Genomic DNA, 56,863 nt, shown 5'->3' with positions numbered 1-56,863 from the left:
TGCCACACCGCCCACCGTCCGCGGTCGATGAAGATCGTGGTCGTGTCGTCGAAGAGGCTCGCGACTCTGCGGAACGTCCGCACTTTCGCCGTGTCCGGGTCGGTGAGCTGGATGATCCCGGTCGCCGGAAACTGCGTCGGCAGCTCGTGCGGTTCGGTGATCTCCCGCAGTTCCCACATCGCCGGGTTCGGCTCGCCGGCCACGTTCGGCGGGAGCGTCGCCACGAAGATCTGGTCGTGGTCCTCCGGGACGGTCGTGCCGCGCGCCAGCCGCACGTAGGACTTCGACAGCCGCTCCGGCAGCGTGAACGAGGTGCGCCCGTAGCTGCTCTCGACGCGGAACTCCATGATGTCCGGCTCGGCCGGGCTGCCGGTGTTGGTGAGGCGCAGGCGCTGCCCCTTGAACCGGCTGAAGTCGATCAGCAGGTCGATGCGTTCGGCCGGGGTGAGGGTCAGCCCGCCCGCGGGCATCCCCGCCGGGGCGGGCAGCAGGCCGGCGTCGGTGCCCGCGACGCGGACCGCGTCGTTGTGCACGGTGCCGGCCTCGTCGACGAGGTCGAGGCGGAAGAACTGGGAGTTCGCCGCGTTGAGCACACGGAAGCGATACCAGCGCGCGGCCACGTCGAGGTGCGGCCAGATGACGCCGTTGACAAGAGTGAACGGGCCGGTGACCGGGACCATCGTGCCGGTCGCCGTCGCGTAGGGCGCCTTGTACAGCAGCCGGCCGGTGAGCGCGCCGGTTGCCGGGTCGGTGTCCAGGTTGCGGTCGGTGATGATCAGCGGAATCTCCTGCTCACCTCGCGGCAGTCCGAGCGCGTCCTCCTCGTCGTCGCGCACCAGGAACATGCCGGCCAGCCCGGCGTACACGTTGAACCGTGTGATGGCCATCGCGTGGTCGTGGTACCACAGCGTCGTCGCAGGCTGGCGGTTCGGGTACTCGGTGAGCTGCGCGTCTCCCGGCGGCACGGCGTTGTGCGCCCAGCCGTCGTTGCCGGCGTGGGTCACCGCGCCGTGCAGGTGCACGACATTCCACGGCGGCAGCTCCGCGACCCCTTCGATCAGCTCCACCCCCGCGGGCAGGCTGCCGTCCGGATTGCGGTAGCCGGGCACGTACGCCGGTGACGGCCGCACGAACGGCACCCGCACCGCCACCAGCGGAATCGGGCCGGTGAGGTCGTTGCTCCACGCGACCCGCAGCCGCTGTCCGCTGCGCACCTCGAGGGTCGGGCCGGGGAACTGCCCCTCGTAAGTCCACAGCGTCGTCTCGGGCAGCTGCGAATGCAGCCGGACCCGCGCAGTCGTCATGCTGACCGGGACCAGGTCCTGGGACCCCCGCGAGGCCGGCCGGATCACCGGTGGAATGCGCAACGGGTCACGGAACTTGGCCAGACCGTAAGTCGACGCCGCAGGCGTGACCGGCTGTGCCGGTGGTTCGGCCGCTGCCTCGCGGGCGCCCGCGCCGAACAGGCCCGTGCCTGCCACGGCGCCCGCGGAACCGAGCACGGTGGCGATGAGAAACCTGCGTCGGTCGACGAAATTGTTCGCACCGACATGATCATCCAAAGGACGCTCTTCGTTCACGCCGACATCATCGACCAACGGGTACTCGGCCTGGTAGGAATCTGTCCGGTAGCGGAGCGAAACTACCAACGTTGGTGATGGTCCCTGTTCCTGATGCACCCGCTGTGGCGTTCGGTGCGTCCAACGCACCCAACGCCACATCGGGTGCGTCCCGGCCCGCCGCGAGACGGCACCGGGCCCGGGTGATGTGCACGCCTACCAGCTTGAGGGATACCCGGCTGGGCCGTTCCTGCCGGCGGCGAACGGGTGTCCGGCGGCGGCGTCGCCGGCAGCCCGGTCCGGATCATCGGCCACCGCCCCGGCTGAGGAGGTATTTCCCCGTGGTCAGCGGGCCGGCACCGCGGTGCACAACTGGTCCCGCAGGTCGTCGACCAGAGCCGCGGTCCCCTCCTGGCCGCTCGCGGCGCCGAAGACGTGGTAATCCGGACGGACCAGCAGAGACGTCGCCTTGCACTGCGCCAGGTACGGTCGGTAGACGTCGTCGACGTCCAGCACGCCGTCGTCCGCCGTGCTTCCGGGGGGCAGCAGCCGCACCACATGGGTGTCGAGCCCGGCGAGGAAGGACAGCTGGTCCTCGTCGAGTGCGGTGTGCGGATCGCCGGTGACCAGCAGGACGAAACCGCGGCCGACGACGTCGTCGAACAGCCCGGTGTCGCCGCGCAGGCTCACTCGTCCTTGCGGTACGACCGCGCCCGCCGGCGGCTCGGCCGTGTCCGCTCCGGGGAGCCGGTGAAGCAGCCCGTTCGACAGCGGCCTCGCCGGTTCCGGCCGGGTCGGCGGTTTGCCGCGGCGGTTGGCCAGCACGGTGGCGTCCCGCTCGGCGGCGGCCGCCGGATCCGTCACGCAGATCACCCGGCCCAGCTGGACCGAGGCGAGAATCGCTTCCTTCGCCTGCGTCCGGCGTTCTTCCGCATAAGTGTCCAAAATGGACTCGGCGGCCAGGTCGCGGAGCGTGAGGTCCAGCTTCCACGCCAGGTTGGTGACGTCGCGGATGCCGGAGCACATGCCCTGACCGGCGAAGGGCGGCATGAGGTGCGCCGCGTCGCCGGCGAGCAGGACGTGCCCCACCCGCCACCGGTCGGCCCACCGGGCCTGGAAGATGTAGGTGGTGCTGCGCAGCAGGGTCGCGGTGTCGGGGGTGACGCCGAACGGCGCCATCAGCCGCCACGCCGTCTCGTCCTCGTTCAGCTCGGCCGCGCTTTCGCCGGGCAGCCGCATGAACTCCCAGCGACGGCGCCCGGGACCGCTGCCCACCAGCGTGGTGGGCCGGGCCGGGTCGCAGATCTGCACGTTCGTCGGCACGAACTCGCGCGGTTCGGTCAGCTGGACGTCGCAGAGCAGCCATTCGTAGGAGAAGCCGAGGTCGGTCACCGGCACGTCGAGGTGCTCGCGCACGAAGCTGTTGGCGCCGTCGCAGCCCACGACCCACCGCGCCGAGAGCGTCCGCGGCACGTCGTCGGAGTCGGTGGCGGTCACCTGGACCCGCTCGTCGCCGTCGGTGATGGCGACGACCTCGTGCCCGCGCAGCACGGTGATGCCCGGCAGTTCCGCCGCCCGGGCCGCGATGAGCTCCTCCAGCGCCGGCTGGTGCATGGTGTTCGCGTCCGGCCAGCCGTACGGGCCGTCCGTGGTGAAGGCGATGTCCAGCAGCGTCCGCCCGTCGGCCGTCTGCCACTGGTAGCCGTTGGCCGGCGCGGTGATCCGCCCGAGGCCCGGGCCGATGCCGGTGGCGGCGAGCAGCCGGGCCGTCTCACCGTCGAAGCTGGTCGCCCGCGGCAGCTGGTACGGCCGGGGGCGGCGTTCGAGCACGATCACCCGCCAACCGCGCTGGGCCAGCAGCACCGACAGGGTGGCGCCGATGGGGCCGTGGCCGACGATCACGACATCGGTGTCCGTCAAGGGAACCTCACAGGTCACGAGTCAGGCGGGTCAGCCGTTCGCGCAGGCAGCCGAGGCGGTCCGGCAGCGACGGATCGCCCTCGGGCCAGCCGAGGTCGATGCCGACCCGGCCGCCGAAGCTGCTCATCACGTAGCCGCCGAGCGCGATGGTCTCGCGCATCCGGGACGCCGAATGCAGGTTGGTCAGCCGCAGGCCGTCCGGGGTTCGCATCGGCGGGGCGACGCCCCAGTTCATGATGCTGACCACGGTGAGCGCGAGGCTCGGGTCCCACGGTTTCGCGGCGGCGGGCCTGGCGAACATGTCCAGGATGCTGCGCTGCACGGAGCCGTCGGCCAGGCCGGCCCGCAGCTGCTCACCGATCGCCCGGCCGATCGCGACGGCGTCGTGCGCGAGCCCGCCGGTCACCTTGAAGCCGACGCCGCCGAGCACGTTCGTGCCCTCGGTCGCGCCGACCGGGGGGCGCAGGCGAGTGCGCAGGTTCACCGAGTACCGGTACACCAGGTCGGTCAGCGGCATGTCGCGGATCTCGGCCTCGGCGAGCAGGATCGCGCCCGACACCAGGCCGTTGATCGTCACCTTCTCGCGGTGGCCGAGTTCCGCCAGCGCCGTCGTTTCGGCCTCGGTCAGCCGGTGCTGGACCACGTGGCGGACCACCGGATCCGGCCGCGACGCCGGTGGTGCGGCCGGCGCGGCGGGGCCGCCGGGTGCGGCCGGGGTGCTCGCGTGGATGCCGCGCTCGGCCAGCAGGTCTTCCAGCGACCGGGGGTACGGGTGCCGGGGCACGTCGAGCGGCACGCCCTCGACGACGTCGGTGTAGCAGGACCACAACGTCGAAAGGATCGCGGTGGCGTGGTGGGCGTCGGCGATGCTGTGCTGGATCGCCAGGCAGACACTGGCCTCGTCGCCGTCGCGGACGACGTTGAGCGCGCTCAGCGACCGGCTCTGGTCGACGTCCAGTCCGGCCAGCGGCCGGTCGAGGTCGCCGTCGGCGAACCGGACCACCGGCCGGATGTCCGACTCGGTGAGCGCGACACCGTGTTCGCCGAACTCGACCCGGGCCGAGAGCTGGGGGTAGGCGCGGCAGACCGCTTCGAACGCGGTGGTCAGCGCTTCCGGCTCCAGCCGGCCGGCGGCCCGCACCGTGTAACCGATGTACGCCTCCTTGACCGCGTGGATCGCTTCGCTGGGCGCCAGCACCCGGACAGCGGCTCGCGTCACGAGTTCCCTCCCCTGGATCCGGTCAGCGCGGCGCCGGCCAGCTTCTCGGTGATCGTCGCGATGATCGGGGCGGCCTGGTCGACCAGGAAGAAGTGGCCGCCCGGCAGCACCCGCAGGTCGGCCGGCCCGGTGGTGTGCTCGTCCCAGGCGCGGGCCTCGTCGACCGACACCCGCGGATCGCGGTCGCCGGTGAACACCGTGACCGGGCAGTCCAGCCGCCGTCCGGGTTCGTGCCGGTAGGTGTCGACCGCGCGGTAGTCGCTGCGGATGGCGGGCAGGACCATGGCCAGCAGCTCGGGGTCGGCGAGCATGGCCGCGTCGGAACCGCCCAGCTTCCGCAGCTCGGACACGAGCCGGTCGTCCGACACCCCGTGCACGTCGTCGTCGCGGTAGCGCGACGGCGCCCGCCGCCCGGACGCGAACAGGTGCACGGGCGCGGGCCGCCCGGCTTCGGTCATCCGCAACGCCAGTTCGTAGCCGATGATCGCACCCATGCTGTGCCCGAACAGCGCCAGCGGCCGGTCGTCGAAGGGGCGCAGCACGTCCAGGAGCCGGTTCGTCAGCCCGCCGATGCTGTCGACGGGCGGCTCGTGCCGCCGGTCCTGGCGGCCCGGGTACTGGACCGCCAGTACCTCCACCGCGGGAGCGAGGGCCTTGGCCAGCGGGAAGAAGAAGCTGGCCGAGCCGCCGGCGTGCGGCAGGCACACGAGGCGGGCTCGCGCGTCCGGTGCCCGCTCGAAACGGCGCAACCACTTCTCGGCGTCTGGTCGGTGCACGGGCGGGCTGCCTTTCCTGATGCCCTGCGCTCAGACGAGCTTCAGGGGGAGGGTCTTGGTCCGGGTGAACGCCGGCCGCAGGATCCACGGGATCTCGTCCCGCGGCACGGCGAGGGCCAGGTCCGGGAACCGGGTGAACAGCCCGTGCAGCGCCACTTCGGCCTCCTGGTAGGCGAGGTGCTGGCCCAGGCAGCGGTGGATGCCCTTGCCGAAGGACAGGTGCATTTCGTTGGTGACGGACAGCCGGTCGATGATCAGCTTCTCCGGCTCGGTGAACTTGCGCGGGTCGGTGTTGGCGGCCAGCAGCAGCGGCGCGACCGGCGTCCCGCGCGGGATCGTGACGCCGCCCAGTTCGACGTCCTCCGACGGGAAGCGTGCCTGCGTGAACTGGAGTGGGCCCAGGCGCTGCAGCTCGCGCACGGCCTGCACCCACAGCGACGGCTCGGCCTTCAGCCGCGCGAGCTGGTCGGGGTGCTCCAGCAGGAAGAGCACCGAGTTGCCGATCAGGTAGGTCGTCGTCTGGTGCCCGGCCGTGACGAGGCTGAACAGGATCCCGACGATCTCGTCGTCGGACACCCGGCTCGGGTCCTCGGCCTGGGCCTGCACGAGCGCGGTGACCAGGTCGTCCTTCGGCTCGACGCGCCGCCGGGCCATCAGCTCGCGCGAGAGGGCGATGCACTGGCGCAGGGCGGGCGGGATGCTGGGGCCGTCCATCGTCGCCATCGCGTTGCCCCAGGCGTGCCAGGCCGCGCGGTCGGGCTCGTCGATGCCGACCAGCTCGCAGATGACCGTGACCGGCAGCGGGAAGCAGAACTCCTCGACGATGTCGACCGGCGACCCGTCCGCGCCCAGCTCCGCCATCCGGTCGAGCAGGTCCTCGGTGATCTTTTCGACGCGGGGGCGCAGCGCGTTGACGCGGCGCGCGGTCAGCGCGTACGAGACCAGCTTGCGCAGCCGCGTGTGGTCCTCGCCGTCGGCGGTGTTGAGCTTGTTGGCCATCCACGGGATCAGGTCTTCGGGGAAGTTCATCGCCTTGAACACGCCGTCCCGGATGTCCGCCAGCGGCGAGTCGGCCGGGGGGTTGGTGAGGAACCGCGGGTCGGTCAGGACGGTGAGCACGTCCTCGTAGCGGGTGGCCAGCCACATGTCCGGGCCGCCCATCATGGTGCCGATGTTCAGCGTCCCGGTGCCCGGCGACGGCTCTTCGCGCAGCCGCGCGTACCAGCCGAACGGGTCGGCGACCACTTCCGGTGAGAACAGGTCGACCGGCTTGGCCGAAGGCTTGGCGGTGGCGGTCATGGCCATCCTCTTCCTCGTCGGCCACGCGGGCGATCCCGCTCGCGTGGGGCGGGCACGCCGCGGCCCCCGGGTTCGGACGGTAGGGAAGGGCGGCCGGTCGAGCATCCCCCAACCTGATAGGACTCGTCGTTGTGTCCCTTGTGGACAGTCCAGGATCGTCCCCGGCGCTATCAGAACGGGGGATGCCCCGCGGGCCGGGCCTGACCTAGTCTCGCCGAAGACCTTGCAGGCCAGGCGTTGATCGACACGCGGTCACGCGAAACGATGCTTAGGGGTACTGGTGACGAAGCCGACTCCGAACGAGATTGGTAAGGGCTACGACGCTTTCGCGGACCTGCTCGACCAGCTCTGGGGTGAAAATCTGCACCACGGTTACTGGGACGACCCGTCCGGCGGAACGCTGGAAGAGGCCACCACGAAGCTGACCGACAAACTGGCGGGGATGCTGTCCCTGCACGCGGGCGACCGGTTGCTCGACATCGGGTGCGGCAACGGCGAGCCGGCGATCCGGATGGCCGTGGCGAACGACATCATGGTCACCGGCATCTCGATCAGCGAGAAGCAGGTGGAGCGCGCGAACGAGCGCGCCTACAAGGCCGACGTCGACGACCGGGTGGTCTTCGAGTACGCCGACGCGATGGACCTGCCGTACCCGGACGGGTCGTTCGACATCGTCTGGGCACTGGAGTCCCTGCACCACATGCCGGACCGCTGGCACGTGATCCGCCAGGCGGCCCGGGTGCTGCGGCCGGGCGGGCGCCTGGCCCTCGGCGACTTCCTGCTCGTCCCGAGCCCCGCCGGACTGGAAGCCGACGCCGAGCGCGTCCGCGAGGTCGGCAAGGGCGTGGTGGCGGTCGTCTCGCTCGACGAGTACGTGGCCCACCTCCGCGAGGCGGGGCTCGAGGCCGAAACCACCGAGGACGTCAGCCAGTACACGCGGCCGTCGTGGGCCAAGGCGGCGGAGCGGTTCGAGGAACTGCGGGAGCAGGCCCTGCAGCACATCGAGGCCGCCCAGTTCGAGGTCACCCTCGGCCGGTTCCGCGCGTTCAGCGAAGAACCGTCGCTGGGGTACGTCCTCCTGACCGCGCGCAAGCCCGATTGAGGAAACCCGAAACCATGCAGATGACCGAAGAGAACCTCCGTGGCTTGTTCGGCCGGATGACGGGGGACGAGAAGCACGGGTGGGCCGCCGCGTCGACGCTGCACGCGATCTGGGTGCTCTACGAACGCGTGCTCAACGTGTCGCCGTCGAACATCGACGACCCCGACCGGGACCGGTTCTACCTCTCCAAGGGACACGGCCCGATGGCCTACTACGCGGTCCTCGCCGCGAAGGGCTTCATGGAGCCGGAAACGCTGGACACCTGGCGGCAGTTCGGCTCGCCGCTCGGCATGCACCCGGACCGCAACCTGGCGCCCGGCGTGGAGATCAGCAGCGGCTCGCTCGGCCACGGGCTCCCGCTCGGCGTGGGCACCGCGCTCGGGCTGCGCGCCCAGGGCCGCGACGCCCGCGTGTTCGTCCTGATGGGCGACGGCGAATTCGACGAGGGCAGCAACCACGAGACGATGGCGATCGCCGGGCGGCTCGGGCTCGGCAGCCTCACCGCGATCGTCATCGACAACAAGACGGCGAGCCTCGGCTGGCCGGGCGGCATCGCCGGGCGCTTCGAAATGGAGGGCTGGTCCGCCACCACGGTCGACGGCCGCGACCACGACGCGCTGGAGAAGGCGCTGACCGGGGAGACCGACGGGCGGCCGCGGGCCGTCGTCGCGGAGATCCTCCCGCTCGCGGAAGGGAGCAGCGCATGACCGCCCAGGTGACCAGGAAGCAGATGCGGACCGTCTTCGCCGAGACGGTGATCGAGTCGCTGGCCACGGATCCGAGGGTGGTCATGCTGACCGCCGACATCTCGTCGTGGTTCTTCTGGGACGTGAAGAAGGAGTTCCCGGACCGCGTGCACAACTTCGGCATCCGCGAGCAGGCGATGATCGACATCGCCGGCGGCTTCGCGCTGGCCGGGCAGCGGCCGGTGGTGCACACCTACGCGCCGTTCCTCATCGAGCGGCCGTTCGAGCAGCTCAAGATCGGCCTCGGCCACCAGGACGTCGGCGCGGTGCTGGTCAGCGTGGGCGCTTCCTACGACGACCCGTCGTGGGGCCGCACCCACCAGGCCCCCGGCGACGTGGCCCTGCTGGACACACTGCCGGGCTGGACGGTGCACGTCCCGGGCCACGAGGACGAGGTCGCCCCGCTGCTGAGCCAGGCCATCGCCGGGGACAACCGCGTCTACGTCCGGCTGTCCGAACGGGCCAACAGCGAGGCGGTGCCGGTCTCGGACAAGTTCACGGTCCTGCGCCAGGGCCGGTCGGGCGTGGTGATCGCGGTCGGCCCGGTCCTGGACCAGGTCCTGGCGGCCACCGAGACGGCGGACGTGACGGTGCTGTACGCGTCGACGGTCCGCCCGTTCGACCACGCGGGCCTGCGCGCGGCGGTGGCGGCCTCGGCGCCCAACGTGGTGCTGGTGGAGCCGTACCTGCGCGGCACGTCGGCGTTCGAGGTCACCGAGGCGCTGGCGGACGTCCCGCACCGCCTCCGCTCGTTCGGCACGTGGCGGGACCGCGAGGCCCGCGTCTACGGCACGGCGGAGGAACACGACCGCCTGTTCGGCGTCGACGCCGAGTCCCTGGCGGACTCGATCACCCGTTTCGTCGCCTGACGCGGACCTCACTCGGCTCCACCCACACCGTTCACCCCCAGGCGGTGTGGGTGGAGCCCGCTTTCGTCCTGCCCCCAAGCGCCCCGAGGCGGCCTTGGCGACCCGTTTTCTGTCGACCCGCTGTCGTTGGCATGGGTGACGACGACAAGGTTACTGCTGGTCAGGGTGAAAAAGCACCTGACCCTCGCCAAGATCACCTCACCGCATCGCGCAACCTCATCGCATTGCTTTCCAGTTGGCCGCCAGCTCGACACGGGAAGCGACATTCATTTTCTGGTACACCTTCTTCAGATGGAATGCCACCGTGTGCCGAGAAATGAACAACTGCCTGCCGACGTCGTTGTTGGTGTGCCCTTGGCTCACCAGTTCCGCGACGGCGAACTCGGTGCTGGTGAGTCCGTTCAGCAGAATTCGTTCACGTCCCACGGTGCGAGTCGCACCGCGCCGCACACCGAATTCACGCAGCTTGTTCACCACCCGTGAAGCGTCTCGCGTAGCGCCAACCGCCGTATATGTGCCCAAGGCCGATTCCAGGGTACGAATCGCGTCGCCCTGTTCCGAGCCCCGCTTGGCCAGCAGGTCGGCCAGGTTTTCCCGCGCGGACGCCCCGCACCATCGATCAGGGTGGAGCGCTGACGCTTCGCACAACTTGCCGGCGTCTTCCTCCAGCAGTCCTGCGGCATGCAACGCCGACGCTCGTACCACGCTCAGCCGCGAGTGACTGGCGGACGCGGCAGAGGCCGCCGAGACCAGCACCTTCCCCACGTCGCGGGCACCCAGTTTGCCTGCCGCACGAACCAGCCACGAAGCCGCCGCCGGCTCCGACACCAGAAGCTGGCGAAGAACGACGGGGTTCATGACGATCCCGTCGATGAGACCGGCCGCGCACTCCACGCCGCTACGGGCCTCCATGGCCAGAGCGGTCACCCATGCCCCCGCGGCCTGCCCGAAATAGCCCAGCAAAGCCTCCCTTGTCAGCTTGTCCACATAGTGGAGACAGGTCCTCATGTCAGCTCGGCGGAGTGCACCGAGTGCCATCACGACATAGCCATTCGGCAGCAAAGCCCGGATACCGCACCGCTCCGCGATCCGCAGCCCGACGCCGATCTCGGCGATACCTTCGTCGACCCGGCCCATGGCGAACAGCAGCTCACCGCGGACAGTGTGCGATGTCGCGGTCACGCGCTGGGATCCCGTTTTCCCCCTTTGTATTTCGATGGAATTGAGCACCCGCCGACCCGCATCGAATTCCCTGGCTTTGATCAGCAACGCGATGTGCCAAAAGGGAGTCAATTCACAATACTCGTGGTTCTCTTCGCATTTGACGTCAACCGCCGCCGCGGCATAGCGTAATCCCGCGTCGAGCCGCCCGTTGAGCCACAAGAAAGCGGAGCGCCGGAAAAGGTCGGCGGTCTCACATGAATCCAGAAAAGGATCGTGACCATTTGTGATGTTCATTTCGGTCCCCCCAGGAACAAACCAACTCGGTCGGGTGAACCAGGAATGTCGAGGAAACAACCGTCGGTGGCCTTGTGCGAGGCGATCCGGACGGCGGCAGGCGGCAGGCTCGGCGTCGCCGATGGCGTCCGGCACGACGTCGGCAGCTCCCCGCCCAACCTGGACTCCCAACGCTGTTCCTCCTGGCTGTGAGGGTCACCGTGGCCACCGCACAAGGTCTGCGGCCCGCGATGAATCCCCCCAACCATGACAAGGTCGGTCGACAATCGGTCGACAATCCGTCGACAGCGACATGACGGCGCCGACGGCAGCGGGTGGTCACGGCCGGCACAGCGGCTGGAGTGGCCGCAGATTACCCAGTCTTTGAAGGTCGCCATTCTGGCCGGTCGTCCCGTCGACGATCTTCGGTCACGTCCCGCTCGCGACCGCCCTGCGCAACGCCGGGCGTCAGGCCATGATGACCGCTTCGGTGGGAAGCCTCGGGCTCGGCGTTCGTTCACGCGGGAGTTCAAGGCTGAGATCGTCGAGCTGGGCCGGCGTGGTGACCGCTCGGCCGGGCAGGTCGCGAAGGACTTCGACCTGACCGAGACGGCCGTGCGGGCGTGGATCGCGCAGGCGGAACGGGACGCCGGGACCAGCACCGACGGTGGGCTGAGCAGCGATGAGCGGGCCGAGTTCGTCCGGTCGAGGCGGGAGAACCGTGCCCTACACCGGGACAGCCACAGCGGCGTCGTCGTCGCTGTGGCTCCCGTGGGACTGCGGGACGGTGGCGTGGAAAACGGCCACGGCCGGACCACGAGCTACCGGATGAGTGAGCTGACCGCGTTGCTCGAGGCACCGGAACGCCACGGCGGCATGCGCCGGGGTGGTGAGCGAACGGTGGTCCGTGCCGGCCACCGCGAGGTGACCGGCGACGCGGTAGACCCGCGGCCCAGGTCGGCTATTGGTCGGCAGGGCCGGCCCAGGTGGTGAGCGCGGCCTCCAGTGCCACGATGTCGGGAGCTTCGCCGTCGGACGCCACCCAGGCGGTGTACCCGTCGGGCCTGAGCAGGACCGCGGCAGGCGACGGGATCTCACCATCGGCGCCGGCGGCACGGGCCCGGTCGGCGCGGCGGGCGTCGACGACGTCGAGGCGGTCGGCCCACGCCTTGGCGGCGGCGGTCACCTCCGCGGAGACCACCGCGTCGCCGGACAGGTTGAGCAGCAGCGGCCGCGCCTTGTGCAGCAGGCTGAACAGCCGGATATCGCCGCTGGGCACGGTCAGGTCGAGGTCGGGGAACCGGTAGCCGCACAGTGGATGCGCCTCGCCGAGCGGGTAGCGAACGTCCAGTGCGGTGATCATGCCTGCCAGCAGGTGGTTCACCTCGCCGACTGCGACGAGGTCGGCGAACAACTCCCGGAGTGCGCCGGCGTGTGCGCCGGGGCGGGCCAGCGCGATTTGCGCACGCGTGTTCTGCAGTACGCGTTCGGCCACCGGATACCGTTCACTGTGGTAGCTGTCGAGCAGGTCATCGGGCGCGTGACGGTGGATCACCGTGGCGAGTTTCCACCCGAGGTTGACCGCGTCCTGCATGCCAAGACTCATGCCCTGACCGCCGGCCGGGAAGTGGATGTGTGCGGCGTCCCCGGCGAGCAGCACCCGGCCCTGCCGGAAACTGGCGGCCAGCCGCGCCGCATCACCGATGCGGGAGAGCCAGCGGGGACTGTTCATGCCGAAGTCCTTGCCGGCGATCCGGACCGTCGCGTCCCGCAACAGCTCGAACGTCACGGGTTCATCCCGGGCAGTCACCCGGTCGTACTCGGTCGTGAACACGCGGTACCAGCCTGGCTCGTAACCCAGGATCGAGACGTTGCCGCTCTCCCCGGTGAGCACCGTCGGTCCGTCGGGCGGATCGGTCATCTCGACGTCACCGAGCCAGGAGGTCAGGGTGGCCGGGGTGCCGGGGAAGTCGATTCCCGCGAGCTTGCGGACCGCGCTGCGGCCGCCGTCGCAACCCACCACGTACTTCGCCCGCACAGTCGACACCGAGCCGTCCGGCCCGCGCACGTCGACCTCCACGCCTGCCGCGTCCTGCCGCAGACCGACCACTTCGGACGACCAGCGCACCGACGCGCCAAGCTCGGCGCCACGCTGTTCGAGCAGGACCTCGACCCTGTTCTGCAGCAGCGTCAACGTGAATGGGTGGCGGGTCTCGAGTTTGCTGAAGTCCAGCAGTTGCTTGGCGAAAAGCCCGGCAGGCACCGTCGTGCCCTCGGCAAGGTACGGGTCGAGGATACCCCGCTGATCCAGCAGTTCCAGCGTGCGTGCGTGCAGCCCGCTCGCCCGTGACTCACCGGAGCGGGCCTCGAGCTTGTCCAGCACCAGCACTTCGACGCCGTGCAGCCGCAGTTCGCAGGCCAGCATCAACCCCGTCGGCCCGGCGCCGGCAATCACCACATCGGTCTTTGTCATGGGCCTCTCGCTTTCGACCAGCAGAGCGTGGCCCGTCCAACCGGGCAGGCGGTATCCCTCGATCTGGTACGTGTCCCGGACTACTCGCATTGGTGATGGTCCCCGCCGAGCGACGTCGGCGAGTCTGACGCCCGGACCATGCGGGGAAGCGCTGTTCGACGAGCCCGCAGGTTTCGCAGGTGACGCTGTACTACTGCACTACGGCCAGGAGGACCCTTGAAGATCATCATTCTCGCCGGGGTCGCCCCGTCAACGATTTTCACGCACGTCCCGCTCGCCACCGCGCTGCGCAACGTGGGGCATCAGGTGATGACGACCGCCGCGATGAACGGGATGGTCAAGGCCATCACGGAGGTCGGGCTGTCCGCCGTGCGGGGCACGGACCCGGACCTGTCCGCGCGGCAGATCATCGCGAGCGTCGGCCTGGAGCGCGTGCCGGATTCGATGCGGTGGATCCCGGGCAACTCGCCGAGCCTGCTGGAACCGTGGATGTACCAGCGCGGCGAGCGCGTCCGGATCGGCGGGACCATCGGCACCGGTGTGGTCCGCATGATCGAGAACGGCGCCCGCAGATCGCGTTCGGTCAGACTCCAACGCGGCCTTCGACGAGCTCAAGGCCTACATGGGCAAGCTGATCGCGGAGAAGCAGCGGAACCCGGGCGAGGGGGTGCTCGACGACCTGCTCGCCGAGCACGGCGCCACGGACGACGTCGACCACGAAGAGTTGCTCGCGACGATGGTCTTGCCGGTTGCGGGCGGCCACGGCACCACGGCGACGACGATCTCGCTCGGCAGGTTCACCCTGCTCCGGAACGCCGAGCCGCTCGCCGAGTTGAGAGCCGACCGAGGTGGAGGGGACCACAATTCGCAAGGGCGACGGCGTCTTCTTCATGACCTCGCCCATCAACCGCGACGAGGACGTCTGCGAGGAGCCGAACTCCCTGAGCCGGCACCGCGGTTCCGTCCGAGACCACATCTCGTTCGGGTTCGGCGCCCACGAGTGCCTCGGGCAGAACGGTTGCCGGGCCTGCGTCTCGCGACTCCGGCGGAGGACATCCCGTTCAATCCCCCGGCGGCCTTCCAGGTGCTGCACGAGCTACCGTTTCCTGGTAGGCAGGCCCAATCGTGCTTGACGAACCGGAAAAAGCGATCCAGGCAGGAGAATCATGACGATCTTGGTGACCGGCGCGACCGGCAATGTCGGCCGTAACGTCGTAGACCTGCTGGTACAGGCGGGAACGGACGTGCGGGCGACCTCCCGTAATCCCGAGTCGCTCGACCTGCCGGCGGAGGTCGATGTCCGCAGAGCGGATCTCACCGACCCGAAGACGTTCGAGCAAGCACTTCAAGGCGTGGACAAGGTCTTTCTGTACACCCAGCCCTCGGCCATCGATGGAATCATGGCGGCCGCGAAGTCCGCCGGCGTCAAGCACGTCGTACTCCTGTCCTCGTTGGCCGTCGCCGGTCGCGACGCGGACCACTGGATCGCGCGGTGGCATCTGGCCGCCGAGGAGTCGATCGAGCGGTCCGGCCTGTCGTGGACGTTCGTGCGGCCGGGCCTGTTCGCGGCGAACTCCTTGCAGTGGGCCCAGTCCATCAAGGCCGGAGCGCCGGTGCGGCTCCACTACGCACACTCGTACGTGTCGGCCATCCATGAGCGGGACATCGCCGAGGTGAGCACCTGCGCCCTGCTCCAGGACGGCCACTCCGGGGCGAAGTACCACATCACCGGCGGCGACAGCATCACCCAGGGCGAGCAGGTCGCCCTCATCGGCAAGGCGATCGGCCGCGACCTGGCGTTCGACGACATCACAGGCGATGACGTGCGCGTGGAGCTCCGCCAACGGTTCAAGCCCCGCCTTCAAGAACTCATCCAGAGCGGAGTGATCGAACCGACAGCCGCACCGGAGATCATCGAGACCAGGATCCGCTACTACGTGGAAGCACTCGAAGGGCCTGTCGAGATCGACGGCACTGTCGAGAAGGTCCTTGGCAAGCCGGCCCGAACCTTCGCCGAGTGGGCAGTGGACCACAAGGCAGACTTCACGAACTAGCAGGTTGTCGCGGCTGACTCTTGGGGTATGGGTGGCGGAGTTTGACGGCTGAGGCGTACCGATGTCCGCTGCCGGGCTGCTGACCACGACCGACGACGATCTGCTGCGCCGGTTCACGGAGTCGGCCAACACGCAGGACCGGGCACCGGTCCCGACACCATCGTTTCGCAGCTGGTTCGCCGAGCTCAGGAAGCTGGTCAACATGGACGCGCGCACGGTGCTGCCGGGAATCCCGTTCGCCGCACCGGTCGACCGGCCGTCCATGTTCGACGAGGACTCGTTCCGCGGCCTGCACAAGCTGTGGTGACCGGCCCCGCAGCCTGATCGGCGAAACCCGCGACCCAGACGGTGAACCGTGGCCGCACAACGGGTGTAGTCCCCCGAGATGAAGCAGGAGAAATACTGATGGACGGCTCCGTCGATCGTCGCATCTTCCTCACCTCCGCCGTGCTCGGTTCCGCGGGCGTCGTGGCGGGCGTGGGCTTGCTCGGTTCGAGCGCACCGGGGGCGGCGACCTTGCCGGCGACCGGCGGCGGCCGGCCAAGGCGGTCGATACAGGCGGTACAGCTCCCGGCGCCGAACTTCGGTCTCACCAAGTTCCTCGACCCGTTGAGGATTCCGCCAGTGCTCCAGGCATATTCGCGGCGGTATCGGGACGAACTGACGATCACGATGACCAACGCGCGGGTCCGGCTGCACTCCCAGCTGCCCGAGACCACACTGTGGACCTACCAGGGACAGTTCCCCGGCCCGACCGTCGAGGTGCGAAGCGGCAGGCGGCTACGGGTCGCGTGGACCAACGAGCTACAGGGCACCGTCCCGCTCGTGGCCGTGCGCGCGCCGTTCGCACAGCCGACGCCGGCGAACCTGCCCGGCTACCGCAACCAGGACGGCAGCGTGGCGCCCGGTGTGGAGCTGATCGACGGTGTCGCCATGGAACGTCGTGCACCTGCACGGCGCGGTGACCAACGGCGGCAACGACGGCTGGGCGCACAACGGCATGCTGTCGGGCGGCACTCAGCTGACCGAGTACCCGAACGGCCAGCCCGCGACGGCTCTCTGGTACCACGACCACGCGATGGCCGTGACGCGCTTCAACGTGTACGCGGGCCTCGCCGGGATGTACCTCGTGCGCGACGACGAGGAGGCCGCGCTCGGACTCCCGGGCGGTGACCACGAGGTCCCGCTGATCATCGCCGACCGCAACCTCGACACCGACCCGGCGACCGGCGCGCTCACCGGTCAGCTGCTGTTCAAGTTCCAGTACCTGCCCGCGAGCGGCACGTCGGCCCCCGTCACCGGCCCGTTCACTGTCGTCAATGGAGTCATCTGGCCCCACCTCGATGTCGAGACGCGCTGGTACCGCTTCCGCGTGCTCAACGCGGCGAACTCCCGGTTCTTCCGCCTCAACCTCGTCGACGAGGCGGGCACCGTGCACAACGACGCGGTCCGGATCGCCGGCACCGATGCCGGACTGCTGCCCGCTCCGGCGCCGATGCCGGCGGACGGGCTGACCCTCACCCCGGCCGAGCGGGCCGACCTGCTGATCGACTTCAGCCGGTTCCCGGGCCAGCGCTTGCGCCTGGTCAACACCGGCGCCACGGTCGAGCCCGACATCATGGAGTTCCGCGTCGAGGGCCGCGCCCGCAACGACTCGTTCTCCCCGCCGGCTCGGCTGTCCCCATCGTATGTCCGGCTGGCGCCCGGTACGACCGTGCCGGAAGACCACGACGAGGTGTTCGTCGCGATGACCCCGCCGGGGGTGTCCGGCAGGCCGCACCCGGAAATGTGGGAGCTGCAAGAGATCACCGACCCCGGCGCGCTGCCGGCGAAGTTCCCGGCGGAGGGGATCATCCAGCTCACCGACCCGGCGATGGGAATGGTCCGGACGTTCCGCAAGGTCGCTCGCCTGTTCGACGACACGACGACGATCTTCGTCGACCGGGGCCGCTGGGTGGTGTGGAACCTGATCCACCTCGGCGGGACCCCGCACCCGATGCACATCCACGTGGCGCGGTTCCAGCTGCTGAACCGGCGGGCGATCGGCGATCTGAAGCCCTTCGACATCGCGACCGGCGGCACCACCACGCCGCTGCCCGCACCTGGTGACGGCCTGCCGATCGAGAAATACGAGGAAGGCTGGAAGGACACCTTCATCCTGCGGCAGGGCGAGTGGATCACCGTCGCCGGCCGGTTCGACGGCGGAACCGGTGAGTTCATGTACCACTGCCACGTCCTCGACCACGAAGACGAAGGCATGATGCGGCCCTTCGTCGTGCGCCCGCCCGAGGTGGCCCGGTTCCACATGCGCTCGGGCGGGTCCGGCCATGGCGGGCATTCGATGTCCGCCATGCCTTCCATGAACTCCGGCCACGACGGGCACTGACCCACTCGAGGGCGGGGGATTGAACTGGTCCCCGGAAGCGGGACTGGTCAAGTGAAGGTTGGAGCTTGAGGGCCTGAGCCCGGTATTCGGCCGTGGCTGTAGGCGATCACGGACCGGTCGAACAGGTCGATCACCGGGAACAGGGAGACCTTGTGGTCGCCGACCCGGAACTCGGTCACGTCGGTGGCCCATTTGGTGTCCGGGGGCCGGTGCGGTGAACTGGCGTCGAGCACGTTGGCCGCGATCACCTTCTCGCCGTACCTGGCCTCGAACAACGCGACAGCGGTCTCCCGCTGCTGCTCAGACGACGAACTTCCTGGATACACCAAACCGCTCCCCGGAGAGTCGGAACTGGATTCCCAGTCCCACTTCCGGGGAGCGGTTCAGATCGGGCGCCCCTCAGCGATCGACCCGCAGCGCCCTGGCCGGGCAAAGCTCGACCGCCTCGAGCACAGCTGCTTCGACCTCGGGCTCCGGCCCCGATTCGGTCTGCCGGAGCACCACCACGCCGGTGTCCTCGCGCTGATCGAACATCTCGGGCAGGCGCAGCACGCACAGGCCCGCACCGACGCAGGCGGCCTGGTCCGCGGATACCTTCATGCCGCGTCCCGGGTGGTCGGCGGCGAGTACACGCCGTAGGTGATCATGTCCGTGTGCAACGGGACCTCCTCTGGTGGTATGGCGAGGCAAAGATCGGGCAGGCGGCGCAGCAGTTCGGTGTAGCCCACCGTCAGCTCCATCCGCGCCGGCTGCCGGCCGAGGCACTGGTGGACGCCGTGGCCGACCGCCAGGTGCGGGCTCCGCGGGCGGGTCAGGTTCAGCACTCCCGGGTCCGGCCAGTGCTGTTCGTCCCGGATGACGGCCAGCAGGGAGATCACCACGGTCGAGCCTGCCGGGATGTGCTTGTGGACGAGCATTTCGACGCGCCTTGCTGCCGCAACCTCAGCCGCCGCCGATGACTTCCTGCGAACCGGTCCTCACCAGGTGACCGGCAGTTCGTTCATGCCCTGGATGGCGATTCCCGGTTTGAAGGGGACATCCTCCGGCGCGGCCGCCAGACGCAGGCCGGGCAGCCGGGCGAACAGGCTGCGGAGGCCGATGTCCATGGTGACGCGGGCCAGGTTCTGCCCAAGGCACTGGTGAGCGCCGAAGCCGAATCCGATGTGTTCCCGCGTGGAGTGGTGCCAGTCCAGTTCGTCCGGCCGGTCGTGGACGCTCTCGTCGCGGTTGATCACCGACGTCAGGAAGACCACGCCGTCGCCCTCGCGGATGGTGATGCCCGCGATCTCGATGTCCGCCGTCGCCACTCGCCCCATCCCGTCGGCGATGCTGAGGTACCGCAGCAGCTCCTCGATGGCGGCGGGCATCAACGAGGGATCCGCTTGGAGCTCGGCACGTTGCTCAGGGTGTCGCAGCAGGGTGTAGATGGTGGTCGAGAGCATGTTGGAGGTGGTCGAATGGCCGGCCCCCAGCAGGACCAGGATCAGGTCGACCAGCTCCTCGCGCGTCATCCCACGGCTCTCGGGGGTGGTGGCGAGGTCCTTGAACAGCCCTTCGCTCAGCCGGTGCTGATTCTTTCCGATCAGGTCGCCGATGTAGGTCTGGAGTTCTCTCATGGGTCCCTGCGGACGCTGCTCGCCCAGCAACAGGGTGATCTGCTCCTCGAAGAAGTCGTGGTCGTCGTAAGGCACGCCGAGCACTTGGCACATCACCATCGACGGCAGCGGCATCGCGAAGTCGGTGACCAGCTCCGCGGGAGGGCCCTTCTCGATCACGGCGTCGAGCACCCGGTCGGTGAACTCCTGGATGAGCGGGCGCATGGCGACGATCCGCTTGATGGTGAAGGCGGAGATCAGCATCCCACGGTGGACCTTGTGCGCCGGGTCGTCGGCACCCACCAGTGCCGGCGTGCTGCGCTCGCCGGTCCCGAACACGTACGCACCCCTCGCGGGGAACCCCGGGTTCCGGCGGTCGACGGAGAGCCGGGGGTCGACCAGCAACTGGCGAGCCAGCGCATAGCTGGTGACCGCCCAGGCCTCGCGGCCGTCCCACAGCCCGACCCTGCTCACCGGACCCTGCTTCGCCAGCTCCCGGTAACGCGGCGGCGGAAGGTACGGGCAGGTCCGGTCCTGCGGAAAAGCCACGGTTTCCGTCGCGGATTCCTCGGTGGCGGTCATGGGTCGTTTCCCTTCCGTGCCGAAATGCGCGCGATCCGCCGGCGCGGAGGCCGGCGCGCTGCGATGCCGTTTCGCAAACGGTAGAGGCCCGACGCCCGGCTGGGCATCCTGCAAGTTGGTGGTACGCCCGCGCTATTCGATCGGGGGATGCCCGAGCGGCCATGCTCGGGCATCGTTCGGAAGACGCGCACAAGGGCACCGCGACGGCACCTCGCGTCGTCCTGCAGCGGGTGGACGGCGACAAGCCGCGAGAGTGTCCGACATCCGGGGCGTCGCAGCTGATCGCGGACCTGAGCGGGGCTGACGACACTGTTGGGAATGGGGCGGCGGCCGGAACACGAGGTCATCACAATATCTTCGGATTGCCAATAATCAGGGGTGAGGAAATTGTTTGACACTATTTGCGCTATTGTCGCGTTATGACCGCACCCGCCGAATCCTCGTCGCTGCCGTCGCCGCTGTCATTGCCGGCTCTGCTGCGTCCCCGGTTGGGCCCCTACCGCAAGCTGATCCTCGCGATCGCCGTGCTCCAGGCCGGGCAGGCGCTGGCGCTGCTGTATTTGCCGACACTCAACGCCGACGTGATCGACTACGGTGTGCTCACCGGCAATGGCGGTTACATACTGGGACACGGCGGGATCATGCTGGCCATGACACTGGCGCAGGTCGGCTGTGCGGGCGGCGCGGTGTATCTGAGCGCGCGGGTCGCGATGGGGCTGGGCGCGGACCTGCGGGTCGCGCTGTTCGACCGGGTGTCGGGCTTTTCCGCCAAGGAGATGGGCCGGTTCGGCGCTTCGTCGTTGCTGACCCGCAGCACCAACGACGTCCATCAGGTGCAGTTGCTGGTGTTCACCATGCTGACCCTGCTGCTGACCGCACCGTTCGTCGCGACCGGCGGGATCTTGCTGGCAGTGCGGCAAGACGTGAAGTCTTCGCTGGTGCTGCTGGTCGTGGTGCCGGTCATGGTGGTGACGATCGGGTTGCTCATCCGGCAGATGGTGCCTGCCTCACAGCGGCTGCAACGGTACATGGACGTGGTCAACCGGGTGATGCGCGAGCAGATCACCGGCATCCGCGTGATCCGGGCATTCGTCCGCGACGCGAACGAGCGGCGCCGGTTCGCCGACGCGAACACCGACCTGATGCGGGTCGGCATCCGGCTGGGCCGGGTGCAGGCGTTTTTCGGTGCCACATCGATGCTGATCGCGAACCTGGCGTCGGTCGCGGTGCTGGCGATCGGCGGGCACCGGATCGTGGATGGCGAACTCCGGCTGGGCGCGCTGATCGCGTTCCTGACCTACCTGACCCAGATTCTGGGCGCGGTCTCGATGGCGACCGGTGTGTTCGTGCTGGCGCCGCGGGCGAGGGTGAGTGCCGGCCGGATCGCCGAGGTGCTGGCCACCGAACCGAGTGTCGGTGAACCCGCCACGCCCGTCCGGATCGAGCACCGGCGGGGGAACCTGGAAGTCGCCGACGTCACGTTCGGCTATCCGGGTGCCGAGTATCCCGTCCTGCGCGGGGTGAGCCTGTCCGCCCGACCCGGCCGGACCACCGCGATCATCGGCTCGACCGGTAGCGGCAAGACGACCCTGGTCAACCTGATCTCCCGGCTGCTCGATGCCGACCACGGCGCCGTGCGCATCGACGGCACCGACGTGCGGAACCTGGCCAGGAGCGATGTAGCCGAGCAGGTCGGGCTGGTGCCCCAGCGGGCCTACCTGTTCGCCGGCACGGTCGCGGGCAATCTGCGCTACGGCAACCCGTCCGCCGACGACGGGCAGCTGTGGCACGCACTGGAGGTCGCGCAGGCCGCCGAGTTCGTCATGGCCATGCCGGACGGGCTGGACACGGTGATCGGGCAGGGCGGCGGCACCGTGTCCGGCGGTCAGCGCCAGCGGCTGGCGATCGCAAGGACGCTGCTGGCGCGGCCACGGATCTACCTCTTCGATGACGCGTTCTCCGCACTGGACAACGCCACCGAGGCGGCTTTGCGCACCGCGCTGGCAGGCGAGATCGGGGACGCCACCCAGGTGATCGTCGCTCAGCGGGTGTCCAGCATCCGCACCGCGGAGACGATCGTGGTGCTCGAGGCGGGCCTGGTCGAAGCCGTCGGCACGCACGAAGAACTGCTGGCCACCAGCCCCACCTACGCGCAGATCGTCGATTCGCAACTGACCGTCGAGGGGGCTGCCTGATGTTTTTGTCAAGCGGCGGTGGGCGTGTTGCGTTGGTGGTCGGCTTGGTAGGGCTGGCGGGTGCGCAGGTCCAGCGACACTTCGTCGGACGGGGTGAGCACACGCCAGTCCTGGCGCAGCCGCAACTGGTCGGCGATGGTCCTGGCGTCGCGCGGGTCGGACTTGGCCTCGCCTCCCTTGCCGGCCCGCCGGGCCCGGTTCACGACCAGGCCCGGGACGTGGACCAGGCGGATCCCGGCGTCCAGCAGCATCGCGGTCAGCAGGCTGGCGACACCGCCCTTGGCGACGTCGACACCGACAGCAACCTTCACCGTTTCCTTGCCTTCCCACCCGTGCGTCCGGTGCGTCCCCGTTCCGCCGTCAACGCCCTACACAGCGATCGATCGCAGTGCCTGATCAGCGGTCAGAACAAGGATGCGGGGCAGGGGGCCGAGCCACCTGAGCCATCAAGGGCAGCCAGCCTGAAAGCCATCCCTGCCCCGCCTGCACACCCCGATCATTCCGGACGACCAGGGGCACAGCTGGAAGGTAGGGCCGCCTGATGAGCTCCAGCTCCCCGAAGTCTCCCGCGCACCCGGCCGCGTTCCGGGACACCGCCATGCGGCTGCTCGGCCTGATGCGCCCGGACCGGGCGCGGCTCGTCATCATGGTCACACTGGCCGTCGCCGGCAATGGCACACTGGCGACCATCCCGCTGCTGCTCGGGCGGGCCACTGACACCATTGTGGACGGTATCCGCCATGGCGGCGTCGATTTCGGTGCGGTCAACCGGTTCCTGATGCTGTCGGGCGTGCTGGCCGCACTGTACTGGATCTGCACGGTGACCCAGGCGCGGCTGACCGCCACCGTGGTGCAGCGGATGGCGTTCCGGCTGCGCGAACGCACTGACCTCGCGCTGTCCCGGCTGCCACTGTCCTATTTCGACACGCAGTCCCGTGGTGACCTGCTGTCCCGCACCACCAACGACATCGACAACGTCGCACAGTCCCTGCAGCAGTCGGCCAACCAGATGATGGCCTCGGTGTTCCTGTTCATCGGCACACTGGTAATGATGCTGCGCATCTCGCTGCTGCTGACCGCGGTCGCGGTGGTCATGCTCCCGGTGTCCGCGTGGGCCGGCAAGGTGATCGCCCGCCGCGCCAAACCCCAGTTCACCCGGCAGTGGACGGCCTCTGGCGCACTCGGCGACCACCTGGAGGACGTCTACACCGGGCACGAGCTGGTCACCGCGTTCGGGCGCTGGGGCCAGGCCCGGCAGACTTTCGCCGCGCACAACGACGAGCTGCGCTCGGCCGCCGCCGACGCGCAGTTCCGCTCCGGACTGATCGCTCCGGCGCTGACCTTCCTCGGCAACATCGGCTACGTGCTGGTCGCGGTGGCCGGCGGGCTGTGCGTCGCGTCCGGCGCCCTGTCCATCGGTGAGATCCAGGCGTTCATCTCCTACGTCCTGCGGTTCAACCAGCCGATCTCGTTGATCGCGGCGATGGCCGGTCAGATCCAGTCCGCGGCCGCGTCGGCCGAACGGGTCTTCGAGCTGCACGACGCCGACCCGCAGCGGCCCGACCCGGCCCTGCCGCAAAGCCCGGCCACCGTCACCGGCCAGGTCGCCTTCACCGAGGTGTCCTTCCGCTACCGGCCCGACCAGCCCCTGATCGACGACCTGTTCTTGACTGTCCGGCCCGGACAGACCGTGGCGATCGTCGGGCCGACCGGTGCGGGCAAGACCACCCTGGTCAACCTGCTGCTGCGGTTCTACGACCCCTGCAGCGGCACGATCTCCATCGACGGCGTGGACATCACCGGCATGACCCGCGACGACCTGCGCCGCCGGATCGGCATGGTGCTCCAGGACACGTGGCTGTGTGACGGCACCATCGCCGACAACATCGCCTACGGCAGGCCTGAGGCCACCCGCGAGCAGATCGTCGCCGCCGCGACCGCCGTGCACGCAGACCATCTGATCCGCACCTTGCCTGACGGCTACGACACTGTGCTCGACTCCGAACGCGGTGGCCTCTCGGCCGGGGAGCGCCAGCTGGTCACCATCGCCCGCGCCTTCCTCATCGAACCCGCCATCCTGGTGCTCGACGAGGCGACCAGCGCGGTGGACACCCGCACCGAAATGCTCGTCCAGCAAGGCCTGACCGCATTGCGCAGTGGTCGCACCAGCTTCGTCATCGCCCACCGCCTGTCCACGATCCGTGACGCCGACCTGATCCTGGTCATGGAGTCCGGCCGCATCGTCGAACAGGGCAGCCACGCCGGCCTGCTCGACGCAGGCGGCGCCTACGCCCGCCTCCACGCCGCCCAGTTCGCCGCCACCCAGGCGTGACCGAACCCGGAAGCGCAACTCGTGGCCGAGTCGCATGGCGGCCCATGACCGCGCCGGACAGGCAACGAGCGGCCCTTTCATCACACCCGGCTACCGACGCGGTACTGACAGCCCGGTATCGGACCGCCAGGACCCGCACCGCGGGGCTTCAGGAGGACGGTGGGACGAGCCGCACCGGAGGTCCTTGGTCCGGGTGAACCCCGGCCGCAGAATCCACGGGATCTCTTCGCGCGGGACCGCGAGACAGGCCCGGGAACGGGGTGAACAGCCCCGCGCAGCGCGACCTCCGCCTCCAGGTAGGCGGCGTGCTGACCGAGGCAGCGGTGGATGCCTTTGTCGAACCCGACGTGCTTCTCGCTGCCGACGGACAGCCGGTCGACGATCAGCTTCTCCGGCTCGGGGAACATGCGCGGGTCGGCGTTCGCGGCCATGATCAGCGGCACGATGGGCATCCCCCTCGGGATCACCGCGCCGCCCACCTCGAGAGCGGACGGTCTTCTCCGTCCTTAGGGGGCGTCCCAGGCGATCGGCAGCGAGTGCACCCCGTAGGTCAGCATGTCGTTGCGCAGCGGGACCTCCTCCGGCCGCACCGCCAGCCGCAGGTTCGGCAGCCGGCGCAGCAGCTCCGCGTAGCCCGCCTGCATCTCCATCCGGGCCAGCTGCTGGCCGAGGCACTGGTGGACGCCGTGGCCGAAGGCCAGGTGCGGCCCGCGGGCCCGCGTCAGGTCCAGGTCCGGATCGGGCCAGTGCCGCTTGTCCCGGTTCGTGGCCACCACGGAGACCACGACGGTCGAACCGGCCGGGATGTGCTCGCCGCCGAACTCCAGGTCCTCCTTGGCGAACCGGAAGATCCCCGGGTTCACAACGGACAGGTAGCGCAGCAGTTCCTCGACGGCGTCGGCGATCAGGGCCGGCTCGTCGCGCAGCGTGGCGAGCTGGTCGGGCCGCTGCAGCAGTACGAAGATGCCCAGCCCCAGCATGCTCGCGGTGGTGTCGTAGCCGGCGATGAGCAGCAGGTTGGCGATGTTGATCAGCTCGTCGTCGGTGAGCGCGGGATCGGCACCGGCGTGGTGGATCAGGTCGGAGATGATGTCGCCGGCCGGGTTCTTCCGCTTGTCCGTCACCAGCACCTGCATGAACTCGTGCAGGGCGTCGGCGTTTTTCACCGCCTCCGCGACCGGCGCGTCCATCTGCAGCAGGGCCGCCGCGCGCTGCTGGAACTCCGCCCGGTCCTCGTACCGCACCCCCAGCAGTTCGCAGATCATCAGCAACGGCGCGGGTAACGCGAATTCGGTCATCAGGTCGGCGGTGGTGCCGCCGGCCAGCATGGCGTCCACCCGCCCGGCGACGATCGCGTCGATCCGGGCGCCGAGCTCGCGGATCCGGCGGACGGTGAACTGCCCGGTGAGCAGCTTCCGGTACCGGGTGTGCTCGGGCGGGTCCATGTTGATGAACGACCCGGCCCGCGCCTTGTCGTCACTCAGGCGCTCCCGGAATTCCGCCGACAGCTCCTTGAACCGGGGGTGGTACTGGAACCGGTCGGAGGAGAACCGCGGGTCCGACAGCACCGCGCGCGCCTCCTCGTACCCGGACACCAGCCAGAACGGGTCGCCGGCGGCCAGCGTCGCCCGGGCGACGGGACCCCGTTCGGAGACGGCCACCAGGGCGGGCGGCACGTGGAACGGGTCTTCGCGCCGGACGAACTCCGGGGGGACGGGTGAGCGCAGCGATTCGTTGCTGGGCGCGTTTTCGGTCACGTTGGTCGTCACTGCGGAGGAACTCCATTCCCGGATTGCCGGACAAGCCTCGGGCGGAGCCTAGGTTCGCCGCGGCCGGGTGGGCATCCCTCGGTCTGATAGCTCACCGGGCGCGACTATCAACGTAGGGGTGGTGGCCCCCGGACGGCGCCGACAGCATGGGATGGTCCGGTCCCCCTGCTGAGCGAGGTGTGTCCCGTTGACCGACGTCCTTCTCCTGAACGGCCCCAACCTGGGTATCTTGGGCCGGCGCGAGCCGGAGATCTACGGCACCGACACGCTGGCCGACATCGAAAAGGCAGTCGCCGAAGAGGTGCGTCCCCGCGGGTGGAACGTCGTGTCGATCCAGCGTGACGGCGAGGGGGAGCTGGTCGGCGCGATCCACCAGCACCGCGACACCACGGTCGGCGCCATCGTCAACCCCGGTGCGCTGATGATCGCCGGCTGGAGCCTCCGCGACGCGCTGGCCGGCTACGAGCCGCCGTGGATCGAGGTGCACCTCAGCAACGTGTGGGCGCGCGAACAGTTCCGCCACGAGTCGGTCATCGCCCCGCTGGCGAGCGGGGTGGTCGTCGGCCTCGGTGCTTTCGGCTACCGCCTCGCGGCTCGAGCGCTGCTGCATCTGTCCCCTGAGTGACGTATGTCCGCATTGTCCGAATTTGTTGCGCCACTGGTGCGATCGGACGAGGGGCGCCCGATCGGGTGGCGGCCAACCGGGTGATAGCCGCACAGGGGGAGTCGTCCGTCGAAACTCGCCGTCATTGTCCGGGTTGGATATTGCGGCTGTCCGGGTAGTTAGTTGAGCGCTAACAGAATGCTCGTTAGGCTAGCTGGCTGATTCACGTGTCGGCGGGGCGGTGAATTTGCGCGTCCGCCAGGAAAAAGGCGGACAGTCGTGCCCATTTGGCTGCATGTGACCTGAGTCACAGTGACGATGACGATGGCTGGGGCCGAAGCTATCGTGAGTGCCGCGAGCTGTTAATCTTTCACAAAGCCTACCTGGGGAGGTTCTTGTGACGTGCCCATTTTTCCTCGGTCAGTGTGGTGCCATGTCCTGACCTGGATCGCCGGGTTCCGTCAGACGTCCCTGCTCAGCGCGGTGTGATCGGCAACGGCCGGACCGCCGCGTGCGGGGGCGTGCCGTTCGGGCCCGGTGTTGCGTGAATCCGCCCAAGTGTGGCGTACCGTGAAATAGATTTCGTTTCGTCTATGCCTGGGGGATAGCCGATCGATGCTCAATGTTCAAAATCTGCGACTACCACAAAATCCGTTTACCGGATTCGGCGACGATTTTATGCAGGAGGCGTGTGACACTGCCGGGTTCCTCCGGCGTTCCGCTTACTCGTGGTTCAACGGGCGGCTCGACAAGGGGTTGCAGAGCGCCAAGGCGGCCGCTGCCGGTGATCGTCAGGAATCCCACGAACTCTACGAGATGGCTCAATTCTGGTACGTCGGTCTCCTCATCAAGGCCCGCGAGCTCGAAGCGGGCCGCCAGGTGCTCGACGCGGTCGAAAAAAGCCGGGAGGGCTCCGCTTCCGAGCGCATGACCGCCGTATCGCACAACGTCCGCGGAAATCTGCTGTTCGCGATGGGCAGCGTCGACGAGGCCATGGACGAGGTGGCTGCGGGGCTGCGGATCGCCGAAGGGTGCGGTGACCGTTCTCTGCGGCCTCCCAGCTACGTGGTGCTGGCGCTCGGCGCGTTGCGCCGGGCGGACATGCGGGCGTGCCGGCACTTCGTGGACAAACTGGCGGACGAAGCCCTGCTGGGCTACTTCGGGCAGGCGCCGGGAGCGTGGGTGGCCGCGCAGGCCGTCGAGGCCCGCAGCGGGGTGGAGAGCGCGGCCGGCCTCATCGTCGGCATCGTGACGAACCCGCTGGTGCTCCGGCAGCTCCTGGTGTCGGAGCCGGCGGCGGCGCCGTGGCTGGTCCGCGTCTGCGTCAAGCTGGGCGCGCACGACCTGGCGGAGATCGTGGTGGCGGCGGCTTCGGCGGCGGTCGCCGAGCAGCCGGAGTTCAGCGTGATCCGCGGGTCGGCGCTGCACGCCGCGGGGTTGCTGACGCAGGACGCGGGCATGCTGCACGAGTCGGCCGACATCCACCCCGACCGGTGGTGCCGGGCGTCCGCGCTGGAGGACCTGGCCGATCTGCTGGCGAAGCGGTACTCCGAACGCGAGCGCGCGGTCCGCTTCCTCGAGTCCGCGTTGGACACCTACACCGCGGTCGGTGCCACCCGCGACTCGGCCCGGGTGGTGAACAACCTCCGGGAACACGGGGTGCGCCGCGGCACGACGCGCATCGTGGAGCGCGCGGGCCCGGCACTGCACGGGCTGACGAACACGGAGTTCGCGGTCGCCGAGCTGGTGAGCCAGGGGCACACCAACAACGAGGTGGGCAGGCAGCTGTTCATCTCCCGGCACACGGTGGCGTTCCACCTGAAGAAGGTGTTCCAGAAGATGCACATCACCTCCCGGGTGGAGCTGGCGGCGGTGTGGAAGGTGTTCTCGTAAGGCGGGTGACGCGAGCACGCCGGTGATCGCCGGGCGGTTGGGTGCCGTGACGGATCGACGACCGGTTCGCGAAGAGCAGAAGTGATCGCGCCACCGTGGAGGGCGGCGCGAGCCTGAGGGCCCGGCACGCCGGCCGCCCCGGTGGCGGTGGCGTGCGCGGGTGCGTGACCGGCCGGTAGGCCGGGTCGGCCAGGTCGCCCGGGGGTGGAGTGCCGTCCGCCCCCGCTCGGCTCGATGCGCCCGGGTGCCGCGAGCTGGTCCGGGGCGGCGGTGGCCGGACAGGTAGATCAGCGCGGCGTTGCGCTTCTTGCCTTCGGCTCGCTCGCGGTCGTGGTGAGCCCCGCCGGCCGGGCCCTGCAGGGGCGGCGAACGCGGCGAGGAAGAACGCCCGCCCGAGCCGGCGGTTGCCGGGCCGGATGCTCACCGCTGATCGACGATCCGGAGCGGCAGCGGGTGCCGTGGCGCGCCCTCACCGGCGCCGGTACCGCGGCGCTCCGGTACCGCGGACCCGCGGCCTGCAAGCGCTCTCCGGCACCCCCGAGCGAGCCCTCTCAACGCCCCCAACCGCGAAAAATCCTCCCCGGCACGCCCGGCCCCGCTTCCACCCCGTGGCCTCCGTCATACCCTCACCACGGCGACAAATCCCCAGGTAGGCCCACAAAGGTGGCGTTACCGGCTGGTAACTGGAATGATATTCGGCCGCTCACGCTCCGCTGCACCTCTTCCACGCTGCGCCAACCGGCGGGACCCCCGTGTGGCATCTTGACTGGAAGCGCCGGTGGGGTCACGCTTACTCCCGACGGCGAAACCGGAAGCCCTTGCGGGAGGGTCGGCCGGGTCGCCTGGAGGCATACCTGAAGACGTTGCGAAGCAGGCTGGGCCCCATCGGGAGCGCCCCCTGGACAGACCGCGACGTTCGGGCTAGACTGTCTCTTTGCGCTGCCCTCTTTCAGGCTGCCCGGAGCCGGTAGTTAGGATAGTGGGCACACGGCACCCTTGACAGTCGCTCATAGCTGTTGCTATGGCGGCCGTCACCGCTCATTGTCCCCGGAAGGACGCATCTTGGCAGTCTCTCCCGCGAACCAGGCCACTGCTGCGACCACCTCGGCTGAATCTCGCTCGGAGGCCACGGGAATCCCCGGCGCGCCCAAGCGGGTTTCCTTCGCAAAGATTCGCGAACCCCTGAACACCCCCAACCTGCTCGACGTCCAGATCCAGTCGTTCCAGTGGTTCACCGGGGACGAAGCGTGGTTCCAGCGCCGTGTCGAGGCAGGTGAGGAGAACCCGGTCGGCGGCCTCGAAGAGGTCCTCAACGAGATCTCCCCGATCGAAGACTTCTCCGGTTCGATGTCCCTGTCCTTCTCCGCTCCGCGCTTCGACGAGGTCAAGGCCTCGATCGAGGAGTGCAAGGACAAGGACATGACGTACGCGGCTCCGCTGTTCGTCACGGCGGAGTTCGTCAACAACAACACGGGCGAGATCAAGAGCCAGACGGTCTTCCTCGGCGACTTCCCGGTGATGACCGACAAGGGCACCTTCGTCATCAACGGCACCGAGCGTGTCGTGGTGTCCCAGCTGGTCCGCTCGCCCGGCGTCTACTACTCCAAGGACATCGACAAGACGAGCGACAAGGACGTCTTCAGCGTCCGCGTCATCCCGAGCCGGGGTGCCTGGCTGGAGTTCGACGTCGACAAGCGCGACACCGTCGGCGTCCGCATCGACCGCAAGCGCCGCCAGCCCGTCACCGTGCTGCTGAAGGCGCTCGGCTGGACCACCGAGGCGATCCGTGAGCGCTTCTCCTTCTCGGAGACGCTGCTCGCCACCCTCGAGAAGGACCACACCGCCGGCACCGACGAGGCGCTGCTCGACATCTACCGCAAGCTCCGCCCGGGCGAACCGCCCACGAAGGAGAGCGCGCAGACCCTGCTGGAGAACCTGTTCTTCAAGGCGAAGCGCTACGACCTGGCCAAGGTCGGCCGGTACAAGGTCAACAAGAAGCTCGGCCTCTCGATGCCGATCGAGAACGGGACGCTGACCGAAGAGGACATCGTCACGATCATCGAGTACCTGGTCCGGCTGCACGCCGGCGAGGACAAGATGACCGCGGCGAACGGCACCGAGATCCCGGTCGAGACCGACGACATCGACCACTTCGGCAACCGCCGCATCCGGACCGTCGGCGAGCTGATCCAGAACCAGATCCGGGTCGGCCTGTCCCGCACCGAGCGCGTCGTCCGCGAGCGCATGACCACGCAGGACGTCGAGGCGATCACCCCGCAGACCCTGATCAACATCCGCCCGATCGGCGCGGCGATCAAGGAGTTCTTCGGCACCTCGCAGCTGTCGCAGTTCATGCAGCAGACGAACCCGATCGACGGCCTGACCCACAAGCGCCGCCTGAACGCGCTCGGCCCGGGTGGTCTGTCGCGTGAACGCGCCGGCATGGAGGTCCGCGACGTCCACCCGTCGCACTACGGCCGGATGTGCCCGATCGAGACGCCGGAAGGCCCGAACATCGGCCTGATCGGCTCGCTGTGCTCGTACGCGCGGGTCAACCCGTTCGGCTTCATCGAGACGCCGTACCGCAAGGTCATCGAGGGCCGGGTCACCGACCAGGTCGACTACCTGACCGCGGACGAGGAAGACCGGTTCGTCAAGGCGCAGGCGAACGCGCCGATCGACGACGATGGCAACTTCGTCGAGGACCGCGTCCTGGTCCGCCGGAAGGGCGGCGAGGTCGAGCTGATCGACCCGAACGACGTCGACTACATGGACGTCTCGCCGCGGCAGATGGTTTCGATCGCGACCGCGATGATCCCGTTCCTCGAGCACGACGACGCGAACCGCGCGCTGATGGGCGCCAACATGCAGCGCCAGGCGGTGCCGCTGCTGCGCAGCCAGGCGCCGTACGTCGGCACCGGGGTGGAGCTGCGCGCCGCGATCGACTCCGGCGACATGCTGGTGGCCGAGCAGTCGGGCGTGGTGGAGGAGCTCTCCGCCGACCTGATCACGGTCATGCACGACGACGGGACGCGGAAGAGCTACAGCCTCTACAAGTTCCGCCGCTCGAACCACGGCACCTGCTTCAACCACCGCCCGATCGTCAACGAGGGCGACCGGATCGAAGCCGGCCAGGTCATCGCCGACGGTCCGTCCACCGAAAGCGGTGAGGTGGCGCTCGGCAAGAACCTGCTGGTCGCGATCATGCCGTGGGAGGGCCACAACTACGAGGACGCGATCATCCTCTCGGAGCGCCTGGTGCAGGACGACGTGCTGACGTCGATCCACATCGAGGAGCACGAGATCGACGCCCGCGACACCAAGCTGGGCGCCGAGGAGATCACCCGGGACATCCCGAACGTCTCCGAAGAAGTGCTGGCGGACCTGGACGAACGAGGCATCATCCGGATCGGTGCCGAGGTCCGCGACGGCGACATCCTGGTCGGCAAGGTCACGCCGAAGGGCGAGACCGAGCTGACCCCGGAGGAGCGTCTGCTCCGCGCGATCTTCGGCGAGAAGGCCCGCGAGGTCCGCGACACCTCCCTGAAGGTGCCGCACGGCGAGACCGGCAAGGTCATCGGCATCCGGGTGTTCTCCCGCGAAGACGACGACGAGCTGCCCCCGGGCGTCAACGAGCTGGTCCGCGTCTACGTGGCCCAGAAGCGCAAGATCCAGCCGGGCGACAAGCTCGCCGGCCGGCACGGGAACAAGGGTGTCATCGGCAAGATCCTGCCGGTCGAGGACATGCCGTTCATGGAGGACGGCACGCCTGTCGACATCATCCTGAACACCCACGGTGTCCCGCGACGGATGAACATCGGCCAGATCCTCGAGCTGCACCTGGGCTGGCTGGCGTCGCAGGGCTGGACGATCGAGGGCGACCCCGACTGGGCGAAGAACCTCAACGAGGAGCTCCGCGACGTCGCACCCGGCACGAACACCGCCACCCCGGTGTTCGACGGCGCGAAGGAGGAGGAGCTCACCGGCCTGCTCGGCTGCACCAAGCCGAACCGCGACGGCGAGCGGATGGTCAAGGAGAACGGCAAGGCCAACCTGTTCGACGGCCGTTCCGGTGAGCCGTACCCGTACCCGGTCGCGGTCGGCTACATGTACATCCTGAAGCTGCACCACCTGGTCGACGACAAGATCCACGCCCGCTCCACCGGTCCGTACTCGATGATCACGCAGCAGCCGCTGGGTGGTAAGGCGCAGTTCGGTGGCCAGCGCTTCGGTGAGATGGAGTGCTGGGCGATGCAGGCGTACGGCGCTGCCTACACGCTGCAGGAGCTGCTGACGATCAAGTCGGACGACGTGGTCGGCCGCGTCAAGGTGTACGAGGCCATCGTCAAGGGGGAGAACATCCCCGAGCCGGGCATCCCGGAGTCGTTCAAGGTGCTCCTCAAGGAGCTCCAGTCGCTGTGCCTCAACGTCGAGGTGCTCTCCAGCGACGGCTCCTCGATCGAGATGCGCGACTCCGACGACGAGGACCTCGAGCGCGCCGCGGCCAACCTCGGCATCAACCTGTCCCGCAACGAGTCGCCCTCGGTGGACGACGTCGTGCACTGATCGCGAGCTGAGGCGGGACCTACCTCCCGAGTGAGACACAGGTCCCGCCTCGCCCGCCAATCCCTCTAGTCGAGACAACCCCAAGGGGATGCAAAGACGTGCTGGACGTCAATTTCTTCGATGAGCTCCGCATCGGTCTTGCCACCGCCGACGACATCCGTCAGTGGTCCTACGGCGAGGTCAAGAAGCCGGAGACCATCAACTACCGGACGCTCAAGCCCGAAAAGGACGGCCTCTTCTGCGAGAAGATCTTCGGCCCGACCCGGGACTGGGAGTGCTACTGCGGCAAGTACAAGCGCGTCCGCTTCAAGGGCATCATCTGTGAGCGCTGCGGCGTCGAGGTGACCCGCGCCAAGGTGCGCCGCGAGCGGATGGGCCACATCGAGCTGGCCGCCCCGGTCACCCACATCTGGTACTTCAAGGGTGTTCCGTCCCGCCTGGGCTACCTGCTGGACCTGGCGCCGAAGGACCTCGAGAAGATCATCTACTTCGCTGCTTACGTCATCACGGGCGTGAACACGGAGCTGCGCCACAACGACCTGCCGACCCTCGAGAACGAGATCGGCGTCGAGCGCAAGAACCTCGAGACCAAGCGCGACGCCGACATCGAGGCCCGCGCGCAGAAGCTCGAAGCCGACCTGGCCGCGCTGGAGGCGGAGGGCGCCAAGTCCGACGTCCGCCGCAAGGTCAAGGAGGGCGGCGAGCGCGAGATGCGCCAGCTCCGCGACCGCGCCGGCCGCGAGCTGGACCGCCTCGAGGAGGTCTGGACGACCTTCACGAAGCTCGACACCCGCCAGCTGATCGCCGACGAGCTGCTCTACCGCGAGCTCGTCGACCGCTACGGCGAGTACTTCACCGGCGGCATGGGCGCGGAGGCCATCCAGAAGCTGGCCGCCGAGTTCGACGTCGCCGCGGAGGCCGACAACCTGCGCGACACCATCCGCAACGGCAAGGGGCAGAAGAAGCTCCGCGCGCTGAAGCGGCTGAAGGTCGTCGCGGCGTTCCAGGCCACCGGCAACGACCCGCGCGGCATGGTGCTCGACGCCGTTCCGGTCATCCCGCCGGACCTGCGCCCGATGGTGCAGCTCGACGGTGGCCGGTTCGCGACGTCGGACCTGAACGACCTGTACCGCCGGGTGATCAACCGCAACAACCGCCTCAAGCGGCTGATCGACCTCGGCGCGCCCGAGATCATCGTCAACAACGAGAAGCGGATGCTGCAGGAGGCCGTCGACGCGCTGTTCGACAACGGCCGCCGCGGGCGTCCGGTCACCGGCCCGGGCAACCGGCCGCTGAAGTCGCTGTCCGACCTGCTCAAGGGCAAGCAGGGCCGGTTCCGCCAGAACCTGCTCGGCAAGCGCGTCGACTACTCGGGCCGTTCGGTCATCATCGTCGGCCCGCAGCTGAAGCTGCACCAGTGCGGCCTGCCGAAGGACATGGCGCTCGAGCTGTTCAAGCCGTTCGTCATGAAGCGGCTGGTCGACCTGAACCACGCGCAGAACATCAAGTCCGCCAAGCGGATGGTGGAGCGCTCGCGGCCGCAGGTGTGGGACGTGCTGGAAGAGGTCATCACCGGTCACCCGGTGATGCTGAACCGCGCGCCGACCCTGCACCGCCTCGGCATCCAGGCCTTCGAGCCGCAGCTGGTCGAGGGCAAGGCCATCCAGCTGCACCCGCTGGTCTGCGAAGCGTTCAACGCGGACTTCGACGGTGACCAGATGGCGGTGCACCTGCCGCTGTCGGCCGAGGCGCAGGCCGAGGCCCGGATCCTGATGCTGTCGGCGAACAACATCCTGTCGCCGGCGTCGGGCCGTCCGCTCGCCATGCCGCGGCTGGACATGGTGACGGGTCTGTTCCACCTGACCCGCCTCACCGAGACGGCCGATGGCGCGGGCAACGCGTACTCGTCGACGGCCGAGGCCATCATGGCGTACGACCGCAAGGTGCTGAGCCTGCACGCGCCGGTCAAGATCCGCATCACCGACCGTCAGCCGGCGAAGGCCGACGAGGCGAAGCTCGCGGAGAAGGGCTGGGAGCCGGGCAAGGCGTGGCTGGCCGAGACGACCCTGGGCCGCGTGCTGTTCAACGAGCTGCTGCCGGCGGACTACCCGTTCATCAACGAGCCGATGCCGAAGAAGCGGCAGGCCGCGATCGTGAACGACCTCGCCGAGCGGTACTCGATGACCCAGGTCGCGCAGACCCTGGACCGGCTCAAGGACGCCGGCTTCTACTGGGCGACCCGGTCGGGTGTCACCATCGCCATCTCGGACGTGCTCACCCCGGTGGGCAAGAAGGCCATCCTCGACGAGTACGAGGGCAAGGCCTCCCAGGTGGAGAAGCGCTACCAGCGTGGTCAGCTGTCGCACGCCGAGCGGAACAACGAGCTCGTCAAGGTGTGGACGCAGGCCACCGAAGAGGTCCACAAGATCATGGAGACGGCGCTGCCGGACGACAACCCGATCGCGGTGATCGTGAAGTCGGGTGCGGCGGGCAACATGACGCAGGTCCGGTCGCTGGCCGGGATGCGTGGCCTGGTGTCGAACCCGAAGGGTGAGTACATCCCGCGTCCGATCAAGGCCAACTTCCGTGAGGGCCTGTCGGTGGCGGAGTACTTCATCGCGACGCACGGTGCCCGGAAGGGCCTGGCGGACACGGCGCTCCGGACCGCCGACTCGGGTTACCTGACCCGGCGTCTGGTGGACGTCTCGCAGGACGTCATCGTCCGCGAGACCGACTGCGGCACCACCCGCGGCATCATGATGCCGATCGGCGAGGACATCGGCGACGGCAAGATCCTGCGCGACCAGCACGTCGAGACCAGCGTGTACGCGCGGAACCTCGCGACGGACGCGGTGGACGCCAAGGGCAACGTCGTGCTGAACGCCGGCGACGACATCGGCGACCCGGCCATCGACAAGCTGATCTCCAGCGGCATCGCGAAGGTCAAGGTCCGCTCGGTGCTGACCTGCGAGTCGGTCGTCGGTATCTGCGCGACCTGCTACGGCCGCTCGATGGCGACCGGTCTGCTCGTCGACGTCGGCGAGGCCGTGGGTATCGTCGCGGCCCAGTCGATCGGTGAGCCGGGTACGCAGCTGACGATGCGTACGTTCCACCAGGGTGGTGTGGCCGGTGACGACATCACGACCGGTCTGCCGCGTGTCCAGGAGCTGTTCGAGGCCCGCGTCCCGAAGGGCAAGGCGCCGATCGCCGACGTCGATGGCCGGGTGCGCATCGAAGAGAGCGAGCGGTTCTGGAAGATCACGCTGATCCCGGACGACGGCGGCGAAGAGATCGTCTTCGACAAGCTGTCCAAGCGTCAGCGGCTCGCGAACACCCCGAACGGCCCGCTGGGCGACGGTGACCACGTCCACGTCGGTCAGCAGCTGCTCGAGGGCACGCCGGACCCGCACGAGGTCCTGCGGGTCATGGGGCCGCGCGAGGCGCAGATCCACCTGGTGGACGAGGTCCAGAAGGTGTACCGGGCGCAGGGTGTGTCGATCCACGACAAGCACATCGAGGTCATCGTCCGGCAGATGCTGCGCCGGGTGACGGTCATCGATTCGGGTGGCACGGACTTCCTGCCGGGCGAGCTGCCCGAGCGGACGAAGTTCGAGGCGACGAACCGGGCGTCGGTTGCCGAGGGCGGCGAGCCGGCTTCGGGCCGTCCGGTGCTGATGGGCATCACGAAGGCGTCGCTGACCACGGACTCGTGGCTGTCGGCGGCGTCGTTCCAGGAGACCACGCGAGTCCTGACCGACGCGGCCATCAACGGCCGCTCGGACAAGCTCGTGGGCCTCAAGGAGAACGTGATCATCGGTAAGCTGATCCCGGCCGGTACGGGCATCAACAAGTACCGCAACATCCAGGTGCAGCCGACCGAGGAGGCCCGGGTCGCGGCGTACGCGATCCCGTCCTACGACGACGGCTACTACACCCCGGACGTGTTCGGTACGGGTACCGGTGCCGCGGTTCCGCTGGACGACTACGACTTCGGCCGCGACTTCCGCTGAAGCTGAACCACGAGAAAGGCCCTCGCCGGGTTTCCGGCGGGGGCCTTTCCCGTTTCTCCGATCGTCACCCGAATGGGTATCCACCCGTCCCGAATCCGGCTAGATTGAGCGTTCTGCGCGCTTCGGGGGCCATGCGCGTATCACTGGGTGATCAGGGGTGACATTTCGTGAACAAATCAAAAGGCGCGAGACCGGTCGCGCGCTCTTTCGCCGCGCTCGCTGCCGCGGCCCTGCTGACCGGCGTGTTCGCCGGTCCGGCCGGGGCGGAGGAGCCGACGCCGACCTCGGCCGCGCCATCCACCTCGGAAGCGCCGGCCAGTTCCAGTGCGCCGACCTCAGCCGCGCCGGTTTCGACCGCCCCCGAGAGCAAGCCCGCGGCGGCGCAGCCGCAGGACGAGCCCGCGCAACGCGCGCGGGTCGAGGTTTCGGTCGAATTCGACAAGGGCGACGACGACTCCTACCGGTCCGATGAGGACGTCCGCTTCACGTTCAAGCTGACGAACGTCGGGGACGTCACCGCGACCGGGGTCTGGGTTTCCCAGCACCTCGACCAGCCGACCGACCTGCAGGTCGCGTACGAGCCGGGCTGGGGTGAGCTGACCTACGGGCGGGGGATCAAGCTCGAGCCGGGGCAGACGTTCGAACGGGCGATGACCGGGCACATCCGGGACATCAGCAAGGACACCGTGCACGTCCGGGGCGTCGTGTTCGACGATTCCCACCTCGGCATCAGCCCCCAATTCGACGCTTCGGCGAACGTCACCCCGGCCCCCGGTGAGGCGGCAGGCGTCGTGTACGGCGACAAGAACGGCAACGGCGTTCGCGACCGCGGCGAAGAACTGGCCGGCATCAAACTCACCCTCAGGTACGTCCACGGCGACGTCACGTACACCGCGACGAGCGACGACGAGGGCAACCTCACCTTCAAGGTCCCGGCCGCGGACTACTACATCGGCGGCGACGTGGTCGACGGCTGGCTGTTCCCGTGGCGCACCGTCCGGATCGGCCAGGGCACGATCCTGGATCTCCGCGGGGCACCGCCGCTGAACGGCGCGCTCAAGGCCTCGATGAAGTTCGCCCAGGGCAGCTACCGGGTCGGCGACACCGCGCACCTCACCGTCACGCTGACCAACTCGGGCAAGGTCCCGCTCGTCGGGGTCGTGGCCGCGTGCAACCGGGTCGGCAACTCCTACATCCTGCAGGGCACCGGGCCCGGCTGGGGGGATCTGGTCTGGTCGCGCGGGGTGACGATCGGTGCCGGTGAGACGCGCACGTTCGACGTCACCGACACGGTGCCGCAGGCCGCGTTCAACCGCGGTTACGTCGCCGCCGCCTGCGACTTCGGGTACTCCGAAGTCGACGTCGACAACCACGCGAACGCCTCCGACCAGGCCACGGTGCCCGGTGGTGTCGGCGCCCTCGTCGGTGACGTCGAGGTCATCTCCGACCAGGGCCAGGTGGAGCACGGCGTGGCCGGGGTCAAGGTCGTGCTGACCGCCGAGCAGGCCTGCCCGGTCGTGGGCGAGCAGACGACGGACGAGAAGGGGCACTTCGAGTTCCGCAAGCTGGTTCCGGGGCTCAAGTACAACTTGTACTTGCTGCCGCCCCAGGGCTGGAAGATCAAGTACGACAACCCGACTTCGGCCGATGTCTGGGCTCCGGAGGAGCCCCCTGCTCAGCTGGGGATCCGGGCCGAGAAGGGTGACGCGCCGCTCCCGGTCGTGCCCACCAACCCCGCGGACTGCGCCGCAGGCACCCCGACGTCGACGACCGGCGCGGCCGGCGGCACCGGTGGCGGCCAGAGCGGCGGCTCGGGGCTGGCCAGCACCGGCGTCGACGCGCTCGGCCTCGGCGCGCTCGCGCTGATCGCCCTGGCGCTCGGTGGTGGACTGGTGTTCGGCGCCCGCCGGCGGCGAGCGGCCTGACGATCGAAGCGAAGCGCCCCCGGTCCACAGTGGACCGGGGGCGCTTTCGGTTCAGCGGAGGCGGGACACCGGGAAGTCGAAGTAGGTGTCCGGGAAGGGCTCGTCGTCGAGGGTGTAGTGCCACCACTCCTCGGGCAGGTTGCGGAACCCCGCCGCGCTCATCGTCGAGCGCAGCAGGTCGCGGTGCTGCCGCGCGCTACCGGTGATCGCCGGGTTGTCGGTGTGGGCGAGCGGGTCGAAGCAGTCGTAGCCGGTACCCATGTCGACGGTGTTGTCGGGGAACCGCTGGTCCCGTGGCGCGAAGCACGGCTTGAGCGGCTCGCCGGGGACGTAGGGCCGCTGGAACGGCGGCGGAATGCGGACGAGGGTGAGGTCCATGGTGCTGCCGCGGCTGTGGCCGGACTTCTCGGCGATGTAGCCGTCGGCGAAGAGCCGGTCCTTGGCGACGTTGGGGTAGAACTCCGCCTTCATCTTTTCGTCGGCGAGGTCCTTGGCCCACCGCACGAAGTGGTCGACGGCGCGCTGCGGCCGGTAGCAGTCGTAGACCTTGAGGGTGTAGCCCTGCCGCCTCAACTGCGCTTGGGCGTCGCGCAGGCCTTCGGCGGCCTGCCGGGTCAGGATGCACAGGGGCCGGCGGTACCCGTCGATGCGGCGGCCGACGAAGTTGTGGCGGGTGTCGTAGCGGATGTCCTGCAGGATCGACGGCGCGACGTCGGAGAGCGCGACGAAGCCGGCGGCGGGGGTGGCGGCCTGCGCGGGGGTGGGGACGGCGAGACCGGCCATGGCGGCGAGGGTGACGGCCAGCGCGCGCACCCGGCGAGTGGAGATCGGCATCCCTCTCGTCTATCAGCTCGGCCCCGGACGCGCAGCCGCCGTCCGGTCACGACCAGCCTTCGGGCTTCGTCGCCCGCAGGAAGTCGTCCGACGGCGGCTGCACCGGCCGCCCCTCGAACTGCGTCGAAAGCACCACCGACGACCGCAGCTCGCCGTGCTTGCCCAGCCGCTCCAGCAGGCCCTCGAAGTGCTCGAGCGACGCCGCCCGGATCTTCAGCATCGTGCAGTGGTCGCCGCTCAGCCGGTGGATCTCCACGACCTCCGGGTAGTCCTCGGACTTGGACGTCTTCAGCAGGCAGCTGCTCAGCGCGCACCGCATCTCGACGAACGCCTGCAGTGGCTGGCCCGCGCGCCGTGGGTCGATCTGGGCGCGGTAACCGGTGATCACGCCGGTCTCTTCCAGCCGCCGCACCCGCTCGGCCACCGCGGGCGCCGACAGGTTGATCCGCCGGCCGAGCTCCTTGAACGAAAGCCTCCCGTCGGCCTGCAGCAGGTCCAGCAGCCGCCAGTCGACGTCGTCCAGCGCCTTTTCCGCACGAAAGGTCATGGGCCCCATCTTCCTTCCGATGCGGGGGCCGGGCGAGCGAAATCCCGTTCATCGTCCCTTCGAACCGGGGCCGGAGCTCCCTAACGTTGCTGGTCATGGGGACTTCGACGGTGGCCGGCCGGACCCGGTCCATGGGGGCGCTGTTCACCGGCGTCGCACTGCTCAACACGGCCATGGCCGGCCTGACCACCGCGGCCACGCTGATCGTCGCCGCGGGTAGCGGCGCGGCTTGGAGCGGCCTGCCGAGCGTCGCGAGCGTGCTCGGCACCGCGGGCGGCGCGCTCGGCGCGGGACTGCTGATGCCGGGCCACGGCCGCCGCCGCGTCCTGGTGTCCGGCTACGGCGTCGCGGCGATCGGCGCGCTGGTCGCGTTCGCCGCCGCGCTGGCGACGTCGGTGGTGCCGCTGCTGCTGGGGATCCTGCTCGTCGGGGTCGGCAACGGCGGCGCCCAGCTGTCCCGCTACCTCGCCGCGGACCTGTACCCGGAGGAACGCCGGGGCCGGGCGCTGGCCACCGTCGTCTGGGCCGGGACGGTCGGCGCGCTCGCCGGCCCCGCGCTCATGGCACCGGCGGCGCACGTCGTGACGGGCTTCGGCTGGCCGCCGCTGTCGGGGCCGGTCGCGATCGCGGTGGTGGCCACGGCGGGGGCGGCGCTGGCGGCGGCTGTCCTGCCGCGGAACGTCCCACTGCCACCAGAGAAGCCGGTGGCCACCGCGCGTGGCCCGGTGCGCTCGCCCGCCGTGGTGCGGCCGCTGGTCGCGCTGGTCGCCGCGCAGCTGGCCATGGTCGCGGTGATGACGATGACGCCGCTGCAGCTGCAGAGCCACGGGCACGGTCTCGACGCCGTCGGCTGGGTGCTGAGCGCGCACATGCTCGGCATGTTCGCGCTGGCGCCGGTGTCCGGCCGGATCGCCGACCGCTGGGGCCCGGCGGTGACGGTCAACGCGGGGCTCGGCGTGCTGGCCCTGGCGTCGGCGACCGCGCTCACGGCGCACACGTCCGGCCTGCCGGTGGCGCTGTTCCTGCTCGGCTACGGCTGGAACCTGGTGTTCGTCGGCGGCAGCGCGCAGCTGAGCCGCGACCTCGCCCCGGAGACGCGCAGCCGGGTGCAGGGCTTCGTCGACGCGGTGGTGTGGTCGGCCTCCGCGCTGGCCGGCCTGGGGTCCGGGCAGCTGTTCGCGGGCGGCGGGTACGCGCTCGTCGCCGTCGTCGGCGGGGTGCTGGCCTTGCTCCCGCTGGCGTTCCTCGTGCCCCGGGACGGCCGGTAGGAGCCGCGAAGTTCCCGGCACTTCATAACGACTGAGTAACGTGCAGCCCCGGCGTTCGGACGCCGAGGCTGCACCATTGTGACCAACCGTGACACCCCCGGTTGGTCCGGTCGTCTCGGAGTAGCAACGCTCACCCATTTGTCGTAACGGGGTCGGGCAAGTCGGTCCGAGTCGTGGGAAGTTGACCCGCTCGGGTCAAGTCCCATTCTTTGATCACGGCTGGACGCGCCGCCCGTCCGGCGCGAACATTCCGCCCAGGTCCGCCGAAACCGGCTGACAACGCTTCCCTTGTGTCCCAACGGTTCCGTGGTGAACCGGTGGTTCAGTGCGCCCTTTTCCAAAGAAACAGCCAGCCGTGACGAAGAACAGGGAGAAATGCATGCGACCCATCCCGTTGCGCCCAGGCCGGTGGCGAAAGGTGGTGACCGGCGCCGCCGCGGTCGCGCTCGCGATCGGCGCGGTCACCTACACCGGTTCGGCCACCGGCGCCTACGCCGACGTGCAGACCATCACCGACGCGAAGACCGCGTCCGACGGCAAGCAGTACTGGGTGCAGAACCACCTGGTGTCGAAGGACCTCGCCCGCTCGGAAAGCGGCACGCCCAAGAAGTGGCTGCTGGTCTGGGCCGGTGACGAGAACATCGCCGACACCCTCGTCAAGGACGTCAAGAACCTGCCCGGCACGCTCGGCGGCGGGCTCAACAAGCTGAAGAACGCCCTGCCCGGTCCGGACTTCCTCGCCGTGATCGACGCGACGCAGGGGTCGCCGACCTACGGCAAGGTCGTCAACACCGCCACCGTCGGCCCGCTGGTCGAGAACGAGCCGCACCACATGCAGTACGTGTGGCACAAGGGCGACACCATTTACGCCGGGGCGCTGTTCGCCGCCGCGACGTACGCCTTCGACGTCAGCGCGCTGCCGCAGCTCAAGCTCAAGGGCGTCAGCCTGCCGGCCAACACGCTCGGCGGGAGCGTCCCCGACGCCTACTGGGTGCTCAAGGACGGCACCGCGTACGGGACGTACATGGGCGGCCCGGTCGTTCCCGGCCCGCACACCTACGCCGACGGGTCCACCCAGATCGGCAACGGCTTCGCGGGCAGCCCCGGCGAGGTCGTCCACTTCGGACAGAACGCCGAAGTCCTGTCGGAGTCCCCGGCGGCGACCCCGCAGGGCGACAACCAGAAGCTGTGCGACAACCTGCCGCAGCTGGGCAAGCCGACCTGCGCCAACCCGCACGGCATCCAGGCCCGCGAGGACCTGAACACGCTCGTCACGAGCGACTACGCCGAGCCGCGCAACATCATCCTCGACCCGGTGAAGCAGCCGTCGCCGTACCTGCGCCGGCCGACCGTGCGGACCTGGGACATCTCCGACCGCAACCACCCGAAGCTGAAGTCGGTGTCGTACCTGCAGGACGGCCCGCGCGCCGATCCGGCCGACCCGCTGCACGCCGAGAGCCGCGCGGTCATGGAGACCACGGTGACCAATCTGCCGGGCCACAAGGGCGCGTTCGCCCAGACCATGCAGGGCGGCGCGGTGTTCTACACGCCGGACATCACCGCGGCCGAGCCGCACTGGATCGAGGTGTTCGACGACGGCGCCGCGGGCAAGGCGATCTACCCGAACAACGACTCCAACGGCGGCAGCTCCAACGGCGGCTGGATCCAGACCAGCCCGGACGACAAGTACCTCTACCGGGCCATCCAGGGACGCCAGAAGGGCGCGCTGTCCGCGGACGACCCCGGCACCACCGGTGGCGTGTACGTCCTCGACATCCAGAAGCTGGTCGACGCCGGCGACAAGATCGAGGACATCGAGGGCCGGATCGACACGAAGGCGAAGGCCCAGCAGGGCGGGGGCGGCGACCTGCCGACCGTCGTCGGCGCGGCCCCGATCAACCCCGGCACGTCGGGCGCGGGCCCGCACTGGGGCGCCTACGACAACTGGGCGCTCGGCGACGACGGTTTCTACCACGAAACGACGTCGCCGCAGCACCTCGCGGTGTCGAACTACTTCGTCGCGCGGTCCGGGTTGGACGGTGACCACAAGGTCAACCTGCTGAACCTCGGACCGGACGGGAAGGTCTCGGTCGACCAGAACTTCCGGGACGAGTTCACCGGGCAGGTCGGCATCAACTTCAACCGCAAGTCGTGGCCGCACGGGGCCTTCGGCAACGCCAAGCCGCACTCCGAGCTGTTCGTGGTCGCGGACGCGGACATCAGGTAGGGACGATGGACCACCACGACACGCCATCCACCGGTTCGTCCACAGTGGACGTGCTGGCCCTGGTCATCCGGCTGGCGCTGCTCCTCTCGACGGCGTTGCTCGCGGGCGGCGGCTTGCTGCGCCCGCTGGTGACCGAGGTCCCCCGCCGGACGAAGCTCGCCCTGTTCGTCCTCGGCGGGTTGTCCGCCGGGCTCGCCGTGGTTTCGGCGTTCGCGGCCGACGTCAACGTCGTCGCGCTCACCGTGCACGTCGTGCTCGCGGCGGCCGTGCCGGTGCTGCTGCGGTGGCCGTCGGCCGCTCGCTGGGCGTCGGTCGCGCTGCTGGCGCTGCTGGTGCTGGAGACGGCGCTCGGCGGCGCCGGGGCCGAGTTCGCGGTCGGCACCGTGTTCGTCGCCGGCGCCACGGTGTGGTTCGGCTTCGCGCTGCTCGGCCCGGCGGTGCCGGAGACGGCGGCGGTGCGGCCCGGGCCGCTGGCGATCACCCTCGGTGGCCTGCTGGTCCTGGCCGGTGCGGTGCGGTTCGGCCTCTCCGGCCTGGGGTTCGACCGGCGGCTCTACAGCACGCTCGGCGGCCTCGCGGTGCTGGCGGTCGTGGTGGTCCCTCTCTTGGTGAGCGGTCTCGCGGCGGTCCGGCGGGGCCGCGCGTACCGCTTCGGTGCGCTCGGTGTGGCCGTGGCGTTCCTCGCCTGGAGCGCGCTCGGCGCGGTCCCGGCGCCGGCGCCGCTGCCCGTGCCGGGCGTGCCGTTGCTGGCCGACGAGCCGGGGTTCCCCGTGCTGGTCAGCCCGCAGCGGCCGGGGCACAACGTCGTCCACTTCCCGGCCAGTGCGGGCGACGACCTCGCCGCCGGCGTCCGCGGCGGCCTGATCACCAAGGCCGTCGCGCGGCCCGGCGCCGAGGGCACCTGGGCCGACGTCGACCTGCCGCCCGGCCGCAGCGACCTGGAGATCCACCGCGGCGGCACGACGACGGTCGTCGAGGTCGACGCGGGCACCGCGCCCGGGCCGTCGATCACCGACGCGGACGCACCGGAATGCGCGTCGGCGGCGCTCGGCGGCCTGGTCGCCGGCCGCGCCGACGTGCTGACCGCGTGCCCGTCCGACGCGCTGGCGCCGGACGACGGGGGAGCGCTGGTCAAGCTGGTCGAGTTCCTCGCCGTCCGAAAGCCCGCGGCCATCACGCTCGTCGCGGACGACTCACCGCGCGGTGCCGCGGCCGCGAAGCTGGTGCGGGAAACCGCGGCGCGCACGGGCCTGGCGGTGCGGCCGGACGCCGGACCCGACACCGCGCTCGTCGTCGTCTCCGGCTGGGCCGCCGGGTACCCGGCGATGACGCGCGCCGCCGAGCTGCAACGCCTCGAACCCACCCACCAGTACGGGCTCTACCTGGCGCCGTGGCTGCTGAACGGGCCGATCGTCAACGCCGTCGCGAGCGCGTCGCTGCCGCTGCGGTTCGACCCGCGGGAAGCGACCGCGGTGGGGTACGCCGTCGCGGTCGGCAGCCGCTTCGGCGGCGAAAGCCCCACGCTCGGCGGCTTCCGCACCTGGCTGGGCGCCGGCGGGGCGGCGGGGGACGTGCAGATCTTCGCCGCCGCCCAGGTCAACGCCATGCCGATGAACCCGGGTGAACCCCACGCCCCCGGGATGGTGCCGGCCCGCGACTACGCGGGCCAGTGGGTCCCGGACGGAACCATCGTGCCGATCACGGCGGTTCTCCGCTGAAACCCTTGATGAGAAAGGAAAATCCATGAAACGCATTGCCGCCCGCGTCCTGCTGCCGCTCGCCGCGGCCACGGCGTTCACCGGCTTGGCCGGTGGCGTCGCGAGCGCCGACCCGACCAACGGTCCCGTCTGGCTGGTGCCCGGCGTCGACCTCGGCAGTGTCCTGGGGCCGCTCGGCCAGCCGGTCGGCCTGCTCGCCCCCGTGTTCGGCCTCATCACCGCGGTCTCCTGAAGAAAGGTGCACACCATGAAGAAGAACCTCGCCCGCGCGGCCGGGGCCGCGGCCCTCGCCGGAGCGGCCCTGTTCACCGCGGCGGCCCCGGCCCTGGCAGCCGACGCGCCCGGCGTCGTCGTGGTCGACGAGCCGGACACGAGCGGGCTGAACAACACCTGGACGTTCGCCCCGCTCGGGGTGCCGGTGCTCGGCCTGATCCAGTCGATCAACGGCGTGCCCGGCAAGCTCCTGCCCTCGTTCTGACCCGGCGGCGGCCCGGGTCGTTGCTCCCGGCCCGGGCCGCCGTCCGGCGGAGTCGCGCCACCCCGGGCACCATGAAGGCATGACGCCCGTCACCAAGCGCCTCGCGGTGGTCGCCGTCGTGCTGATCACGGCGGGCGCGGTCCTGCTGTCGGTGGGTGCGATCGGCTTCCGGGCCACCTCCGACCAGCCCGACGCCAACATCGGCGCGGGGTTCGCCCTCCTCGCCGGGCCCTACGTCGTCGGCCTCGGGCTGGTGTTCGCGCTCTCGGCGGGCTTGACCCACCTCACGACGCGCCGCCGCTGAACTTCCACAGCGCTGCCGGCAGGTGGTCGGCCAGGTCGGCGAGGTAGCGGGCGTCGGCGGTGAGGTTCTGCCGCGTCGCGCAGCCCGGGCCCCACGTCCGGGCGGCCCCGTTCTCGACCACGACCTCCCGCTGCGCGAACCGCGGGTTCGCCGCCAGCCACCGGGCCAGCTCGGCGTCGAGCGCCGAGTCCGGCGGGAGCGTCGGCATCGACACCGGCCGGCCCGGGACGATCCGCAGCTCCGGGCCCGGCGGCACGCGCACCTGGGTGACGTGGAGGTCGCGGAAGTACGTGTGGTCGTCGAAGTGCCGGTAGGACTCCTGCGTGTCGATCCCGAGCACCGCCCGGCCCCCGACGCGGAACTCGACCCACGGGTCTTCCGGCCCGCCCGTCAGCGGCCGCCCGGTCGGGTGGACCACGCCGAAGGTGGGGGAGCCGGTGCCGTTGCCGTTGCCGAACGTGCCACCCCGCTCCGCCGCGAACGCCTTGAACCAGTGTTCCTCCCGGCTCGCGGCGAACTTCCCCTGCGACCGCCACCAGATCCCGGCGGCCACCGCGGCCACGACGACGAGGACGGCGATCGTGAAGAGCGTCTGCATCGTCAGAAGTCCAGGTCTTCGCGGGTCTCCTCGGCGGACTGGTCCCGGCCCGTCCCGTCGTAGCCGCTCGCCTTCTTCGCGTTCTTGACGTGGCTGTTGAGCTTGCCGAGGTGGTCGTTCACCGTCTTGGCCGGGTTGTCGCCGGGGTTGGCCGGGTGGTAGCCGAGCACGCCCTTGACCGCCGCTTCGCCGCCCTTCTTCAGCGCTTCGGTGGCGCCGGCCTTCAGCATCGTCTGCTGGTAGTCGATCTTGCCCGCGGCGTCGAGCACCGGGTTTTCGAAGGCCTTGGCCCAGCGCTTGCCGATCATGCCCTGGTCGCCGACGGCCTTCTGGAGGAGGTCCTTGCCCTCGTTCTCCTTCGCGATCTTCGTGAGCGACTTGCCCAGTGTCGTCGTGGCGAACTTCTGCTGCAGCTTCCGGAGCCAGTCGAGCACCTTCTGCAGGAGCTCCCGCAGCTTGTTCACCTTTTGGGTGGTCTTCGCGGTCGTCTGGGCCGCCTTGACCTCGGTCACCGGGGCGGCGGCGGACAGCGAAGCGCCGCAGGTGGGCACCGCGGCGGCCAGCGCGGGCACCCACAGCATGATCAGCCAGGTCACGAACTCGGTGAGGATCGCCTTGATCAGGTCCTCGACGAAGCTCATGAGCATGCTGTTGAGCTGCAGCATCCGGGCCAGGTCACCGGACTGCCCGGCGACGCCTTCGATGCCGTGCGCGAACTCGCCCAGCGCCGTCTTCGCCGCGGTGCTCGCGTCGCCCTCCCAGCCCTTCAGGGAGTCGTCGGCGACCTCGGCGAAGTTCTTGGCCAGCTGGTCCAGGCCGGTGGCGATCGCCCCGAAGTTCTCCGCCGCGACGCCCAGGGCCGGCCCGTCGCCGCTGACGAAGTGGATCGCGTCCTGGATCGGCTGGACGGCGTCGACCAGGAAGTTCAGCCCTTGGCCGACCAGCCAGCCGAGCGGGTCGGTGGCGATGTCGGTGATGGTGCTCGTGCTCGACTGGATGAAGCTCGCCGTGTCGGTCGCGAGCGAACCGAGCGCCAGCGTGATGTCCGCGCCGTCGTGCTGCGGCGCGAACACCGCCTTCGTCACCGAGACGGCGTCCTTGCCGACGGTGACCGCGCTCCCCACGAACGGGGTCGCCTTGATCGCGTTGTCGACGTTGACCCCGAGCACCGTGTTCGGGTCGTCGGGTTTGACGGTGATCCCGCTCGCCACGTCCGCTACCTCTGCCATGGCGTCCCCCTCAGTGCTTCGGCTCGCCGGGGCCGTCGAGCAGGACCTCGACCTGGCCGAAGAAGGTCTTGTGGTCGTCCTCGATGCCCTGGTAGACGTTCGCCGCGTCGGTCAGCTTCGCCTGCGCCGACGCCAGCCCGTCCGCGATCGAGGCCAGCAGCGACTGCAGCTCGCGGAGGGTGTCGTCGTAGCCGCCCTTGGTGAAGATGCCGACCACGCCCCACGACTTGTCGCCGACGTCGGCTTGGCCCACCTTCTCCGTGATCTTCGCGCCCTGCTCCCGGTACTTGCCCAGGTCGCCGGCGTACTCGTGCAGCGCGTCCACCTGAACCCGGTAACCGCCGGCTCCGTCGGGCATCAGTCCTCCTCGTCGAACAGGTTCCGCAGGAAGCGGTCGCCCGCCGACGCGCCGCTCGCGGGTGGCGCCTGCGGTGGCGGGTCGGCCTGGCGCAGCACCCGCTGTTCCGAGAAGTCCTCGGGCGCGGCCGGCCGCGGTTGCTCTTCCGCCAGCTTCGACCGCAGTGCTTCGACGGTGGTTCCGAACGCCGCGGCTTGGGTCTCCAGGACCTGCTCGACCAGGCCGAGGTCGTCGCCCATGCTCTCCTCGACGATCACCGCCTGCCGCCGCGCCGCCTCGCCGACGGCTTCCCGCAGCGTCGCGAGCAGTGCCGCCGACAGCGCCTGCGGCCCCTTGGCCAGCGCGGCCTCGGTGAACTTGACGTCCAGGACCGCGCCGCCCGGCCCGGTCACCACGGTGACGCCACCATCGGGCGACGCCGCGCTCGCCCGCAGCTCGGTCAGCTGCTGCTGCATCGCGCCCAGGCCGGCGAACCGGTCGTCGGCGCTGCGGATGCTCGACCGGAACCGCTCGAACTCGGTCACCAGCTGCTCGAACTCGGCCGACATGCCTGCCCCTCCCTGTGGTCGGTCCACCCATCGTGACCTCTCGACCGCACTGTGACGCACGGAACGGCCGATCCGATCCCACTGCGCCACCCGACCGGGTAATGGGTAGGTTTCGGCCGGAGAGGGAAGCCGGGGACGAGCGCGAGGAGTGTGTGATGACCAGCACCGACGGGGCCGCACGGCCCGACGAAGACCCGAGGCCGACGGGCAGTCACGCGGCGCCGGAGGGGGCCGGGGTGCACCCGCTGATCGACCTGTCCCGCGACCCCAACCCGGGCAAGCCGGACCACGCGAAGCCGGACGAGGACTGAAGCCGGCTTCCGCAGACGGCCCCGCGACGGCCCCGGACGACTCGTCCGGGGCCCCGGACGTCCCGACGAGTCATCCGGGACGTTCCGGGGGCCCGCCACGCGGCCGGGAATGTCCCGCGCCGGCGGGGGTGTTGTACGAAGTACCCCCGCTTCCGCGGACGCGGACCGCGCCGGCAGCGGTGAGTTGCGGCGCGGCCGCCGGGGCTCGCCCGGGCGCGCGACCCGAGGCGTGGAATGTCCCGCGGCCGGCGGCCGTCGAGCGGTACGCTGGAGGTTCGCCGACCTACAGACCCCCCGCCGCGTTCCTCCCGGACCCGGGCGGGTATCTTTGGAGACCGTGCCCGGCATGCGTCGGGCCGCTCCGCGTGCCGTGCGCATGGACGGGGTGCTCAGGCACCTGGTCACCGGCTTCGGCAGGTCGGGGTTCCGACGGAAATCCCTCCGGGAAGTTACCGGTCGCGAGACCGTGACGCGGGCCGACACGCCCGACCGCGGGGGCCGGTGAAGACACGAAGAAGCAGATCACGACAGGAAGCTGGTCCATTGCCCACGATCCAGCAGCTGGTCCGCAAGGGCCGCCAGGACAAGGCTGCCAAGCAGAAGACCGCGGCCCTCAAGGGGAGCCCGCAGCGGCGTGGCGTGTGCACTCGCGTGTACACCACGACCCCCAAGAAGCCGAACTCGGCGCTGCGCAAGGTCGCGCGTGTGAAGCTGACCAGCGGCATCGAGGTCACCGCCTACATCCCCGGTGAGGGCCACAACCTCCAGGAGCACTCGATGGTGCTCGTGCGTGGTGGTCGTGTGAAGGACCTTCCGGGTGTCCGTTACAAGATCATCCGCGGTTCCCTCGACACGCAGGGTGTCAAGAACCGCAAGCAGGCGCGCAGCCGGTACGGCGCGAAGAAGGAGAAGAGCTAATGCCCCGCAAGGGTCCGGCCCCGAAGCGGCCGCTGATCTCCGACCCCGTCTACGCCTCCCCGCTGGTCACCCAGCTGGTGAACAAGGTGCTGAAGGACGGGAAGCGGTCCCTGGCCGAGCGCATCGTGTACGGCGCGCTCGAAGGCGCTCGCGAGAAGACGGGCACCGACCCGGTCGTCACGCTGAAGCGCGCCCTCGACAACGTGAAGCCCACCATCGAGGTGAAGAGCCGCCGCGTCGGTGGCGCCACCTACCAGGTGCCGATCGAGGTCAAGCCGGGTCGCTCCACCACCCTGGCGCTGCGCTGGCTGGTCTCCTTCTCGCAGGCCCGCCGCGAGAAGACGATGATCGAGCGCCTGCAGAACGAGCTCCTGGACGCTTCCAACGGTCTCGGTGCCTCCGTGAAGCGTCGCGAGGACACGCACAAGATGGCCGAGTCCAACCGGGCCTTCGCGCACTACCGCTGGTGATGACCGCCCGGCTGTCGACCAAGCCATGCCGGGCCCCAAGCTTGAGAACAGGGGAACACTCTCGTGGCACGTGAAGTGCTGACCGACCTGAACAAGGTCCGCAACATCGGCATCATGGCCCACATCGACGCCGGCAAGACGACCACCACCGAGCGGATCCTGTTCTACACCGGGGTCAACTACAAGATCGGTGAAGTCCACGACGGCGCCGCCACCATGGACTGGATGGAGGAGGAGCAGAAGCGGGGTATCACCATCACCTCGGCTGCCACCACCACCTTCTGGGACGACCACCAGATCAACATCATCGACACCCCCGGGCACGTCGACTTCACCGTCGAGGTGGAGCGCAACCTCCGGGTGCTCGACGGTGCGGTCGCCGTCTTCGACGGCAAGGAAGGCGTCGAGCCGCAGTCCGAGCAGGTCTGGCGGCAGGCGGACAAGTACGACGTCCCGCGCATCTGCTTCGTCAACAAGATGGACAAGCTGGGCGCGGACTTCTACTACACCGTGCAGACCATCGTGGACCGCCTCGGTGTCCGGCCGCTGGTCATCCAGCTGCCGATCGGCGCCGAGAACGACTTCGAAGGCGTCGTCGACCTGGTCCGCATGAAGGCGCTGACCTGGCGCGGCGAGGTCCAGAAGGGCGAGGACTACTCGGTCGAGGACATCCCGGCCGAACTGGCCGAGAAGGCCGCGGAGTACCGCGAGAAGCTCGTCGAGACCGTCGCCGAGGCGGACGACGCGCTGATGGAGAAGTTCCTCGAGGGTGAGGAGCTGACGGAGGCCGAGCTCAAGGCCGGCATCCGCAAGCTCACCATCACCAGCCAGGTCTTCCCGGTGCTGGCCGGTTCCGCGTTCAAGAACAAGGGCGTGCAGCCCATGCTCGACGCGGTCATCGACTACCTGCCGACCCCGCTGGACGTCCCGGCCGTCGAGGGCCTGCTGCCCGACGGCGAGACCGTGGCGTCCCGCAAGGCGTCGGTCGACGAGCCGTTCGCCGCGCTCGCGTTCAAGATCGCCGCGCACCCGTTCTTCGGCAAGCTGACCTACATCCGGGTGTACTCGGGCAAGGTCGCCGCCGGTGCTCAGGTCGTCAACGCGACCAAGGAGCGCAAGGAGCGCATCGGGAAGATCTTCCAGATGCACTCCAACAAGGAGAACCCGGTCGACGACGCCCAGGTCGGCCACATCTACGCGGTCATCGGGCTGAAGGACACCACCACGGGTGACACCCTGGCGGACCCGCAGAACCCGATCGTGCTGGAGTCGATGACGTTCCCCGAGCCGGTCATCCGGGTCGCGATCGAACCGAAGACGAAGGCCGACCAGGAGAAGCTGTCCCTGGCGATCCAGAAGCTGGCCGAAGAGGACCCGACGTTCCAGGTCAAGCTGGACGAGGACACCGGCCAGACGATCATCGCGGGTATGGGTGAGCTGCACCTCGAGGTGCTGGTGAACCGGATGAAGTCCGACTACAAGGTCGAGGCGAACATCGGCAAGCCGCAGGTCGCCTACCGTGAGACGATCAAGAAGACGGTCGAGAAGCTCGACTACGTCCACAAGAAGCAGACCGGTGGTTCCGGCCAGTTCGCGAAGGTCATCGTGAAGCTGGAGCCGCTCGAGCGCACCGACGGCGCGCTCTACGAGTTCGACAACAAGGTGACCGGTGGCCGCGTGCCGCGGGAGTACATCCCGTCGGTCGACGCGGGCGCGCAGGACGCGATGCAGTACGGCGTCCTGGCCGGCTACCCGCTCGTCGGGTTGAAGTTCACCCTGTTGGACGGTGCGTACCACGAGGTCGACTCTTCGGAGATGGCGTTCAAGATCGCCGGTTCCATGGCGATGAAGGAAGCCGCGAAGAAGGCTCACCCCGTGATCCTGGAGCCGATGATGGCGGTCGAGGTGACCACGCCCGAGGACTACATGGGTGACGTCATCGGTGACCTCAACTCCCGCCGTGGTCAGATCCAGGCCATGGAGGAGCGGGCGGGCACCCGCGTCGTGAAGGCGCTGGTCCCGCTGTCGGAGATGTTCGGCTACGTCGGCGACCTGCGGTCCCGCACCCAGGGCCGGGCGAACTACTCCATGGTGTTCGACTCCTACGCCGAGGTTCCCGCGAACGTCGCGAAGGAAATCATCGCGAAGGCGACGGGGGAATAACTCCCCCCACCGCACGCGGGCATTAAGGGACTCTCCTGAACGTCCGCAGCACCGACGAAGGAACAATCGTGGGGCGGCAGCCACGCCGCCCCACGAGCACAAAGCGAAATCAGTCCAGGAGGACATTCCAGTGGCGAAGGCGAAATTCGAGCGGACCAAGCCGCACGTCAACATCGGCACCATCGGTCACGTTGACCACGGCAAGACGACTCTGACCGCGGCTATCACCAAGGTGCTGCACGACAAGTACCCGGAGCTGAACGAGTCGCGGGCGTTCGACCAGATCGACAACGCGCCGGAAGAGAAGCAGCGCGGCATCACGATCAACATCTCGCACGTCGAGTACCAGACCGAGAAGCGCCACTACGCGCACGTCGACGCCCCCGGTCACGCGGACTACATCAAGAACATGATCACCGGTGCCGCCCAGATGGACGGCGCGATCCTGGTGGTCGCCGCGACCGACGGCCCGATGCCGCAGACCCGTGAGCACGTGCTGCTCGCCCGCCAGGTCGGCGTGCCCTACATCGTGGTCGCGCTGAACAAGGCCGACATGGTCGACGACGAGGAGATCCTCGAGCTCGTCGAGCTGGAGGTCCGCGAGCTGCTGTCCTCGCAGGAGTTCCCCGGCGACGACGCGCCGGTCGTGCGCGTGTCCGGCCTCAAGGCCCTCGAGGGTGACGAGAAGTGGGCCGAGGCCGTTCTCGAGCTCATGGCGGCCGTCGACGACAGCGTGCCGGACCCGGTGCGCGAGCTCGACAAGCCGTTCCTGATGCCGATCGAGGACGTCTTCACCATCACCGGTCGTGGCACCGTGGTGACCGGTCGCGTCGAGCGCGGCCAGATCAACGTCAACGAAGAGGTCGAGATCGTCGGCATCAAGGAGAAGTCGACCAAGACGACTGTCACCGGTGTCGAGATGTTCCGCAAGCTGCTCGACTCGGGCCAGGCGGGCGACAACGTGGGCCTGCTGGTCCGCGGTATCAAGCGCGAGGACGTCGAGCGCGGCCAGGTCGTCGTGAAGCCGGGCACCACCACCCCGCACACCGACTTCGAGGGCCGGGTCTACATCCTGTCGAAGGACGAGGGTGGCCGTCACACCCCCTTCTTCAACAACTACCGCCCGCAGTTCTACTTCCGCACGACCGACGTGACCGGCGTCGTGACCCTCCCCGAGGGCACCGAAATGGTCATGCCGGGCGACAACACCGACATCACGGTCGCGCTGATCCAGCCGGTCGCGATGGACGAGGGTCTGCGCTTCGCCATCCGTGAGGGTGGCCGGACCGTCGGCGCGGGCCAGGTTACCAAGATCATCAAGTGATTTAGGCGCCCTATCAGGGGCAATACACCCCCGGGTGCGGGGCGTCAAATCACGTGTGCGACACTATTCAGGTTGCTCGTCCTGGGGCGGCCGATCCCTTCGGGGGTCCGGCCGCTCCGGTGCGAGTGGCCACGGTCCGCGGAGCTCTTTCCTTCGGGTGAGGCGAGCGGGCAAGGGCAGTGAGACGACAGTGCTTGCAAAAGCGGTGCCGGCTCATCGCCTCCTCACGTTGAGGAAGACCAGGCAAGACGACGATCCCGCGGGATCCGTCTGTGCGTCGGGCGCGACACGCCCGACCGCGTGGACCGGGGACAGGGCCGTTGAACTGCGGAAACCCAGGCTCAGGGTGGTAACACCGGGCCGGGTTTGTGAGATAGCGGCACGAGACGACAAGGAACGAGCAGCCACCATGGCGGGACAGAAGATCCGCATCCGGCTCAAGGCCTACGACCACGAGGCGATCGACACCTCGGCGCGCAAGATCGTGGAGACGGTCACGCGCACCGGCGCCCGGGTTGTCGGGCCGGTGCCGCTGCCCACCGAGAAGAACGTTTACTGCGTCATCCGCTCGCCGCACAAGTACAAGGACTCGCGCGAGCACTTCGAGATGCGCACGCACAAGCGTCTGATCGACATCCTCGACCCGACGCCGAAGACGGTCGACGCGCTCATGCGCATCGACCTGCCGGCGAGCGTCGACGTCAACATCCAGTAAGCGTCTGGCGAGCGGCGGAGATAAGAGACTCATGTCTGACAGGCAGATGAAGGGCATCCTGGGCACCAAGCTCGGCATGACCCAGGTCTTCGACGAACAGAACCGGGTTGTCCCGGTGACCGTCGTCAAGGCCGGTCCGAACGTGGTCACCCAGGTTCGGACCCAGGACAAGGACGGCTACACGGCCGTGCAGCTGGCGTTCGGCGCGGTCGACCCGCGCAAGGTGAACAAGCCGCGCACCGGCCACTTCGACAAGGCGGGCGTGACCCCGCGCCGGTTCCTCGCCGAGCTGCGCACCACCGACGCCGAGACCTACGAGGTCGGCCAGGAGATCACCGCCGAGGTGTTCGCCGCCGGCGTCGAGGTCGACGTGACCGGGACCAGCAAGGGCAAGGGCTACGCGGGCGTCATGAAGCGCCACGGCTTCAAGGGCCAGGGCGCCAGCCACGGTGCGCAGGCCGTGCACCGCAGGCCGGGCTCGATCGGTGGCTGTGCCACCCCGGGCCGCGTCTTCAAGGGCGTGCGCATGGCAGGTCGTATGGGCACTGACCGGGTCACCACGCAGAACCTGACCGTGCACGCCGTGCGTGCCGACGACGGCCTGCTGCTGATCAAGGGCGCCGTGCCCGGTCCCAAGGGCGGCGTGCTGTTCGTTCGCAGCGCCGCGAAGGGTGGTAACTCCGAATGACAAGCGTCGAGCTGAAGACCCCGGCCGGTAAAGCCGACGGCACCGTGGACCTCCCCGAGGAGATCTTCGACGTGCAGGCCAATGTCGCGCTGATGCACCAGGTCGTGATCGGCCAGCTGGCCGCCGCGCGCCAGGGCACGCACGACACGAAAACCCGTGGCGAAGTTCGCGGTGGCGGCAAGAAGCCGTACCGGCAGAAGGGCACCGGCCGTGCCCGCCAGGGTTCGACCCGCGCGCCGCAGTTCGCCGGCGGTGGCGTCGTCCACGGCCCCACGCCGCGCGACTACACCCAGCGCACCCCGAAGAAGATGAAGGCCGCCGCCCTGCGTGGCGCCCTCTCCGACCGGGCCCGCGCCGGCCAGCTGCACGTCGTCACCGAGCTGGTGACCGGCGAGAAGCCGTCCACCAAGGCCGCCAAGGCCGCCCTCGCCGCGGTGACGCTGGCGAAGCGCGTGCTCGTGGTGCTGCACCGGGACGACGAGCTGAGCTGGGTCTCCTTGCGGAACCTGCCCGAGGTGCACATCCTCTGGGCCGACCAGCTCAACACCTACGACGTGCTGGTCAACGACGACGTCGTGTTCACCAAGGCCGCGTACGACGCGTTCGTCGCCGGCCCCGTCCGAGGCAAGGCCGCCAAGGCTTCCGCGCGGTCGGGCGAGGTCACGGAAGGGAGTGACGAGAAGTGAGTTCGGTCGCCATTCCGGACCCCCGCGACATCCTGCTCGCGCCGGTCATCTCCGAGAAGTCCTACGGGCTGCTCGAGGACCACAAGTACACGTTCATCGTCCGTCCGGACGCCAACAAGACCCAGATCAAGATCGCGGTCGAGAAGGTGTTCGGCGTCAAGGTGGTCA

The 56,863-nt window shown here is 69.3% G+C and carries 50 protein-coding genes and 3 pseudogenes (2 of these 53 only partly in view); 32 read left to right on the top strand and 21 right to left on the bottom strand.

Going from position 1 to position 56,863, the window contains the following annotated elements; all coding sequences use genetic code 11:
• The 5 genes from AB0M80_RS02790 to AB0M80_RS02770 form a co-directional block, all read right to left on the bottom strand.
• A protein-coding gene (locus AB0M80_RS02790) for a multicopper oxidase domain-containing protein (protein ID WP_364558562.1) crosses the window boundary here: on the bottom strand, positions 1-1,304 show its 5' portion. 400 nt of this gene lie to the left of the window's left edge; the window shows 1,304 of its 1,704 coding nt (coding positions 1-1,304); the start codon lies at positions 1,302-1,304; its stop codon lies off the left edge, out of view.
• Positions 1,305-1,904: 600 nt separating this feature from the next.
• Positions 1,905-3,479 carry a bifunctional 3-(3-hydroxy-phenyl)propionate/3-hydroxycinnamic acid hydroxylase gene (locus tag AB0M80_RS02785; protein ID WP_364557850.1) on the bottom strand — a complete coding sequence of 525 codons (1,575 nt, stop codon included), beginning with the start codon at positions 3,477-3,479 and terminating at the stop codon, positions 1,905-1,907.
• Positions 3,480-3,486: 7 nt separating this feature from the next.
• Positions 3,487-4,698 (bottom strand): acyltransferase, encoded by a 1,212-nt coding sequence (locus AB0M80_RS02780; RefSeq protein ID WP_364557847.1) that lies wholly within the window; start codon positions 4,696-4,698, stop codon positions 3,487-3,489.
• A complete protein-coding gene (locus AB0M80_RS02775; RefSeq protein WP_364558560.1) occupies positions 4,695-5,447 on the bottom strand; it encodes an alpha/beta fold hydrolase in 753 nt (250 codons plus the stop codon). The genes AB0M80_RS02780 and AB0M80_RS02775 overlap by 4 nt, the downstream gene beginning before the upstream one ends.
• Positions 5,448-5,504: 57 nt before the next feature.
• Entirely contained in the window at positions 5,505-6,779 is a 1,275-nt protein-coding gene (locus AB0M80_RS02770) for a cytochrome P450 (RefSeq protein ID WP_364557844.1), read from the bottom strand.
• A 274-nt stretch (positions 6,780-7,053) separates the two neighbouring features.
• Here AB0M80_RS02770 and AB0M80_RS02765 point away from each other — a divergent pair, with 274 nt between their 5' ends.
• The 3 genes from AB0M80_RS02765 to AB0M80_RS02755 are packed head-to-tail and all read left to right on the top strand — an operon-like array spanning position 7,054 to position 9,490.
• Positions 7,054-7,875, top strand: a complete 822-nt coding sequence (locus tag AB0M80_RS02765; protein ID WP_364557841.1) for a methyltransferase domain-containing protein — start codon at positions 7,054-7,056, stop codon at positions 7,873-7,875.
• Between the two features lie 14 nt (positions 7,876-7,889).
• Positions 7,890-8,582, top strand: a complete 693-nt coding sequence (locus AB0M80_RS02760) for a thiamine pyrophosphate-dependent enzyme (protein WP_364557838.1) — start codon at positions 7,890-7,892, stop codon at positions 8,580-8,582.
• Positions 8,579-9,490: a transketolase gene (locus AB0M80_RS02755; protein ID WP_364557836.1), complete on the top strand. Its 912-nt coding sequence runs from the start codon at positions 8,579-8,581 to the stop codon at positions 9,488-9,490. The genes AB0M80_RS02760 and AB0M80_RS02755 overlap by 4 nt, the downstream gene beginning before the upstream one ends.
• 216 nt (positions 9,491-9,706) lie before the next feature.
• Here the strand turns inward: AB0M80_RS02755 and AB0M80_RS02750 are convergent, their stop codons facing one another.
• Entirely contained in the window at positions 9,707-11,083 is a 1,377-nt protein-coding gene (locus AB0M80_RS02750; protein WP_364557834.1) for a LuxR C-terminal-related transcriptional regulator, read from the bottom strand.
• A 111-nt stretch (positions 11,084-11,194) separates the two neighbouring features.
• Here AB0M80_RS02750 and AB0M80_RS02745 point away from each other — a divergent pair, with 111 nt between their 5' ends.
• The gene (locus tag AB0M80_RS02745; protein WP_364557831.1) at positions 11,195-11,920 is read left to right on the top strand and encodes a transposase; all 726 of its coding nucleotides are present in this window, start codon (positions 11,195-11,197) and stop codon (positions 11,918-11,920) included.
• On the opposite strand, the gene AB0M80_RS02740 is transcribed toward AB0M80_RS02745, so the two are convergent.
• Positions 11,889-13,490: an FAD-dependent monooxygenase gene (locus tag AB0M80_RS02740; RefSeq protein ID WP_364557828.1), complete on the bottom strand. Its 1,602-nt coding sequence runs from the start codon at positions 13,488-13,490 to the stop codon at positions 11,889-11,891. The genes AB0M80_RS02745 and AB0M80_RS02740 overlap by 32 nt on opposite strands.
• Positions 13,491-13,709: 219 nt before the next feature.
• On the opposite strand from AB0M80_RS02740, the pseudogene AB0M80_RS02735 reads away from it, so the two are divergent.
• Positions 13,710-13,778, top strand: a pseudogene (locus AB0M80_RS02735) (hypothetical protein); the annotation flags it as partial.
• A gap of 205 nt (positions 13,779-13,983) precedes the next feature.
• On the opposite strand, the gene AB0M80_RS02730 reads toward AB0M80_RS02735, so the two are convergent.
• Positions 13,984-14,292: a hypothetical protein gene (locus AB0M80_RS02730; RefSeq protein ID WP_364558592.1), complete on the bottom strand. Its 309-nt coding sequence runs from the start codon at positions 14,290-14,292 to the stop codon at positions 13,984-13,986.
• Here AB0M80_RS02730 and AB0M80_RS02725 point away from each other — a divergent pair.
• From AB0M80_RS02725 to AB0M80_RS02705, 5 genes and pseudogenes are all read left to right on the top strand, one after another.
• On the top strand, positions 14,291-14,533 hold the full coding sequence (locus AB0M80_RS02725) for a hypothetical protein (protein WP_364557826.1): 243 nt from the start codon (positions 14,291-14,293) through the stop codon (positions 14,531-14,533). The two genes, AB0M80_RS02730 and AB0M80_RS02725, sit on opposite strands and share 2 nt — an antisense overlap.
• Before the next feature lie 33 nt (positions 14,534-14,566).
• Positions 14,567-15,454, top strand: coding sequence for an NAD(P)H-binding protein (locus AB0M80_RS02720; protein WP_364557824.1), 888 nt, complete (start codon positions 14,567-14,569; stop codon positions 15,452-15,454).
• 61 nt (positions 15,455-15,515) lie between these two features.
• Positions 15,516-15,761: a hypothetical protein gene (locus AB0M80_RS02715; RefSeq protein WP_364557822.1), complete on the top strand. Its 246-nt coding sequence runs from the start codon at positions 15,516-15,518 to the stop codon at positions 15,759-15,761.
• Between the two features lie 98 nt (positions 15,762-15,859).
• Positions 15,860-16,219 (top strand): annotated as a pseudogene (locus AB0M80_RS02710) (copper oxidase); the annotation flags it as partial.
• 160 nt (positions 16,220-16,379) lie between these two features.
• The gene (locus AB0M80_RS02705; protein ID WP_364557821.1) at positions 16,380-17,840 is read left to right on the top strand and encodes a multicopper oxidase domain-containing protein; all 1,461 of its coding nucleotides are present in this window, start codon (positions 16,380-16,382) and stop codon (positions 17,838-17,840) included.
• 47 nt (positions 17,841-17,887) lie between these two features.
• On the opposite strand, the gene AB0M80_RS02700 is transcribed toward AB0M80_RS02705, so the two are convergent.
• From AB0M80_RS02700 to AB0M80_RS02685, 4 genes are all read right to left on the bottom strand, one after another.
• On the bottom strand, positions 17,888-18,166 hold the full coding sequence (locus tag AB0M80_RS02700) for a hypothetical protein (RefSeq protein ID WP_364558590.1): 279 nt from the start codon (positions 18,164-18,166) through the stop codon (positions 17,888-17,890).
• A 73-nt stretch (positions 18,167-18,239) separates the two neighbouring features.
• On the bottom strand, positions 18,240-18,440 hold the full coding sequence (locus tag AB0M80_RS02695) for a ferredoxin (protein WP_364557819.1): 201 nt from the start codon (positions 18,438-18,440) through the stop codon (positions 18,240-18,242).
• The gene (locus AB0M80_RS02690; protein ID WP_364557817.1) at positions 18,437-18,757 is read right to left on the bottom strand and encodes a cytochrome P450; all 321 of its coding nucleotides are present in this window, start codon (positions 18,755-18,757) and stop codon (positions 18,437-18,439) included. The genes AB0M80_RS02695 and AB0M80_RS02690 overlap by 4 nt, the downstream gene beginning before the upstream one ends.
• Positions 18,758-18,817: 60 nt before the next feature.
• Positions 18,818-20,131, bottom strand: a complete 1,314-nt coding sequence (locus tag AB0M80_RS02685; RefSeq protein ID WP_364557816.1) for a cytochrome P450 — start codon at positions 20,129-20,131, stop codon at positions 18,818-18,820.
• A gap of 305 nt (positions 20,132-20,436) precedes the next feature.
• Here AB0M80_RS02685 and AB0M80_RS02680 point away from each other — a divergent pair, with 305 nt between their 5' ends.
• Positions 20,437-22,212 carry an ABC transporter ATP-binding protein gene (locus tag AB0M80_RS02680; protein WP_364557814.1) on the top strand — a complete coding sequence of 592 codons (1,776 nt, stop codon included), beginning with the start codon at positions 20,437-20,439 and terminating at the stop codon, positions 22,210-22,212.
• 8 nt (positions 22,213-22,220) lie between these two features.
• Here AB0M80_RS02680 and AB0M80_RS02675 read toward each other — a convergent pair.
• Positions 22,221-22,532 (bottom strand): annotated as a pseudogene (locus AB0M80_RS02675) (transposase); the annotation flags it as partial.
• A 221-nt stretch (positions 22,533-22,753) separates the two neighbouring features.
• Here AB0M80_RS02675 and AB0M80_RS02670 point away from each other — a divergent pair.
• Complete coding sequence (locus tag AB0M80_RS02670; protein WP_364557813.1) at positions 22,754-24,544, top strand: ABC transporter ATP-binding protein; 1,791 nt, start codon at positions 22,754-22,756, stop codon at positions 24,542-24,544.
• Between the two features lie 80 nt (positions 24,545-24,624).
• Here AB0M80_RS02670 and AB0M80_RS02665 read toward each other — a convergent pair whose 3' ends face one another.
• Positions 24,625-24,996, bottom strand: coding sequence for a hypothetical protein (locus tag AB0M80_RS02665; protein ID WP_364557812.1), 372 nt, complete (start codon positions 24,994-24,996; stop codon positions 24,625-24,627).
• Between the two features lie 54 nt (positions 24,997-25,050).
• The gene (locus tag AB0M80_RS02660; RefSeq protein WP_364557810.1) at positions 25,051-26,313 is read right to left on the bottom strand and encodes a cytochrome P450; all 1,263 of its coding nucleotides are present in this window, start codon (positions 26,311-26,313) and stop codon (positions 25,051-25,053) included.
• Positions 26,314-26,500: 187 nt separating this feature from the next.
• Here AB0M80_RS02660 and AB0M80_RS02655 point away from each other — a divergent pair, with 187 nt between their 5' ends.
• From AB0M80_RS02655 to AB0M80_RS02635, 5 genes are all read left to right on the top strand, one after another.
• Positions 26,501-26,938, top strand: coding sequence for a type II 3-dehydroquinate dehydratase (locus AB0M80_RS02655; RefSeq protein ID WP_364557808.1), 438 nt, complete (start codon positions 26,501-26,503; stop codon positions 26,936-26,938).
• A 795-nt stretch (positions 26,939-27,733) separates the two neighbouring features.
• Positions 27,734-28,810 (top strand): LuxR C-terminal-related transcriptional regulator, encoded by a 1,077-nt coding sequence (locus tag AB0M80_RS02650; RefSeq protein ID WP_364557806.1) that lies wholly within the window; start codon positions 27,734-27,736, stop codon positions 28,808-28,810.
• A gap of 1,062 nt (positions 28,811-29,872) precedes the next feature.
• The gene (locus tag AB0M80_RS02645) at positions 29,873-33,376 is read left to right on the top strand and encodes a DNA-directed RNA polymerase subunit beta (RefSeq protein ID WP_364557804.1); all 3,504 of its coding nucleotides are present in this window, start codon (positions 29,873-29,875) and stop codon (positions 33,374-33,376) included.
• A gap of 98 nt (positions 33,377-33,474) precedes the next feature.
• Positions 33,475-37,386, top strand: coding sequence for a DNA-directed RNA polymerase subunit beta' (locus tag AB0M80_RS02640; protein WP_364557802.1), 3,912 nt, complete (start codon positions 33,475-33,477; stop codon positions 37,384-37,386).
• Between the two features lie 167 nt (positions 37,387-37,553).
• Positions 37,554-39,311: an SdrD B-like domain-containing protein gene (locus AB0M80_RS02635; RefSeq protein ID WP_364557801.1), complete on the top strand. Its 1,758-nt coding sequence runs from the start codon at positions 37,554-37,556 to the stop codon at positions 39,309-39,311.
• Between the two features lie 51 nt (positions 39,312-39,362).
• On the opposite strand, the gene AB0M80_RS02630 is transcribed toward AB0M80_RS02635, so the two are convergent.
• Both AB0M80_RS02630 and AB0M80_RS02625 read right to left on the bottom strand, forming a co-directional pair.
• Positions 39,363-40,145 carry a M15 family metallopeptidase gene (locus AB0M80_RS02630; protein ID WP_364557799.1) on the bottom strand — a complete coding sequence of 261 codons (783 nt, stop codon included), beginning with the start codon at positions 40,143-40,145 and terminating at the stop codon, positions 39,363-39,365.
• 46 nt (positions 40,146-40,191) lie between these two features.
• A complete protein-coding gene (locus tag AB0M80_RS02625) occupies positions 40,192-40,692 on the bottom strand; it encodes an Lrp/AsnC family transcriptional regulator (RefSeq protein WP_364557797.1) in 501 nt (166 codons plus the stop codon).
• 95 nt (positions 40,693-40,787) lie between these two features.
• Between AB0M80_RS02625 and AB0M80_RS02620 the strand changes: the two genes are divergently transcribed.
• From AB0M80_RS02620 to AB0M80_RS02595, 6 genes are all read left to right on the top strand, one after another.
• Positions 40,788-41,960 (top strand): MFS transporter, encoded by a 1,173-nt coding sequence (locus tag AB0M80_RS02620; RefSeq protein WP_364557796.1) that lies wholly within the window; start codon positions 40,788-40,790, stop codon positions 41,958-41,960.
• 379 nt (positions 41,961-42,339) lie between these two features.
• The gene (locus AB0M80_RS02615) at positions 42,340-44,187 is read left to right on the top strand and encodes a hypothetical protein (RefSeq protein WP_364557795.1); all 1,848 of its coding nucleotides are present in this window, start codon (positions 42,340-42,342) and stop codon (positions 44,185-44,187) included.
• A 5-nt stretch (positions 44,188-44,192) separates the two neighbouring features.
• On the top strand, positions 44,193-45,905 hold the full coding sequence (locus AB0M80_RS02610) for a hypothetical protein (RefSeq protein WP_364557793.1): 1,713 nt from the start codon (positions 44,193-44,195) through the stop codon (positions 45,903-45,905).
• Positions 45,906-45,930: 25 nt separating this feature from the next.
• Positions 45,931-46,137, top strand: a complete 207-nt coding sequence (locus tag AB0M80_RS02605; RefSeq protein WP_364557791.1) for a hypothetical protein — start codon at positions 45,931-45,933, stop codon at positions 46,135-46,137.
• Positions 46,138-46,152: 15 nt separating this feature from the next.
• Positions 46,153-46,383, top strand: coding sequence for a hypothetical protein (locus AB0M80_RS02600; protein WP_364557790.1), 231 nt, complete (start codon positions 46,153-46,155; stop codon positions 46,381-46,383).
• Positions 46,384-46,462: 79 nt separating this feature from the next.
• The gene (locus tag AB0M80_RS02595) at positions 46,463-46,687 is read left to right on the top strand and encodes a hypothetical protein (protein WP_364557788.1); all 225 of its coding nucleotides are present in this window, start codon (positions 46,463-46,465) and stop codon (positions 46,685-46,687) included.
• On the opposite strand, the gene AB0M80_RS02590 is transcribed toward AB0M80_RS02595, so the two are convergent.
• The 4 genes from AB0M80_RS02590 to AB0M80_RS02575 are packed head-to-tail and all read right to left on the bottom strand — an operon-like array spanning position 46,668 to position 49,420.
• Positions 46,668-47,285 carry a hypothetical protein gene (locus AB0M80_RS02590; RefSeq protein ID WP_364557787.1) on the bottom strand — a complete coding sequence of 206 codons (618 nt, stop codon included), beginning with the start codon at positions 47,283-47,285 and terminating at the stop codon, positions 46,668-46,670. The genes AB0M80_RS02595 and AB0M80_RS02590 overlap by 20 nt on opposite strands.
• 2 nt (positions 47,286-47,287) lie before the next feature.
• On the bottom strand, positions 47,288-48,514 hold the full coding sequence (locus tag AB0M80_RS02585; protein WP_364557785.1) for a hypothetical protein: 1,227 nt from the start codon (positions 48,512-48,514) through the stop codon (positions 47,288-47,290).
• Positions 48,515-48,524: 10 nt separating this feature from the next.
• Positions 48,525-48,872 carry a hypothetical protein gene (locus AB0M80_RS02580; protein ID WP_364557783.1) on the bottom strand — a complete coding sequence of 116 codons (348 nt, stop codon included), beginning with the start codon at positions 48,870-48,872 and terminating at the stop codon, positions 48,525-48,527.
• The gene (locus AB0M80_RS02575; protein ID WP_364557781.1) at positions 48,872-49,420 is read right to left on the bottom strand and encodes a YbaB/EbfC family nucleoid-associated protein; all 549 of its coding nucleotides are present in this window, start codon (positions 49,418-49,420) and stop codon (positions 48,872-48,874) included. Before AB0M80_RS02575 ends, AB0M80_RS02580 begins: the two co-directional genes overlap by 1 nt.
• Positions 49,421-49,575: 155 nt before the next feature.
• Here AB0M80_RS02575 and AB0M80_RS02570 point away from each other — a divergent pair, with 155 nt between their 5' ends.
• From AB0M80_RS02570 to rplW, 9 genes are all read left to right on the top strand, one after another.
• Positions 49,576-49,731 carry a hypothetical protein gene (locus AB0M80_RS02570; RefSeq protein WP_364557779.1) on the top strand — a complete coding sequence of 52 codons (156 nt, stop codon included), beginning with the start codon at positions 49,576-49,578 and terminating at the stop codon, positions 49,729-49,731.
• Between the two features lie 543 nt (positions 49,732-50,274).
• Positions 50,275-50,649, top strand: coding sequence for a 30S ribosomal protein S12 (gene rpsL, locus AB0M80_RS02565; protein WP_003102113.1), 375 nt, complete (start codon positions 50,275-50,277; stop codon positions 50,647-50,649).
• Complete coding sequence (rpsG, locus tag AB0M80_RS02560; RefSeq protein WP_003102106.1) at positions 50,649-51,119, top strand: 30S ribosomal protein S7; 471 nt, start codon at positions 50,649-50,651, stop codon at positions 51,117-51,119. Before rpsL ends, rpsG begins: the two co-directional genes overlap by 1 nt.
• A 63-nt stretch (positions 51,120-51,182) precedes the next feature.
• Positions 51,183-53,282 carry an elongation factor G gene (gene fusA / locus AB0M80_RS02555; protein ID WP_364557777.1) on the top strand — a complete coding sequence of 700 codons (2,100 nt, stop codon included), beginning with the start codon at positions 51,183-51,185 and terminating at the stop codon, positions 53,280-53,282.
• A 130-nt stretch (positions 53,283-53,412) separates the two neighbouring features.
• A complete protein-coding gene (gene tuf / locus AB0M80_RS02550; RefSeq protein WP_360279848.1) occupies positions 53,413-54,606 on the top strand; it encodes an elongation factor Tu in 1,194 nt (397 codons plus the stop codon).
• 409 nt (positions 54,607-55,015) lie between these two features.
• Entirely contained in the window at positions 55,016-55,321 is a 306-nt protein-coding gene (rpsJ, locus tag AB0M80_RS02545; RefSeq protein WP_003102098.1) for a 30S ribosomal protein S10, read from the top strand.
• A 31-nt stretch (positions 55,322-55,352) separates the two neighbouring features.
• Positions 55,353-56,009, top strand: coding sequence for a 50S ribosomal protein L3 (gene rplC, locus AB0M80_RS02540; protein WP_364557774.1), 657 nt, complete (start codon positions 55,353-55,355; stop codon positions 56,007-56,009).
• Positions 56,006-56,695, top strand: coding sequence for a 50S ribosomal protein L4 (gene rplD / locus AB0M80_RS02535; RefSeq protein ID WP_364557772.1), 690 nt, complete (start codon positions 56,006-56,008; stop codon positions 56,693-56,695). Before rplC ends, rplD begins: the two co-directional genes overlap by 4 nt.
• Positions 56,692-56,863, top strand: partial view of a 50S ribosomal protein L23 gene (gene rplW / locus AB0M80_RS02530; protein ID WP_003102087.1) — the 5' portion only. Its footprint extends 140 nt past the window's final position; 172 of the gene's 312 nt are visible here — the first part of the coding sequence; the start codon lies at positions 56,692-56,694; its stop codon lies beyond the right edge, outside the window. The genes rplD and rplW overlap by 4 nt, the downstream gene beginning before the upstream one ends.

The sequence above is a fragment of the Amycolatopsis sp. NPDC051045 genome, from assembly GCF_040682955.1.
Classification (GTDB): domain Bacteria; phylum Actinomycetota; class Actinomycetes; order Mycobacteriales; family Pseudonocardiaceae; genus Amycolatopsis.
Note: the sequence above shows the minus strand (reverse complement) of the source record. Positions and strands in the feature narration are given on the sequence as shown.

Excerpts from the sequence above, each read along its gene's own strand:
- AB0M80_RS02620 (WP_364557796.1), top strand. The coding sequence starts at position 40,788 with ATGGGGACTTCGACGGTGGCCGGCCGGACCCGGTCCATGGGGGCGCTG.
- AB0M80_RS02670 (WP_364557813.1), top strand. The coding sequence starts at position 22,754 with ATGAGCTCCAGCTCCCCGAAGTCTCCCGCGCACCCGGCCGCGTTCCGG.
- AB0M80_RS02690 (WP_364557817.1), bottom strand. The coding sequence starts at position 18,757 with ATGCTCGTCCACAAGCACATCCCGGCAGGCTCGACCGTGGTGATCTCC.
- AB0M80_RS02730 (WP_364558592.1), bottom strand. The coding sequence starts at position 14,292 with ATGAAGAAGACGCCGTCGCCCTTGCGAATTGTGGTCCCCTCCACCTCG.
- AB0M80_RS02715 (WP_364557822.1), top strand. The coding sequence starts at position 15,516 with ATGTCCGCTGCCGGGCTGCTGACCACGACCGACGACGATCTGCTGCGC.
- rplD (WP_364557772.1), top strand. The coding sequence starts at position 56,006 with ATGACAAGCGTCGAGCTGAAGACCCCGGCCGGTAAAGCCGACGGCACC.
- AB0M80_RS02610 (WP_364557793.1), top strand. The coding sequence starts at position 44,193 with ATGGACCACCACGACACGCCATCCACCGGTTCGTCCACAGTGGACGTG.
- AB0M80_RS02665 (WP_364557812.1), bottom strand. The coding sequence starts at position 24,996 with ATGCCCATCGTGCCGCTGATCATGGCCGCGAACGCCGACCCGCGCATG.
- rplC (WP_364557774.1), top strand. The coding sequence starts at position 55,353 with ATGTCTGACAGGCAGATGAAGGGCATCCTGGGCACCAAGCTCGGCATG.
- AB0M80_RS02595 (WP_364557788.1), top strand. The coding sequence starts at position 46,463 with ATGACGCCCGTCACCAAGCGCCTCGCGGTGGTCGCCGTCGTGCTGATC.
- rpsG (WP_003102106.1), top strand. The coding sequence starts at position 50,649 with ATGCCCCGCAAGGGTCCGGCCCCGAAGCGGCCGCTGATCTCCGACCCC.
- AB0M80_RS02625 (WP_364557797.1), bottom strand. The coding sequence starts at position 40,692 with ATGACCTTTCGTGCGGAAAAGGCGCTGGACGACGTCGACTGGCGGCTG.
- AB0M80_RS02590 (WP_364557787.1), bottom strand. The coding sequence starts at position 47,285 with ATGCAGACGCTCTTCACGATCGCCGTCCTCGTCGTCGTGGCCGCGGTG.
- AB0M80_RS02755 (WP_364557836.1), top strand. The coding sequence starts at position 8,579 with ATGACCGCCCAGGTGACCAGGAAGCAGATGCGGACCGTCTTCGCCGAG.
- AB0M80_RS02720 (WP_364557824.1), top strand. The coding sequence starts at position 14,567 with ATGACGATCTTGGTGACCGGCGCGACCGGCAATGTCGGCCGTAACGTC.
- AB0M80_RS02580 (WP_364557783.1), bottom strand. The coding sequence starts at position 48,872 with ATGCCCGACGGAGCCGGCGGTTACCGGGTTCAGGTGGACGCGCTGCAC.
- AB0M80_RS02725 (WP_364557826.1), top strand. The coding sequence starts at position 14,291 with ATGACCTCGCCCATCAACCGCGACGAGGACGTCTGCGAGGAGCCGAAC.
- AB0M80_RS02740 (WP_364557828.1), bottom strand. The coding sequence starts at position 13,490 with ATGCGAGTAGTCCGGGACACGTACCAGATCGAGGGATACCGCCTGCCC.
- AB0M80_RS02630 (WP_364557799.1), bottom strand. The coding sequence starts at position 40,145 with ATGCCGATCTCCACTCGCCGGGTGCGCGCGCTGGCCGTCACCCTCGCC.
- AB0M80_RS02570 (WP_364557779.1), top strand. The coding sequence starts at position 49,576 with ATGACCAGCACCGACGGGGCCGCACGGCCCGACGAAGACCCGAGGCCG.
- AB0M80_RS02760 (WP_364557838.1), top strand. The coding sequence starts at position 7,890 with ATGCAGATGACCGAAGAGAACCTCCGTGGCTTGTTCGGCCGGATGACG.
- AB0M80_RS02745 (WP_364557831.1), top strand. The coding sequence starts at position 11,195 with ATGACAAGGTCGGTCGACAATCGGTCGACAATCCGTCGACAGCGACAT.
- AB0M80_RS02695 (WP_364557819.1), bottom strand. The coding sequence starts at position 18,440 with ATGAAGGTATCCGCGGACCAGGCCGCCTGCGTCGGTGCGGGCCTGTGC.
- AB0M80_RS02600 (WP_364557790.1), top strand. The coding sequence starts at position 46,153 with ATGAAGAAGAACCTCGCCCGCGCGGCCGGGGCCGCGGCCCTCGCCGGA.
- AB0M80_RS02575 (WP_364557781.1), bottom strand. The coding sequence starts at position 49,420 with ATGTCGGCCGAGTTCGAGCAGCTGGTGACCGAGTTCGAGCGGTTCCGG.
- AB0M80_RS02605 (WP_364557791.1), top strand. The coding sequence starts at position 45,931 with ATGAAACGCATTGCCGCCCGCGTCCTGCTGCCGCTCGCCGCGGCCACG.
- AB0M80_RS02650 (WP_364557806.1), top strand. The coding sequence starts at position 27,734 with ATGGCTCAATTCTGGTACGTCGGTCTCCTCATCAAGGCCCGCGAGCTC.
- AB0M80_RS02615 (WP_364557795.1), top strand. The coding sequence starts at position 42,340 with ATGCGACCCATCCCGTTGCGCCCAGGCCGGTGGCGAAAGGTGGTGACC.
- rpsJ (WP_003102098.1), top strand. The coding sequence starts at position 55,016 with ATGGCGGGACAGAAGATCCGCATCCGGCTCAAGGCCTACGACCACGAG.
- AB0M80_RS02585 (WP_364557785.1), bottom strand. The coding sequence starts at position 48,514 with ATGGCAGAGGTAGCGGACGTGGCGAGCGGGATCACCGTCAAACCCGAC.
- AB0M80_RS02680 (WP_364557814.1), top strand. The coding sequence starts at position 20,437 with ATGACCGCACCCGCCGAATCCTCGTCGCTGCCGTCGCCGCTGTCATTG.
- AB0M80_RS02770 (WP_364557844.1), bottom strand. The coding sequence starts at position 6,779 with ATGGCCATGACCGCCACCGCCAAGCCTTCGGCCAAGCCGGTCGACCTG.